A 56,886-nucleotide genomic window follows, 5' to 3' on the forward strand; every position below is an offset into this window, starting at 1 on the left:
GTCCCGGGCGCCAGGCCGCGGGCGGCGGGCGCGCTGGCCGGCCCGCGACGCGCGGCGTAGGAGAGGTCGGTGGTCGGGGCGCCCGTCGACCAGCCCGCCGCAGAGGCGGCCGGGCGGTGTCGGACTCGCTCCCGGGGCGGCCCGGCAGCGCCGCGCCGCCTGCCGCGCCGGTACCCGGGTCCATCCGGCCGTCCGGAGCCGTCGTGCCGCTCGGAGCCGTCGTGCCGCTCAGGGCCGTCGTGCCGCTCAGGGCCGTCGTGCCGCTCAGGGCCGTCGTGCCGCTCAGGATCGCCGTGCCGTCCGGGGCCGCCGTGGCGCCGGCGACCGGTGGGGGGGCGCCGCCGGCGGAGTCGGCGGCGCGGCGCGCGCCCGGCCGCAGCCGGCGGGCGAGGCGGATCACGACGGCCAGCAGCAGCACGCTGACCGCGCCGATGGTGATGGCCGTGGCGATGGCGCCGTAGACGGTGGAGCGGACGAGCACGCGCGTCGGGGGATCGGTCGACAGGGCCTGGCCGTCGAGGTTGAGGCGGCGGATCTCCAGCGGGAAGGTCCCCGCTCCCTCGGCGTCCACCTCGATCTCGATCTGGGCCTTCTGCCCCGAGGGGAGGGTGCGGGTCTCGCGGGCCGGCGAGCGGAGCCGGGAGTGGGTCGAGGAGAAGGCGAGCACGACGGTGACCTCGAACTTCGTGTTGTTCTCGAGCGTGATCGGCACCAGCCCGTGCTTGCTCGTCAGGTTGACACTGCGGGAGGCCACCACCTGGATGCCGTTGCGGATCGCGGACACGTCCCCGTCCACCTGCTGGCTCAGCGACACACCGTCGACCATGCGCCCCCCGCGCCAGGCGACGGAGGTCGCTGTGACAAGTGCGTCGCTCATCGGGTTGACCCTGTCGACCTGGCAGGTGGGAGGGGACTTGAGCGGTGGGCAGAGTACCGGCCCCAGCGCCCGCGCCTCGTCACGGACGCTCGTGACCGCGTCGAGGTAGGTGGCGGGCAGCTCCCGGGCCTGCGCGTCGGCCGGGTAGACCAGCGCGCCGCGACGGGGCGGCGGCTGGTTCTGACCGGCGCCGCCGTCGAGCGGGACCGGCGTGGAGTAGTCGCTGTCGATCGTCCCCAGCACCTGCCTGGCCCAGTCGTCCGTGGGGGGGGCCCAGTCCCGTGGCAGGGCGAGGACCTGGAACCGGGGTTCGGACCTCTCGGCGGTGATCGTGGCGAGCTCGGCCCGCAGGTGCGCCAGGACGCCCCCGGCGCTGGGCCCGTCGGCTCGGCCGTCGAAGGAGGTGGCGATCTCGGCGAGGCGGTGGTCGGTGGCGAGCGCCCGGATCGGGCCGGCCGACGTCGGCAGCTCGTAGGTTGCCGACGGTGTGTAGGTGGCGCTGGACCGGGGGCGCAGCGAGCGGTCGTCGAGGAGCACGGTCCCGACCTGCAACTGGCGCAACACGTCCACGGTGGCGGCGTCGGCGAGCCCGTCGACGGGGTAGGCGACGCGTTCCATCTGCCGAGGGTCTCGTTTCAGCAGGGCGGCCAGCACGACCTGGCCAGTGTTGACGGCGTAGCTCACCGTGTCCAGCTTCTGGGCGTGGACCAGGGCGGCCAGGTCGGCGTCGCCGTAGGGCAGGGCGAAGACCGCGCCGCCGGCTTCGGCGAAGCCCCTGATGTCGTTGAGGAACTGGGCGGCGCTGGAGCTCTGCGTCTCCTTCACCCCCTCCGCGCCGCCGCCGGGGCTGGCGTAGTGGTAGCCGTCCGGGTTCGTCATGGCCTGCAGCGCCTGCACCAGCGTCGGGTCGACGGCGAGCGTGACCGCGGGCCGGCCCTCGGCGGTGACGGTCGTGCGGGCCGCGTCGAGCAGTCGGTACAACCTGCCGCCCGGCTTCACCTCGTCGGCGAGCACGTTGTCGGTCAGCAGGCCGTCCGAGCGCAGGCGGGGCTGGTCGGCGAGCGGCAGGACCACCGCCACCGGGGTTCGCTGCTGCTGGCCGGACGAGCGGACCACGAAGGTGTACGCCGCGCCGAGCGGACTCGTGGCCCTCCCGCCGATGGAACCCGTGACCAGGACCCGCAGCGGGTAGGCGCCGGCCCGCGCCGGCGGGGCCGCACCACCGAGGTCTCCGGTGATCATGAAGGGAACCGGATCGGTGCCGCGGACGGGCGGATCCGTCAGCGGCTGTGAGCGGTCGCCGCTCGCGAGGGCGAGCTGCNGGGTGGTCAGGGCGCGGGCCGCGACGGTACTGCCGGCCAGGGTCTCGAGCTGCCCGCGGGAGGTCACCGGCGCGGAGCCGATCCACAGGCTCATCCGCAGGTCGGTCAGGGGCTGGTCCGCCGAGGTGGCCAGCGTCCCCTGCACGGACACGACGGACGAGCCGGCCGGCGGTGCCTGCACCTCGGTGAGGGTGACGGTCACCGGGTTGCCCGCACCGGTGGACGACGGCGTCGATCCCGATGAAGAAGGTCGTGAATTTCCCGGTTCGTCTGTGGATGAAGCTGTGGAAGACCGTGGTGATCCTGTGGATGAATCCGGTCGGGCGATCCGTTCCACGAGCCCGCCGCGGATCGCCGCGCCCGCCGCGGAGCCGCCGGCCACCGGGACGACGAGGGCGAGCAGCGCCAGGGCGGCGAGCCGGGTCGCCCAGCGCCGGCCGCCGGCGGCCGAGCGCCGCCGCGCCCGTAGCGCGGGCCGGTGCGGCGCCGTCATGCGGTCGCGGCCAGCACGACGGGCACCTCGTCGAGCAGGCGCCGCTCGTCGGCGTAGGCGAGGCGCCCGGCGACCTCGGCCAGCGGGACCCAGGCCACGGCATCCACCTCGATGTCGGCGTCCGACAGCGAGCCGACGCTGCGCAGCAGCAGGAAGTGGTGCACCGTCTTGTGGATGCGTGTCCCCCCGGCGACGAACCAGAAGTCGATGGTGCCCAGCCGGCCNAGGACGGACCCGGTCAGCCCGGTCTCCTCGCTGACCTCGCGCACGGCGGCCTGCTCGGTGGTCTCGCCGGCCTCGACGTGCCCCTTGGGCAGCAGCCACAACAGGCGCCCATGGNGATCCCGGCGGGCGATGAGCGCGGCGGAGGCGTCCGTGGAGCACTGGTCGAGAATGAGGCCGCCCGCCGAGGTCTCCTCCACCCGGGGCAGCGGAGCGCGACCGGTAGAGGAGGTCGACGGCGGCATGGATTGATCGTACGAGGCGCGGGTCCCCCGGCCGGCCCGTGTGCCCGCAACGTCCCGGTTGTGCCCGTTGCTCCGGGTGGTCGCAACCGCGCCACCGCGGCCGCGATGTGATCGTCCCCAGTCCGTCCAGGTGCCGGTTCACCGCGTCCAACCCCGTAACCTGAAGGTGTGTCAGTGATCAGTCTGGACAACCCGCGCGACTCGGCCGAACGGGTGGTGAGTGAGCTGCTCAGGGTGCCGCCGGCCGCGGACGAGCTCGGGCGCGTGTTCGCCGCGCACGGCCACCTGCTGCACCTCGTCGGCGGGTCGGTCCGCGACGCCCTGCTCGGCCGGCCCACCACGGGTGCCACGGGCGCCGGCGGCGCCCCGGCCGACCTCGACTTCGCCACGGACGCCCGGCCCGAGCGGGTTCTGGAGATCACCCGGGGCTGGGCGGAGGCCACCTGGGAGGCGGGGATCGCCTTCGGCACGGTCGGGCTCGCCCGTCGCGGCCTGCGCTTCGAGATCACCACCTACCGCAGCGAGGCGTACGACCGGCAGTCCCGCAACCCGCAGGTCACCTACGGCGACAGCCTGGAGGCGGACCTGTCCCGCCGGGACTTCACCGTCAACGCGATGGCGGTGTCGGTCCCGGGCCACGACTTCGTCGACCTGTTCGGCGGGATGGCCGACCTCGCCCGCGGCGTGCTGCGCACCCCGGCGAGCCCGGCGGCGTCGTTCGACGACGACCCGCTGCGCATCCTGCGCGCGGCCCGGTTCGAGGCGACCCTCGGGCTGACCCCGGTGCCCGAGCTGGTCGAGGCAATGCGCGCGCGGACCGAGCGGCTCGCGATCGTCTCCCCCGAGCGGATCCGGGACGAGCTGCGCAAGCTCCTCCTCGCCGCCGATCCGGTGGCGGGCCTGGAGCGGCTCGTCGAGATCGGCGTCGCCGACATCGTGCTGCCCGAGGTCGCGGCGATGCGGATGGAGATCGACGAGCACCACCAGCACAAGGACGTGTACGCGCACACGCTGACCGTGCTGCGCCAGGCGATCGCCCTGGAGGAGCCGGGCGCGCCCGACGAGGTGCTGCGCTGGGCGGCGCTGCTGCACGACATCGGCAAGCCGCGCACCCGGCGGCACATCCCGGGCGGCCGGGTGTCGTTTCACCACCACGAGGTCGTCGGCCGGGACATGACGCGGCGCCGGCTGGCCGCCCTGCACTTCCCCAAGGACGTCACGGACGCCATCTGCCGGCTCGTCTACCTGCACCTGCGGTTCCACGGCTACGGCGAGGGCGAGTGGACGGACGCGGCCGTGCGTCGCTACGTCCACGACGCCGGCCCCCAGCTCACCCGGCTGCACAAGCTGGTCCGCTCCGACTGCACCACCCGCAACCGGCGTAAGGCGGCGGCGCTGTCGCGTACCTACGACTCGCTGGAGGAACGGATCGCGGACCTCGCCGCGCGGGAGGAGATCGCGGCGATCCGGCCGGAGCTGTCCGGCGACGACATCATGGCGCTGCTGGGGCTTGCCCCGTCGCGCCTGGTGGGCCAGGCCCGCGCGCACATGCTGGAGTTCCGCTTCGAGTGCGGCCTCGTCGGACGCGAGGCGGCCGAGGCGGAGCTGTTCCGGTGGGCCCGCGAGCACGAGGTGCCGATCCCGGACGCCTGACCGCCCGACCGGGGGACGACGCGGCCGGGGGCAGCGGGCGCTGTCGGCGCTGTCGGGGCTGTGGGGCTGTGGGGCTGTCGGGGTGGGTCAGCTGCGGCTCTCGGCCGGCCCCGCCGAGATGATCGGGTTGATCCGTCCGGTGGAGTCGGTCGGATCGACCGGGTCGGCGGGACCGCCGGGCGGGGGAACGGCCGGATGCGGCCTCGGTGGTCCGTCGCCCACGCCGCGGATCACCCGGTCCTCGGGATGCCGGCGGGCGGCCCGGTAGTACACCAGCCCGGCCAGCGCGTAGCCCAGCCCGGCGACGACGACCACCGCNGCCGAGNGGCCGTCGTCGGGCAGGACGACGGCGGCGAGCGCCGCCGCGGCCACGAAGGCGACGTTGAACAACAGGTCGTAGAGCGAGAAGGCGCGGCCGCGGTAGGCGTCGTCGGTCTGCTCCTGGACGATCGTGTCCACGCAGATCTTGCTGGCCTGGGCGGAGAACCCGAGCAGCGCGCCGGCGACGATGAACAGGGGAGCCCTGAAGGGCAGGCCGAGCACCACCTCGACGACGCCCCCGAACACCAGGACCAGCGTGATCCAGCTCGATTTCGGCATCCGCCGGGTGGCCCGCGGGGTCACGAGGGCGGCGGTGACGGTGCCGACCCCGCTGGCGGTCACGACGGCGGCGAGGCCGGTCAGCCCGCCCTCGCTGCCGGTGAAGTAGTTGCGGTACAGCAGCACCGTCATCACGAGGACCAGCCCGTAGGCCGCCCGCGAGCTGGTCAGCGCGGCGAGCGCGCGGCGCGCCGGGCCGTGGCCGGCGAGGTAGCGGGCGCCGTCGACCATGTCGGCGACGACCTCGGTGGCCTGCCGCCAGGCTCCCTGCCAGGGCACAGCGACCACGGGCCCGAAATCGTCCCGGCCGGAGCGCGCCGCCGTCACCATCGCCAACAGGTAGGCGATCGCCGCCAGGCCCGCGACGAGGGCCACCGTCCGGTCGTCGCCGCCGACGAGGCCCCGCACCCCGCTGCCGAGGCCGGCGCCGAGCAGGGTCGCGACGGTGCCGGAGGTGACCGACAGGGCGTTGGCGGTGACGAGGCGGTCGACGTCGACGACGACGGGCAGCCCGGCGGACAACGCCGCCAGGACGAAACGGTTCACACTCACCGACGCGAGCGCCACCGCGTAGAAGTCGACGCCGGTACGCCCGGCGGCGATGAGGACCACCAGGATGGNCATGAGGACCATCCGCACGAGCGAGCTGACCACGAGCACCCGCTGGCGGGACGTCCGGTCGAGCACGATGCCCGCGAACGGGCCGATCACGCTGAAGGGCAGCACGACGATCGCCAGGGACGAGGCCAGCNCCCCCGCGGACGTCGCCCGCTCGGGGGAGAACAGCACGTAGCTCACGAGGGTCGCCTGGAAGACGCCGTCGGCGGCCTGGGAGGTGAGCCGGGCCGCGTACAGCATCCGGAACCCGCGGCCGCCGAGCAGCTCGCGGAGGTTCGCCGACCATGCCACGCCTGTCAGCGTAGGGCCACCCGGCCCGACTCAGGTCACCGGTGCTCCTGCGNAGGCCCGGTCGAGCCGGTCGCGGCGTGGCCGGGTGGTGCCGTCGGGTTCGGCCGCCCCCTCCGGACGACCGAACCCGACGCCCCGATCAGCCCTCGTTGCGGATGAACGCCTCGACCTTGTCGCGGGCCTCGTTGTCGCGGTACTGCTCCGGCGGGGACTTCATGAAGTACGACGAGGCGGACAGGATCGGCCCGCCGATGCCCCGGTCCAGGGCGATCTTGGCGCAGCGCACCGCGTCGATGACCACGCCGGCGCTGTTGGGGGAGTCCCAGACCTCGAGCTTGTACTCCAGGTTCAGCGGGACGTCGCCGAACGCGCGACCCTCGAGCCGGACGTAGGCCCACTTGCGGTCGTCGAGCCAGGCCACGTAGTCCGACGGCCCGATGTGCACGTTGTCCTTGCCGAGGTCGTGGGAGACCTGGGAGGTCACGGCCTGCGTCTTGGAGATCTTCTTCGACTCGAGCCGGTCGCGCTCGAGCATGTTCTTGAAGTCCATGTTGCCGCCGACGTTGAGCTGCATCGTGCGGTCGAGGACGACGCCGCGGTCCTCGAAGAGCTTCGCCATCACCCGGTGGGTGATGGTGGCGCCGACCTGCGACTTGATGTCGTCGCCGACGATCGGCACGCCCGCGNCCCGGAACTTCTCGGCCCACTCGGGGACGCCGGCGATGAACACCGGCAGGCAGTTGATGAAGCCGACCCCGGCGTCGATGGCGCACTGGGCGTAGAACTTCGCGGCGTCCTCGGAACCCACCGGCAGGTAGCAGACGAGCACGTCGGCGCGGGACTCCCGCAGGGTGGCGACGACGTCGACCGGCGTCTCGTCGGACTCCTCGATGGTCTCCCGGTAGTAACGGCCGAGGCCGTCGAGGGTGTGCCCCCGGGAGACGGTGATGCCCAGCGGCGGCACGTCAGCGATCTTGATGGTGTTGTTCTCGCTGGCGACGATGGCCTCGGAGAGATCGCGGCCGACCTTCTTGGNGTCCACGTCGAACGCGGCGACGAACGTCAGGTCGGAGACGTGGTAGTCGCCAAGCGTCACGTGCATCAGCCCGGGGACCTGCGCCGACGGGTCGGCGCCGCGGTAGTACTCGACCCCCTGGACCAGCGAGGCGGCGCAGTTGCCTACGCCGACGATGGCGACACGTACCGAACCCATGACGGTCTGCTCCTTAGCTGCGATTTCTATGGAAGTGGAAATATTCGGGGCATACGGCCCGCCGCGGCGCCGCCCACCAGCCGAAGGGCAGGGAGCGGGCGCCGCTGCGCGGTGCCACTCACCGACCGGCCGGAACCTCACCGTCGGGGTCCGGGCCGGCCTCGGCCGGGGCGTGCCTGTTCCGGTCGCGCGCGTCGCCGTCGTTGCCGCCGTGCGTGCCGTCGAGATAGGTGCCGCGTCCGTCCCGCCGGGCCGTCCGGCCCGCTCGGGCCGGCCTGACCGGCCGGCGCCCCGTCCCGCCGCCACGAGCGGGAGGGGGGAGCGTGCCCGGCTCCGATCCTGTGGATGGCTCCGATCCTGTGGATGGAGCTGTGGACAACCCTGTGGACGCTGTGGACAACTGTGGTTCCGTGAACCCCGCCGGGGCGCTGGCCCGCTCCGTCTCGATCAGCTCGTTGAGCCACCGGACCTCGCGTTCCACCGACTCGAGCCCATGGCGCTGCAGCTCGAGCGTGTAGGTGTCGAACCGCTCGACGGTCCTGGTCAGGGCCGAACGGACCTTCTCCCGGCGCTCCTCGAGCCGGCCCNGGCGCCCCTCCAGGATGCGCAGGCGGACGGCGGCGTCCGTCTTCGCGAAGAAGGCGAACCGCACGCCGAACATCTCGTCCTCCCAGGAGGACGGGCCACCCTCACCGAGCAGCTCGGCGAGCTTCTCCTTGCCCTCGCCGGTCAGCGTGTAGACGACCCGACTGCGCCCGCCGAGCCGGGTCGTCGCGCTGACGTCGTCCGCGGTGACGTACCCGGCGTCCGCGAGGCGGCGCAGGCAGGGGTAGAGCGAGCCGTAGCTGAACCGATGGAACGCGCCGAGGACCGCGGCCAGCCGCTTGCGCAGCTCGTAACCGTGCATCGGGCTCTCGGAGAGCAGGGCGAGAACCGCCAGTTCCAGCATGACCCACCCTCCTTCGACCGTGCCCGGCCGCAGGCCTGATCGCCTCGCGGTCTGCCGCCTCGCTGCGTGGCGCTCCCGGCTGTGCGGCGCTGCCCGCTGCGTCNCGCTCGTGCCGTCGCCCCGTACTGCCGAGTCGATACTGTCGCGCCGACATATCGAAGCGATACATCGAGGATAGACGTCTCGGGACGAGCGCCGCAACCAGGAATGACCATCCGGCGACCAGGAGATGACACAACGACACCTCCACCTCCGGGCGGCGTCGCGGCGCGGCCCCTTCCGCTCGCGGCCCGGGGCTGGCGTGACCCGGTCCCCCGTGATCTCGCCGCAGCCGGCGGCCGCCCCGGGAACTGCCTGGTCGCAGGGGTGATCGGGGTCCAGCCCAGGCGAGGCCCACGGGCCCGCGGGACCGGGCTGAGGCTGGCGGTGCCCACCGGGCGACCTCGCCGTGAGTAGGGGCGGCGTCACAGTGTCATCCGGCTCACAGTGGTCGCGGCCCCGCCCGGGGAGCGCGGGCCCGNCCGTCGCGCGGGTGGCGGCCGGCAGTCCGTTCGGTGACCATCTGTCCGGACCATCTGCCTGGAACACGTCCGCGGCGTACCGTTGGAACATGCGGTCGCGGTCGGTCATCGACTACGCGCTCGCCCGCCGGGCGACGCTCGCGGATCTGTTCGCGGGGCGGGTGTCCTCGCTCGACGTCTGTGACGCGCACCCGTACCTGCTGCGCGCCGCCAAGTACCACGGCGAGCCGACCAGCAAGCGGTGCCCGGTCTGCCGCGGTGNCGATCCGCTCATCCACGTCACCTACACCTACGGTGACGAACTTGGGGAGAGCTCCGGCCGCGTGCGGGCGACGAAGGACCTCCCGGCGCTCGCGGCGAGGTACAGCGAGCTGCGGGTCTACGTCGTCGAGGTGTGCCGTCCGTGCGGGTGGAACCATCTGATCACGTCCTACGTGATCGGCACCGGCGAGCCGAAGGCGAAGCGCCAGCACCGCCGAGCCGCCGACACCTGACGGCGGCGTTTCCCGCCCTCCCCNGCTCCCCTCCACCGCGTCTCTGCGCGCTCCCCTCGAACCCTCTGTTCTCCGGCCGCGCCGCGGCGCTGGGCGCTGCGACGCGACGGCGCTCCGGGCGCCCTGCGCGAGCGGGCGGAATCTGGCGTGAGATCCTGGTCTGCCATGTGGGTGTCGCGACGGGTCCAGGCGTGGTGCCGACCACGAGTGGTTCCGTTTCGTGACCTTGCCGGGGTGAGCCCGGCGGATGGCCCGGTCCTGTCTGNTCGGCCGACTCCTGCCCAGGGCCTGAGGNCGTCGACCTCCCCCACAGCCGGGTTCCGGCCGGATCGGACCGGTGGGGGCCGGACCTTCGGTAGCGGTCGGGGGTGCCGGCCCGTCCCCTGTGGCGGAGCGGCGACCGGGGAGTCCCAGAGCGACGGATGGAGCGGTCGGTGAGCTCTCCCTACGACCGAGGCGCCTACCGGGGCGGCCCGGATGCGGACCCGATGCGGTCCGAACCCGGCCAGCCTCAGGAGGCGTCCCCCGATCGGGCCAGGCCCGACCGGATTGCCCGAGCCGGCCAGCCGGATCGGCCGGATTCGCCTGCCCGGGCCGGCCACGACGGCCCGCCGTCGGTCGACCGCCCCCGCGGCGAGCGCACCGCCCTGGTACCGGCGGCCGGTCGACCCGCAGCGGGACGCGGCGAGCGCACCGCGCTGGTGCCGCCTGCCGGATCCGCCGGGCCTGCCGGGCCTGCCGGATCCGCCGGGCCAGCGGGAGTTGCCGGGCCAGCGGGAGTTGCCGGGCCAGCGGGAGTTGCCGGGCCACCCGGAGCCGGCGGGTCGCAGGGAGTCGTCGGGTCGCAGGGAGTCGTCGGTCGGGCGGGGGCGGCCGGTCCCGCCGGACGTGTCGGGGGACCGCCGCCTCGTGCGGTGGCTCCCGTCGAGGCGGCGCAGCCCGACCGGCGCCCGGGTGCCGGCGCCGCGGCGATCCCGACCGCCGGCTGGGTACCCGACCACGGCTCGGTGGCCCGGGCCGCCGGTCGTGGGGTGCCGCCCGGTCCCGGTCCCGATCCCGTCGCCGACGAGCGGGCCGGCCGCGCGTCCGGGCGTGGTGTCTCCTCCGAGCGTGGTATCTCCCCCGAGCGGGGCGCCGCCCCCGAGCGGGTTGCCAGCCCCGGGCGGGCACCGGAGCGGGGAACGCCCGACCGGGGAACGCCCGACCGGGCGGCGGTCGAGCGGTCGCTGCCCGGCGGCGCACCCGAATGGCCCGCGACCCGCGCGGCGGGCCGGCAGACACCATCCGACGCACCCGGCCGCGTCGCGGGAGCCCCCCGTGATCCGGCGACGTTCCGCGAGACCGGCCGGCCTCGCGACGCGGGAGCCACCCGCGCGGTCGCGGCCGGGCCGTTTGTCCCGGCGGTGGACCCGAGGGGTGGCGCCCGCCCCGATCAGCCGCCCGTGGGCGGGGACGGAACCGATCCACGTCGCCGGGCCGACCGGCCGGCCGGCGACGAGCCCGCCGTCCGCGGCGGGCGGGGACGGGAGCGCACGGGGGGTCGGGGTGTGCCGGACCGTCGCTCGGGTGGGATGCCCGGAGCCGGCGACCGTGGTGGGCCCGAGCTGGACCGCCCGTCCGGCCCACCGCCGCCACCGGCGGGACGCGATCGGGCCGCAGGCGCGCCGCGGACCTCGGCGAAGGTGAACACGCTCTACGACACCGTCGACCAGGCGGCACTGCGCCGGGTCGACGTCAGCGAACGCACCGCCGATGCGACCGTCTACCGCAAGGTGACGGCGGAGCAGGCTGGGCGAGGCGCGGCGGACGGTGCCGGGATGACGGAGGTGACGCCGGTGCGCCGGGTCGCCGGGCGGCGCCGTGACCGGCCCACCCGGGCGACCGAACGGATGGCGTTGCGGGTCGGCGAGCTGGAGGCGGCCGAGGGCCGCACCGGCCCGGGGGGATCCGGTGCCCGCCGGCCCGCGCCCGCGCCCGCGTCCGCGCGCACCGGGCCGGGGCGCGGGGCGCCCACGCGCTCGTCCCGGGCGGCGATGGGAGGTCCGGACGGACCGGGCGGACCCGACGGGCCCGGCGGCCCGGGCGGCGGTCGTTCCCGCCGACCGGGCGAGGGACGTCGTGGCCCGAAGTGGTGGCGGCGGCGGCCCCGCTGGCTGCGCCGGCTCGTGCTGGCCGGGGTCTTCTCGTCGATCCTGCTGTTCGCCGCCGGCGTCGCCGTCGTCTACGCGGCGACCCGGGTGCCGCTGCCCGGCGAGGTGAAGACCGACCAGACTTCGATCATCTTCTACGGCCCGCCGGCCGGGTCGAACCAGGGCACCGGCGACGAGCTCGCGCGCATCGGGACGGTGAACCGCACCGACGTGCCGCTGGCCCAGGTGTCCAAGGACATGCAGCACGCGGTGCTCGCGGCCGAGGACAAGAACTTCTACAGCGANCCCGGCATCTCGCCGAAGGNCATCGCCCGGGCGCTCTACGTCAACGTCACCGGTGGCGAGCTCCAGGGCGGCTCGACGATCACTCAGCAGTACGCGAAGAACGCCTACCTGAGCCAGGAACGCACGTTCAGCCGCAAGATGCGGGAGATCGTCCTCGCGGTGAAGCTGGACCGCAAGTACTCCAAGGACCAGATCCTCGAGTTCTACCTGAACACGATCTACTTCGGCCGCGGTGCCTACGGCATCGAGGCCGCGGCGAAGGCGTACTACAACACGACGGCCGCGAACCTCACGGNCCAGCAGGGTGCGGTGATCGCGGGCCTGATCCGATCGCCGAACTACCTCGATCCGGCGAAGAATCCGGGCCCGGCGGCCAACCGCTGGCATGACGTCGTCGCGACGATGGCCGCGAAGGGCTGGGCGCCCGCGTCCATCACCGGCGAGCAGCCCCCACCGGTCGCCGCCATGGCGAGCGACTCCACCACCACCTCCGCCCAGGTCGCCTACATCCGCGACGAGGTGAAGCGTGAGCTGAAGGCGGGGGGGATCACCGACGACCAGATCAACCGCGGTGGCCTGCGCATCACCACCACGATCGACAAGGGTCGCCAGATGGCCGCGTTCAACGCGGTCACCAGCGTGCTGAGCACCGCCTATGCGGCGGTGCCGGATCTGCGGACCGGCCTGTCCGCGGTCGAACCCGGGACCGGCCGCATCCTTGCCTGGTACGGAGGGTCGCTCTACGGCAAGGATGCGCAGGGCCGCGAGCAGTACGAGGNCAACGTGGCCANGGCGCAGGTGCAGTCCGCGTCGACCTTCAAGACGATCACCCTGGTGGCCNCGCTCCAGAAGAACATCAACCTGAAGTCGACGTTCGCGGCGCCCGCCAAGGCGGTTCTCCCCGGTTACGAGGTCGGCAACGACGAGAGCGAAGGCGGCGACCTCGGCTACAAGAACCTCATCNAGGCGACCGCCGCCTCGATCAACACCGTGTTCGTGCCGCTCGGCCAGAACATCGGCGTCAACAACGTCATCTCCACCGCGCGCAACCTGGGCATCCGTGACTCGACCACGTTGGAACCGGTTGCCGGTATCACCCTGGGCAAGGACAACGTCTACCCCATCGACATGACGTCGGTCTACGCGGTCCTCGCCAGCAACGGGGTGCGGGCCAAACCCCACATGGTGGACAAGGTCGTGGACGGCAGCGGCCAGGTGATCTACTCGGGTGCCGACCAGAACGCGAAGCAGGCCATCCCGAGCTCGGTCGCCCGGGACGCGACCTACGCGCTGCAGAGCGTGATCACCGATCCGAGCGGTACCGGGCACCGGGCCGCGCTCGCCGGTGGCCGCGAGGCCGCCGGGAAGACCGGTACCTCGACCGACTTCCGGTCTGCCTGGTTCTGCGGATACACGAAGGAGATCGCCTCCTGCGTCGACATGTTCCGCGGCAAGGGCCTGAACACCGACCAGCTCAAGGGCATCCNGGGTGCGGCGGACGGGGTGTACGGCGGAACTCTGCCGGCCAGGGTCTGGAAGGCCTTCATGGACGCGGCCCTGCAGGGGGTCCCGAAGTCGACGTTCGACCCGCCGGCGTTCGGTGGACTGGTCCAGGACAACGAGCCGGACCCCACGCCCACGCCGACGGACACTCCGAGCGCCGCGCCGACGTCGGGCCTCACCGATCTGCTGGGCGGCCTGTTCGGCGGGAACGGCGGCGGCCAGCAGCAGCAGCCGCAGCAACCGCAGCAGCAGCAGCCGCAGCAGCCCGGCGGTGCGAACCGCCCGAACGGTTCGCCCAGACCGACGGGGCTCTTCGGGGACCCTTTGGGGTGACCGGTGGGCCGACCGCGCCGGCGGGTTCGGGACATCGGGGTGTCGTCGAGATGCGCACCCGCAATCCCGAATCCGCCGCGGCGGGGGGTGGTCCGTCCACCGGTCCGTCCAGCGGTTCCGCACCCGGGACCGCTTCTCGCGCTCCGCGCGGGTGAGGTCGGACGCCCGCCTGGCCGTGTACCACAATGACCCGCATGGCCACGACACCGGCGTCTCCCGCCCGCGTCAGCCCGGCCCGGGAGGACCCGGTCGTGGCGGGCGCGAGCCAGCTCATCGGCGGGCCGCCCGGCGAACACGCGGTCCTGGCGGACCGGCGGACCTGGCTGACCCCGCTGCGCGTGCTGATGGCCCTGGTCATCGTGGCCAGCGTGCTCGGCTACACGCAGAAGATCGGCTGTCGGGACACCCGCACCTGGACGCACGAGCACCAGTACAGCGCGCTGTGCTACTCGGACGTCGTCGCCCTCTACAGCCAGGAGGGCCTGGTCGACGGGAAGATCCCCTNCCTGGACTNCCCGACGGAGTACCCGCCGCTGATCGGCGCGGCGATGGCCCTCATCTCCTGGCCCGCGGGCCACGCCTCCGGCCCGAAGGCGGTCTACCGGGACGACAACGGCCGCCGGGTGTTCGACCACTACACGATGGACCGGCGCTCGGCCGTCTTCTACGACCTCACGGCGCTGCTGTTCATGGTCGCCGCGTGCGTGGCGGTGCTCTGCACCGCGCTGACGGCCGGATCCCGGCGGGTCTGGGACGCGGCGCTGTTCGCGCTGGCGCCCGCGCTGGTCCTGCATCTGCTGACGAACTGGGACATCCTCGCGGTGGCGTTCGCGGCCGGCGGTCTGCTCGCCTGGTCCAGACGGGCACCGCGGCTGGCCGGCCTGCTGCTCGGCCTGGGCATCCTCACCAAGCTGTACCCGGTGCTGTTCCTGCTCGGGCTGGGCTTTCTCTGCCTGCGGGCCGGGAAGATGCGGGAGCTGGCGAAGACCGTCACCACGGCGATCGTGACGGTGATCGTCGTCATCGTGCCGTTGTGGCTGTCCGCCGGCTACTTCAACGAGCAGGGCAACAAGGTCGGCGACAGCATCTGGACGACCTTCTGGCGCGGCGGGGACTGGCTGCGCCTGGTCGGCGGGGGCCCGGACGGGGCCCGCAACGGTCTCGCCCGGTTCATCGACCTGAACTCCGACCGGGGCGCCGACTGGGACTCGGTGGCCTTCGGCGCGACCTGGCTCGCCGACCGTCACGACCCCGCCTGGTTCGGCCCGTTGCACCTGGTGGTCTGCGCGGTGACGGCGGTCGTCGTCCTGGCGGTGGCGGCGGCGCTCATCGTGCACCGCCCGGACACCCGCCGCCTCGTCGCCGCCTCGGCGGTGGCGGCGTGGGGGACCGTCGCGATCGGCGTCCCGCTGGTCCTGCAGGGCATCCGCGAGCACGGCCTGCCCATCGGGACACTGAACATCATCACCGCCGCGACCCTGGTGGTCGCGGTCGTCGCGATCGGGCTGCTCACCTGGTTCGCGCCGCGCCGGCCGCGGCTGCCCCAGGTGCTGTTCCTACTGGTCGTCGCGTTCCTGCTGAGCAACAAGGTCTTCTCGCCGCAGTACACGATCTGGCTGCTCCCCCTGGTCGCGCTGGCCCGGCCGCGGTGGCGGCTGTTCCTGCTCTGGCAGGCCTGCGAGGCGTGGGTCCTGTTCACCCGCTTCATGCATTTCATCTACAACGACACCCAGGGCCGGCGCGGGATCGACCGGGGCTGGTTCGTGGGCGCGGTGGCGCTGCGCGACCTGGTGCTGCTCGTCCTGGCGGCGTTCGTGGTGCGGGAGATCCTGCATCCGCGGGCGGATGTGGTGCGGGCCGACGGGTCGCTCGACCCGGCCGACCGACTCGCCGTGGATCAGCCGGCGGCGGGGCTGGACCCGGACGCGGTGGACGACCCGGCCGGAGGCTTCCTGGATCACGCGCCTGACGTGCGCGGTGGCTGGCGGGGCCGGCCGACGAGGCCGGCGCGTGGCGTCCCGGAGCCGGCAGCCGTCACGGCCTCGCCGGCAGCCGTCACGGCCTCGCCGACCGCGGTCGACGCGTCGCCCGCAGCGGGGCCGGCAGGCGAGTCCGCCCCGCGGCCGGAGCTCGCGCCGCTGGAACCGGGGGCGCTGTTCCGGCCGCGGCAGAACCGGTCGGACACCCTCGACAGCCCGGACCCCGACGGAAGCGGATCCGCTGGTGGCTGAGGCGGCCTCTCAGGATCCGTCCGCCGACGCCGCCGAGCCGTCCCACCCGGCGATCCCATCCGGTCGGGGCCATCTGGCCGAGCCGGAGGGCACCTCCGCCGCGCGGAATCCGTCCGCTCGGGGCATCCACACCGCCCGTGCGGCCTGGTCCCGCCTGCCGGAGTCCGTTCGGGCCACGCTGCCGCTCTGGCTCGGCAGCCGGATCGCCGTCGCGCTGCTCTCCCTCGCCGCCGCGAGGGCGCTGACCTCGCGCCCGGCCCGCGACGCCCCCGGGCTGCGCACCCTCTGGGACCACTGGGACGTCGGCCTGTTCACCAAGGTCGCCCGGTACGGCTATCTCTCCCCCGCCTACTCGGACCGCACCGAGGTCGACTTCCCGGGCCTGCCGCTGGCCATCCGCCTCGTCCATCTCGTCGTGCCGGACTGGATCGTCGCCGGTCTCGTCGTCTCCCTGCTCGCCGGCGCCGTCACCGCGGCCGCGCTCTGGCGGCTGGCCGCGGACGAGGTGGGGGCCCCGGCCGCGAGGTTCGCCGTCGTCAGCCTGATCTCCTTCCCGTACGCGGTGTTCCTGTTCGCCGCCTATTCGGAGGGGCTGTTCCTGGCGTTCGCGACGGCGTCCTGGCTGGCCGCCCGCCGGCAGCGCTGGTGGCTGGCCGGCCTGCTCGGCGCGGGGGCGGCGAGCACGCGGATCAGCGGCGTCGCCTTCGGCGTGGCGCTCGCCGTGCAGTACGTCGTCGGCCGCCGTGCCGCGGGACGGCCGGTGTTCGCCTGGCCGGCGCTCGCGCTGGCCCTTCCGCCGATCCCCGTCCTCGCCTACCTGGGCTACCTGCGCGCGCGCACCGGCGGCTGGGGGGCCTACACCGACGCCATGCGCGACGGCTGGCATCGCGGCACCGACTGGCCCTGGTCCGGGTGGGCGACCACCTGGTCGTCGGCGACCGACGGCAACGGGGCGTCGACCTTCGTGTGGTTCTGGCGGGGGGAGCTGCTCGCGGTGGTCGTCGGCGTGCTGCTGACGGTCGTCCTGCTGATCGGCCGGAGGNGGGGGGAGGCGACCTTCGTCGGCGTGATGACCACGATCATGGCCTGCACGAACTACTACGCCTCGGGGATTCGCGGAATCCTGGTCGCCTTTCCGCTCTACCTGCTGCTCGCGCGGGCTGCCGCGCGCAGTCCCCGGGTCGCGCCGGTGTACCTGCTTCTGTGCGCCCCCGTGATGGCGACGCTGGTCATCGCCTTCACCCAGGGCCAGTGGGTCGACTGACCCGGCGACGTGCCGCATGTCGGCGCGGTGGTACGACCCTGCGGGCGGGGGATGCGCNACGATGTCGCTGACGCGCGTGTCGCCGCGTCGGGGCCACGTGACGAAAGGGCGATGCGGTGGATACCGGGGATCCCCGGCCGGGTCGACCCGACGCCGGATCCGGGGCCGGCGCGGACGCCTCTGCGGACCGCGCAGACGGTGTGCGCTCGAACGGCGTTCGCGCAGACGGCGGTCGCTCGGACGGTCTGGGCTTGGGCGGTGGTCGCTTGGGCGGTGGTCGGTCGGACGGCGGCCGGTCGGACGGCGGCGCGGGCCTGGGTCCGCGCTCCCTCGCCCACCTGGCGGCCGGGCTCGCGGGCCTGGCCGCGCTCGCCGTGCTCGGGCTGGCGATCGCGGATCCCACCCCGTCACGGCACCTGCGTGGGTTGCTCGTCTCGGTTGATCTCGTCTGCCTGGCCGGGGTGGCGACCGCCTGGCTGCGTGTGGTCCTGGTCGTCGGGGCGCCCGGGGTGCCGAAAAGGATCGAGTAAGCTCGTNGAGACACGCCGTGCGTCGGGGCACGCGTTTGTTCGCTGGTCAGCCGGCGATCTCCTCGGGATCGTCAGCCTGCCGCGAGCGGCCGCAGTGCACTGCCGACCGTCCGGATGTGNCGGTGCGCGGTCCCTCCTGGATCAGCGCGGCCGCGCTCGTCCGCGTCGGCGCAGACCCGATCCACGGCTCCTCCTGCCACGGAGAATCCGTGGCCGCTGAGTCCACAGGAGGTGGGTTCACCCTTGGCACGTCATTACGAACTCATGGTGATCCTCGACGCGGATCTCGAGGAACGCACCGTTGCGCCGTCTCTCGACCAGTACCTCGGCGTCGTCCGGCAGGGCGGCGGCGTGGTCGAGAAGGTCGACATCTGGGGCCGGCGCCGGCTCGCCTACGAGATCGCCAAGAGCAACGAGGGCATCTACGCGGTGATCGACCTGCACGCGGAGCCGGACGTGGTCGCCGAGCTCGACCGTCAGCTCGTTCTGAACGAGTCGGTCATCCGCACGAAGGTCATCCGGCTTCCCGAGCCGAAGAAGCCTCGCCAGAGCCGCCGGGTGGCGGCATGACCTGGTCCGCGGTGACGGCGATCTGCGCGCCGTCGTGGACCGCCGACATCCGGGAGGGCGCCCGTGGCCGGTGAGACGGTCATCACCGTCGTTGGCAACCTGACCAGCGACCCCGAGCTGCGGTTCACGTCGAACGGCGCCGCGGTGGCGAGCTTCACCATCGCCTCCACGCCGCGCACGCTGGACCGCCAGACCAACGAGTGGAAAGACGGCGAGGCGCTGTTCCTGCGCTGTTCCATCTGGCGTCAGGCCGCCGAGCACGTCGCCGAGTCGCTGCAGAAGGGCGCCCGGGTCATCGTCACGGGCCGGCTCAAGCAGCGCTCGTTCGAGACTCGCGAGGGTGAGAAGCGCACTGTGATTGAACTCGAGGTCGACGAGGTCGGCCCCAGCCTGCGTTACGCGACCGCCAAGGTCGTCCGCGCCGCCCGCGGTGGCGGCAGTGGTGGTGGCGGTGGTGGCGGTTACGGCGGTGGTGGCGGTGGCTACAGCGGCGGTGGCGGCACTGGCGGCGGCTTCGGTGCGCCCGCCGGCGTCCCCTCCGGTGCGCCGGCCGGCGGAGTCCCGAATGATGACCCCTGGTCGCAGCAGCCGGCCGGTGGCTACTCAGACGAGCCTCCGTTTTGAGCGGGCGCTCGTCGTCCTCGCGGTCGACACAACGAGGTAGGAGCACATCCGTGGCCAAGGCGGCCGTGCGCAAGCCCAAGAAGAAGGTTTGCGTCTTCTGTAAGGACAAGGTCGAGTACATCGACTTCAAGGACACCTCGCTGCTGCGCAAGTACATCTCGGACCGGGGCAAGATCCGTGCCCGGCGGGTGAGCGGCAACTGCAGCCAGCACCAGCGCGACGTGGCGACGGCGGTGAAGAACAGCCGCGAGATGGCGCTGCTGCCCTACACCGCCTCGGCCCGCTAGGGGGTGGCGGGATGAAGCTCATCCTGACCCAGGAGGTCCCCGGCCTCGGCAGCCCGGGTGACATCGTCGAGGTCGCCAACGGCTACGGGCGCAACTACCTGGTGCCGCGCAAGTACGCGATCCTCGCGACGAAGGGCGCGGAGCGCCAGGTCGAGCAGATCAAGCGGGCCCGCTCGGCTCGGGCGGTCCGCGACCTCGGCCACGCCCAGGAGATCGCCGGCCAGCTCGGCGGCCTCAAGGTCGAGCTGATCAGCCGGGCCGGCAAGGAAGGCCGGCTGTTCGGCTCGGTGACGGCGGCCGACGTGGTCGAGGCCGTCACCGCGGCGGGCGGTCCCGAGCTGGACCGTCGGCGGGTCGAACTGACCACGCCGATCAAGTCGCTCGGGGCGTACACCGTTGCCGTCCACCTTCACCCCGAGGTGACGGCGTCGGTGAAGCTCCAGGTCAAGAAGGCCTAGGACCGGCGGCACCGCCCTCGGGCAAGGCGGCACTGCCGCCTCGCCGCCGAGGCGCGGATGCCCCGGACTGACGAACTCCCCCGGCCGACCCACCCCAGTGGTGGTCCTCGGTCCGGGGGAGTTCGTCGTTGCGGGACCGGTCCGCCGCGAACTTTCTTCCGCCTTGTTTTATCCACAGGAGGCGGGTCGGCTGTGCTTGCGGTGCCTGCGGACCCTCGGCCTTGTGATCCTTGTTTTCCACAGGGTGTGAGCCGCTGTCCCGAGCTCCTCCCCAGGTTCCGGCAGGTTACCCACAGCTTTTCCACATGGGCCTGTGGATAACTTTTTGGTGGGGGTGCTCGTCGATCCGTATGGTCGGACCCTCCACACTGGGTCAGCCGGACTCGCCCGGCCAGCTCAACGGCCGCTCGCCGGTACCCGGGTCGCNTGGCGGTCGCCGTGTCGGACGCGGCGTGACGGGGGTCGACGAGTGGCCGAGATCTGCTGGGCGCGGTGGCGTGGCCCGTTGACCGCAGCCCCGATGTGTACGAACATGTGTTCGAATCTGGATCTGCGGGAGAGCGGGGAGGGTGCGTCGTGAGCGTCACGGAGATCTCGCGCGGCGGCGCAGGCGGCGGCGCGGAGTTCGAGCGGACCCCGCCCCACGACCTCCCGGCCGAGCAGAGCGTGCTCGGCGGCATGCTGCTGTCGAAGGACGCCATCGCCGACGTCGTCGAGGTCCTGCGGATGGCGGACTTCTACCGCCCGGCCCACGGACTCGTCTACGAGGTCATCGGCGACCTGTACGGCCGGGGCGAGCCCGCCGACGTCATCAGTGTCGCGGCCGAGCTCAGCCGCCGCGACCTGCTGGAACGGGTCGGCGGGCCGGGGTACATGCACACCCTGATCTCGAGCGTGCCCACCGCGGCGAACGCCGGTTACTACGCGCGCATCGTCGCCGAGAAGGCGGTCCTGCGCCGCCTCGCCGAGGCCGGCACCCGCATCGTCCAGCTCGCCTTCGGCGCCGCCCCCGACGTCAGCGACGTCGTGGATCGCGCTCAGGCCGCCGTGTACGAGGTCACCGAGCGGCGGGCGAACGACGACTACCTGCCGCTGGGAGAGCTGCTCAACCCGGCCCTGGAGGAGATCGAGTCGATCCAGGGCCGCGGCGAGGGCGCGCTGACCGGCGTGCCGACCGGCTTCGTGGACCTCGACGAGCTGACCAACGGCCTGCACGGCGGCCAGCTCTGGATCGTCGCGGCCCGCCCGGNCGTCGGTAAGGCGCTGGCCCTCGGGACTGCGCTCCCCACCCCGACCGGCTGGACGACGATGGGCCGCGTCGCCGTCGGCGACATGCTCATCGGTGCCGACGGGCGGCCGACGCGCGTGGTCGCCGCCACCGACGTGATGCACGGCCGGCCGTGCTACGAGGTCGAGTTCTCCGACGGGTCCGTGATCGTGGCGGACGGACAGCATCAGTGGATCACGCAGACCCGGGCGGAGCCTCGCCGTGACGGTCCGGTTCGTTCGGGCTCCCGCACCGCGACGCTCACCAGACCGGTCACCACGGAGGAGATCGCTCGCACTCTGCGTTGTCGGACTGCCGATCGCCGGTGCACCCATGCGGTGCGTGTCGCCGGCCCGTTCCAGCTGCCGGCGGTCGACCTGCCGGTCGATCCGTATGTGCTGGGATCCTGGCTCGGTGACGGAACGGCGGCCTGTGCGAGCCTGACCTCGGCTGATCCGGAGATTTCCGAGGAGATCCGGCGCCGGGGACACGAGGTCGTGGGCAGCACCAGTGCGAGACATCGACCGGGGCTGCGGCGGTCCGCGGCGACCGAGAGGGCCTGCACGGTGTGCGGGCGGCCGTTCACCGCCGCGATGCCCGGCGTCCGCACCTGTGGCCAGTCCTGCGGGGGCAAGCTGCGTTTCCTCGCGGAGCCGCTCTCGGTGCGAAGCTGCGTGGACTGCGGGGGCCGGACCACCGGTTTCGGGCCGCGTTGCCGTTCCTGCCACGCCCGGGCCGGGACGTTGCAGGCCCGGCTGCGCACCCTCGGTGTGCTGGGCGACAGGCACATCCCGGCCGGCTATCTGCGGGCGAGCGAGCAGCAACGCCGTGACCTGCTGGCAGGCCTGCTGGACNCCGACGGCACCGTCGCGAGCAACGGGTCGACCGCCCAGTTCGNCACCACCAACCCGAGGCTGGCCCGAGAGGTCCGTGAGCTCGTTCTCTCGCTGGGCTGTCGGGCGACCGTCACGACGACGCGGACGCGGGGCCGGTCGGAGAAGACGTCCACCTGTTTCACGGTGAACTTCGCTCCCCAGGATCAGGTCTTCCGGCTTGCGCNCAAGGCCGCCCGACTGCGGCCGACCGGACACCCGGCGGCCGNGGTGCGGTACATCACGGACGTCCGACCGATCGCGTCTGTGCCGGTCCGGTGCGTCGAGGTCGACAGTCCCGATCACCTCTACCTCGCGGGCGAGACCTGTATCCCGACCCACAACTCGACGCTCGGCTTGGACTTCGCCCGGGCAGCGTCGATCAAGAACGGGCTGACCTCGGTCATCTTCTCGTTGGAGATGAGCCGCATGGAGATCACCATGCGGCTGCTGTCGGCCGAGGCGCGGGTGTCGCTGCAGAACATCCGCACCGGTCGGCTCACCGACGACGACTGGGCCAGGTTGGCCCGGCGGATGGGCGAGGTGGNCGAGGCACCGCTGTTCATCGACGACAGCCCGCACCTGACGATGATGGAGATCCGGGCCAAGGCCCGTCGGCTCAAGCAGCGCAACGAGCTGCGTCTGGTCATCCTCGACTACCTGCAGCTGATGTCGTCGCCGAAGAAGGTCGAGAGTCGCCAGCAGGAGGTCAGCGAGATCTCGCGGTCGCTGAAGCTGCTGGCCAAGGAGCTCGACGTGCCGGTGGTCGCGATCTCGCAGCTCAACCGCGCCTCCGAGCAACGCGCCGACAAGCGCCCCCAGGTCTCCGACCTGCGCGAGTCCGGCAGCCTCGAGCAGGACGCCGACGCGGTCATCCTGCTCTACCGGGAGGACACGGTCGAGAAGGAGTCGGCGCGCGCCGGCGAGGCGGACCTCATCATCGCCAAGCATCGCAACGGGCCGACCGGCACCGTCACCGTCGCCTTCCAGGGGCACTACTCGAGATTCGTCGACATGGCCAACTGACCCCTGCCGGCCGGTGCCCACCTGCCCCGGTCGGCGGACCACGATCCCCGGACGGTGACACACTGGGCGCTATGGCGACCGGGAACGCGGGACAGCCGGNACCCGGGGATGACCGGGACCATGCGGCGCATCGAGGGGACGGCCGGTGAGTGACGGCGGGGACAGCGGAGCCGAGGGGCCGGGCGTTCTGGAGATCGCCCGGATCGACGTGCAGCCCGGCACCGAGGAGAAGTTCGCCGCCGCCTACCGGGAGGCGCGCACGGAGGTGGTCGGCACGCCCGGCTGCCGGTCCGCGCGGCTGACGCGGGGCATCGAGTCGCCGTCCAGCTTCGTGCTGCTGGTCGAGTGGGACGACCTGGACAGCCACCTGAAGAACTTCCGCGAATCCGACCGTTTCGTCCGCTGGCGCGCGGCGCTTGGGCCGTACTTCGCCGGGCCGCCGTCCGTGGTGCACGGGGTGGACGTCCCGGCCGGCCCCGACCCGGTCTGACCAGCCCGCGACCGTCTGGACCCCTGACCATGGGAACGTTCTTCGGGTTTCTGTTCGTCGCGCCGTTGATGGCCGGCTTCTTCGGCTTCCTCATCTGGCTGTTCCTGGCGATCCTGCTCCGCGAGCAGATCACCAGGTTCAAGGTCCGCCCGTTCGTCTTCTTCGTCACCGGCTACGTCTTCACCGGCGTCCTGACCCTCTTCCTACTCATCGCGCGAGCCTCGGTGGGGCCGATCGCCGGCACCGCCGCCTCGCTGGGACTCGTCTGGCTGATCAGGGACCGGTGGCGCCGCCACCGGCCCCCGACCAGCCGGAAGGGGGCCCGCGGCGGCCCGCCGCAGCCCGGCCAGCCGGGACCCGGCGGTCATCAGCCGGCAGGTTACCCCGGTCAGCCGATCGGCCCTCCGGGTCAGCTCGGCTATCCGGGCTATCCGGGTCAGCCCGGTTTTCCGGGTCAGGCAGGCTATCCGGGTCAGCCCGGTTTTCCCGGTCAGGCGGGCCATCCAGGTCAAGCTGGCTATCCGGGTCAGCCCGGTTTTCCCGGTCAGGCGGGCTATCCCGGTCAGCCCGGCTATCCCGGTCAGCGCGGCTTTCCGGGGCAGGCTGGCCAACCTGGAGGCCCGGGTCAGCCCGGGCCTCCAGGTTGGCCGGGCGCGCCGACGGGCGGCCCGGCGACCGGTGGTCGCGACAGGACCCCTCCCGGGAAGCCCGACGCCCGCCCACCGGGGGTCGAGGACGGCCCGCCCGGACCGGACTTCCCGTCGATCCCGGACTACCCGCCGCTGGCCGGGCACCGGTCGGACCCCGACTTCCCCCCCATTCCCGACTTTCCACCGATCCCCGACTTGCCACCGATCCCGCCGATCCCCGATTACCCGCCGACCTTCGACGGGCTCACGGACACCGCGGCCGGCCCGGGCGGCGGGGACGATCTCGACGGCCCGGCCGATCCGACCACGCCGGTCGGTGGGTCCGACGGCGGGCCGGCGACCGGCGCCGGTTCGCCGCCCGGCCCGACGGGTCGACGGGGCGGCGGGCGGCGGATCGCCGGCTACCCCTGGGCGGCCCCGCCGCCCGGGCAGCGTCCGGGTGACGCGTCTTCACGCCAGCCACGGTCGGCTCCCGACGAACCCGACTCCGACGGCTGACCGGTCCCCGGTCACCCGACCTCGACCTCGACGCCAGAGCGCCTGCCCGCCTGGCGTCCTCAAGGGTGGCGCCCGGGATGTGGCGTACCGTCGTGACATCGCCAGTCCGCTGCCGGCGGCCCCGTCGGGGCGTAGCCGTCGTGACGTCCGAGGTCGAGATGCCCGCACTCCGCTCCCGTACCACCACGCATGGCCGGAACATGGCCGGGGCCCGCGCCCTGTGGCGCGCGACCGGCATGACCGATGACGACTTCGGTAAGCCGATCATCGCCATCGCGAACAGCTTCACCCAGTTCGTGCCGGGCCACGTGCACCTGCGTAACCTCGGCGCCCTGGTCGCGGAGGCGGTGGCGGAGTCCGGGGGAGTGGGCCGGGAGTTCAACACGATCGCGGTCGACGACGGCATCGCGATGGGACACGGCGGGATGCTGTACTCCCTGCCGTCGCGGGAGATCATCGCCGACAGCGTCGAGTACATGGTCAACGCGCACTGCGCCGACGCGCTGGTCTGCATCTCCAACTGCGACAAGATCACACCGGGCATGCTGCTCGCGGCACTGCGGCTCAACATCCCGACCGTGTTCGTCTCCGGNGGGGCGATGGAGTCCGGCAACGCGGTGATCTCCGGCGGCACCGCCCNGTCGAAGCTCGACCTCATCNCGGCGATGTCCGCGGCGGTGAACCCGGAGGTCTCCGACGGCGACCTGTCGACGATCGAGCGGTCGGCCTGCCCGACCTGCGGCTCCTGCTCGGGCATGTTCACCGCGAACTCGATGAACTGCCTGACCGAGGCGATGGGCCTGTCCCTGCCGGGCAACGGCTCGACACTGGCCACCGCCGCCGCCCGCCGCGAGCTGTTCGTCGAGGCCGGCCGCCTCGTCGTCGACCTGGCCCGGCGCTACTACGAGAAGGACGACGAGGCCGTCCTGCCCCGCTCGATCGCGACGGCGGCTGCGTTCCGTAACGCGTTCGCCGTGGACGTGGCCATGGGCGGCTCGACGAACACCGTGCTGCACCTGCTCGCCGCCGCCGTCGAGGCCGGCGTCGACGTCACGCTCGCCGACATCGACCAGATCTCGCGCACCGTGCCCTGCCTGTGCAAGGTCGCTCCCAGCTCCACCCACTACTACATGGAGGACGTGCACCGGGCCGGCGGGATCCCGGCGATCCTCGGCGAGCTGGACCGGGCCGGCCTGCTCGACCGGAACACCCACTCGGTGCACGCGGCCAGCCTGCGGGAGTTCCTCGACCGCTGGGACGTCCGCGGCGCGCAGCCGTCGCCGGACGCCGTCGAGCTGTTCCACGCGGCGCCGGGCGGGGTGCGCACGATCGAGCCGTTCAGCTCGACCAACCGCTGGGACTCCCTCGACACCGACGCGGAGAACGGCTGCATCCGCTCCGTCGAGCACGCCTACTCCGCCGAGGGTGGCCTCGCCGTCCTGTTCGGCAACCTCGCCACCGACGGCGCGGTCGTCAAGACCGCCGGGGTGGACGAAAGCCAGTGGTCCTTCCGCGGCCCGGCGCTCGTCGTCGAAAGCCAGGAGGACGCGGTCGACGCCATCCTCAACAAGCGGGTCCAGCCCGGCGACGTGATCATCGTCCGGTACGAGGGTCCCCGCGGCGGCCCCGGCATGCAGGAGATGCTCTACCCGACCGCCTTCCTCAAGGGGCGGGGGCTCGGGCCCAAGTGCGCGCTGATCACCGACGGCCGGTTCTCCGGCGGGAGCTCGGGCCTGTCGATCGGCCACGTCTCGCCGGAGGCGGCGCACGGCGGCACGATCGCCCTCGTCCGTGACGGTGACGTCATCGACATCGACATTCCGACGCGCCGGCTGGAACTGCTCGTCTCGGACGAGGAACTGGCGCGGCGCCGTGCCGAGCTGGAGGCAGCCGGCGGCTACCGGCCGGCGAACCGGGAGCGCGCCGTCTCGGCGGCCCTGCGCGCCTACGCCGCGATGGCGACCTCGGCGTCGACCGGCGCCGCCCGCGACGTCAGCCTCCTCGGCGGCTGACGCCGAGGCGGCCGCGACGGACGCAGCTGCGGCTGCGACGGGCGCGGTTGACGGCCTGCCGGCATCGCGTCGGGGCGGGGGCGGGCCGCCGGGGGGCTCAGACCGGGGCCGCCGAGGGCGAGGTCGACGGCGTCGCGAGGGTCACGGCGAAGTCGCCCTCGGGGTCGGTCCACTGGTGGGCCACCGCCCAGCCGGCGTCCGCCAGCTCCGCGGAGATGCCGTCCCGGGTGAACTTCGTGCTGATCTCGGTCAGCAGGTCCTCCCCGCGCTCGAACTCGATCTCCAGCGCGAGGGAGTCGATGGTCACCCGCTGGTCGCGGACCGCGCGCAGCCGCATCTCGATCCAGGAGTCCGCCGCGTTCCAGCAGGCGACATGGGCGAAGCCGCGGATGTCGAAGTCCGCGCCCAGCTCCCGGTTGATCACGGTGAGCACGTTGCGGTTGAACGCGGCGGTCACCCCGGCCCCGTCGTCGTAGGCGGCGACGAGGCGGTCCGGATCCTTGACCAGGTCCGTCCCGAGCAGCAGGGCGTCGGTGGCGCCGCACTGCTCGCGCAGCGCGCGCAGGAAGGCACCGCGCTGGGCGGGCCGCATGTTGCCGATCGTGCCGCCGAGGAAGGCGATCAGGCGCCGACCGCCGCCGGGTAGGTGCGCCAGGTGCCGCTCGAAGTCGCCGACGACGGCGTGCACGGCGAGGTCCGGGTAGGCCGTGATGAGGCCGCGACCGGCCTGCGCGAGCGTGGTCTCGTCGACGTCGAACGCGACGAATCGGCGCAGGCCGCCGCCGGCGCGCAGGGCTTCGAGCAGCAGCCGGGTCTTCTCGGACGTTCCCGAGCCCAGTTCGACGAGCGTGTCCGCGGCGCAGGCGGCCGCGATGGCGCCCGCGTGGCCGTCGAGGATCGCCCGCTCACGCCGGGTGGGGTAGTACTCCGGCAGCCTGGTGATCTCGTCGAACAGCATGCCGCCGGTGGCGTCGTAGAACCACTTGGGCGGCAGTTCCCGCGGGTTCGCGGTGAGTCCGGTGAGCACGTCGCGGGCCAGGTTGACGGCGCGATCCGCCGGGTCCACGTGCCGGTCCAGGGTCAGCCCCGCCGGCGCCGCCGCCGCGACCGTCCCGCCACCGCTCGCGGTGTGGTTCGTGTCGCTGGTGTGGTTCGTGTCGCTGGTGTGGTTCGTGCCGGTGGTGCGGTCCGCTCCGGTGGTGCCGGCGGCACCCGCGGGGGTGGTCGTCGGAGTCCTCGGTGTCATCGTGGCGCCCTCCATCGACGTGGTGCAACCCACAGTAACCGATCTAAGGGATCAAACTACGAAGAGTAACTTTGCGTGTGTCGGTCAAGAGGAGATGATGGTCCGGAACGTCGACCCAGCCGGGTTCGTCATCATGTGGCTCGCTTGCGACCAGGATGCCGTCCGGCTCCACCCGGTAGGACAGGCTGTCCAGCCAGGCGGTCGCGACGAGCTGGGTNCCGTCCGTCACCAGCAGGTTCAGCCGCGCCACGTCCTCGCCGGCCACCGCCGTCGGCGGCGGGGCGGGCTGCGGTCCCGTCCCGGACGCCCAGTCGCCGGCCCACGGCACGATGCCACCCGCACGCCGGTCCGCGAGCCCGGCGCCACTGAGGGACAACACGACGTCGGCCACGGCGTCGGCCAGGGGACGTGTCGCGGCCCGCTCCCAGACCAGCGCGGCCAGCAGCGCCGAGTCGCAGGCGGAGTCGGGCGCCGGAGCGTCGGGCCGCTCGCGCAGCAGCGCCCGCACCGCCGTGGGGTCGACGCGCCCGTTGTGGCTGAGCAGCCGGGTCCCGTCGGTGAACGGAGCCGTCGAGGACTCCTCCACGGGCATCCCCACGCTGGCGCTGCGCACCGCGGCCAGCACGCAGCCGGACGCGATCGCACCCGCCATCGACGCGTAGGAGGCGTCCGTCCACATCGGCACTGCGCGACGCACCCGGGCCGGCTGGGCACGCAGCGCCGGGGCGTACCAGCCGACCCCGAAGCCGTCGGCGTTGATCGTGCCGTGCCGCATCCGGCGCGGCGCCCAGGACTGGCGCAGCAGGCTGTGNGGGGGGTCCATGGTCAGCTGCGCCAGGGTACGCGGCGCGCCGAGCCAGGCCAGGTGGCGGCACATCGGCTCAGCCGGCGTCGCGGGCCAGGCGGAAGCCCGCGAAGATCTGCCGGCGGATCGGGTAGTCCCAGTTGCGGAAGGTGGTGCGCACGGCTGCGGGGTCCGTCGCCCAGCTTCCCCCGCGCAGGATCCGGAACGGCGAATCCGCTCCCGNCTTCGGGAAGAAGACCTCGCTGTACTCACGGTAGGGATGGGAGCGGAAACCCGGATACGGGGTGAAACCGCTCGCGGTCCATTCCCACACGTCCCCGATCATCTGCTCGGCTCCGCAGGGACTCGCGCCCGCGGGATAGGCCCCCAGCGGGGCCGGGCCACTCGTGCGATGCCCCAGATTGGCATGCTCCGGCGTCGGATCGGTGTCCCCCCACGGATAGCGCCGTGAACGTCCGGTGGCCGGGTCGTGGGCGGCGGCCTTCTCCCACTCCGCCTCCGTGGGCAGCCGGCGGCCGGCCCAGCGGGCGTGCGCCTCGGCCTCGTACCAGCAGACGTGCTGGACCGGCTCGTCCAGCGGCACCGGCTCGACCCGGCCGAAGCGCCGACGCAGCCACACCGCCCCGTCGCGCCACCAGAACGCCGGCGCCGTGAGGTTCTCCTGCATGCGCCACTGCCAGCCCGCCGGCGACCACAGCCGTTCGTCGTCGTAGCCGCCGGCGTCGATGAAGGCGATGTGCGCCCGGTTGGACACCGGCAGGGTGTCGATCCAGAACGCCGGCAGGTCCACCTGGTGCGCGGGCCGCTCGTTGTCGTAGGCCCAGGGCTCGGTGCTCGTGCCGAGCGTGCACGGCCCGGCCGGCACCAGCACCTCGGCGTGCGGGACGGTCCGTCCGGGCGGCGGCNTCCGGCCCGGGGCGAGCAGTGGCGGTCCGGCGCGCAGCTGATGGGTGGCGAGCATCGTCTCGTCGTGCTGGTGCTCGTGCTGGATGACCATGCCGTAGACGAAGCCGCCGGCGAGCAGCCGGCGCCGGTCCGCGGCCGGGCCGCCGGGGCTCACCCGGCCGCCGGGGCTCAACGGGCTGCCGGGGCTGACGGGGCCGGCTGGATCGCCGGGTCCACCGGCGCCGAAGGGCGGCGGCGCGTCGGGCGACCCGGCGTCGGCGGGCAGCGGCGCGAGCCGGTCGAGGACGTCGAGGGTCCGGCCGCGGACCTCGCGCAGGTAGGCACGAGCCTCGGCCGGGTCGAGCAGGGCCAGGCGGATCCGGCTGGCCCGGCTGTGCCGGAAGGCGTCGTAAACGTCGTCCAGACCCGGCCGGGTCGCGGCGGCGTCGCCGAGCACGCGCACCAGCCAGAGGTCCTCGTAGTTGCCGATGTGGGCGAGGTCCCAGATCAGCGGCGACATCAGCGGCGAATGCTGGCGGACGAGTTCCTCGGCGTCGATGTCGGTGTAGGCCAGCGAGCGCGCCCGCGCGAGGTCGAGCGCGCCGGCCACGGCCTCGGCGGTGACCGGCGTCGCCGAGGGCGTCGGATCCTGGGTCAGGCGACCGATACGCACAGGTGTGCCTCCTCGCGCAGCAGGCCGGCCGGGCCGATCAGGATGAACCGCTCGGACAGCTCGTCGGCCGGACATCGGCCCCGCTGGGGATAGCGTTCGGAGAACAGCTCGACCGCGTCCGCGAGGTCGGCGCAGCCGGCACGGCGCAGCGCGGCGGCGGCCAGCTCCAGGCAGCGCACCGCCGCCAGCCGCAGGGGCTCGTCGGCCATGCCGAGCATCGCGGCCGCCGGCCAGCGCCGCGCCACCGGCGCGCAGGCCTGCGCCGCCGCTGCGGCCGCGACCGGATCGTCGAGCAGGGCGGTCGCCACCGCCACCGCCACCCGCCAGCCCTCTGCCGGCTGGGCGTCGAGGTAGCGCAGTTCCCACCAGCCCCGTGGGCGGACGGGGGGAAACAGCGTCGTCGCGTGGTACGACAGATCGTCGAGGGTGGGCGCGCGCTCGACCGGGCCCCGCCCGGCGACCCAGTCCCCGAACGTGTGCCCGCCGGTGGCCGCGACGAAGCGGCGGTCCTCGCCGGGCCCGACGTCGCCCAGCGGGTCGCCGATCATCATCAGCTTCGCCGCCAGCAGGTACCGCGCCCAGCGGTCGGCGAGATCACCGGAGCGCGCCGCCGCCGCACCGGGACCCGCGTCGCCGCCCGCCGCCGGCTGCGCGGGCAGGTCCAGCACGGAGCCGGTGCGACCCGCGTCGATGCCCGACCAGACCGCCTGGCGGGTCGAGCGCCAGCCGGTACGCCGGCCGGCCAACGCCGGCGAGGCGGCGAACATCGCGGTCAGCACCGGCCCGACGGCGTGCGCCAGCCGAAACCGCTCGGCCGCCTGCGCGGGCGTGGTGCCGAGATCCAGATTCACCTGGACGGACGCGGTCGAACGCATCATCACCTCGCCGGAGGTCCCCCCGCCGGTCCGGAAGTGCTCCTCCATGGCGGCGTACCGGGACGCGGTGGTCTGGCGCACCCCGGCGCGCAGCGGGTCGACCCCCATCCCGACGATCGCGAGGCCGTCCTCGGCCAGCGCCGCCCGCACCAGGTGCAGGTCCGCGGCGGTGGACTGGACGGCGGCCGCGAGCCCGGCCGGCGGACCCGACAGCTCCAACTGGCCGCCGGGTTCGAAGGTGAGCCGGCTGCCCCCCGGCAGGACCGGTCCGGCGGCGCCGGTGATCAGGCCGGCGATCCGGTCGAGCGCCCGACGGGTCCGCTCGGGCGGGACCGGCTGGTGGACCACCCGGGTGTCCACCACGAACCACTCCGTCTCGATCCCCACCGACGTCCCGATCCCCACCGACGGCTCGGGGCCCGCCGACGTCCTGGGGCCTGCCGACGTCTCGGAGTCCGCCGACGTCCCGGGGCGCGGGACGTCGCGGGCGGGTACCGAGCCCGACCCACCCGCGGGCTTCTCGGCCGGGGTGACGCAGCCGGCGGCGAAGGCCCACACCGCGTCGAGGTCGACCGGCCGGTCCGGGCGAGCCGGGGCCGCGGGCTGTCCGGCAGGCGACTGTCGGCCTGGCGACGGTGCTCCGGGCGATCGGTGGGACGACGGCTGCTCCTCGTCCCCGGATCCCCGGAGTGACACGTGACGTGGCATCCTGCGGCTCCCTCTCGGTGCTGCNAGCGGTCGGCACGGCGCCCCATGGCGGCCTTCCCGGGGAGTCCTCCCCTGCCCGGCCCGCTCCGTACCGGCCGTCGCGTGTGGTGTCGCCTCGGCCGGTTCGCCGAGGGGTGGTATAGATGTGGGTTCAACGTGGTTCTCGCTCGCATATTCCACGCCCCTGACCCTGTCGCTGTTGTGTATTCGATGGAATGGTGACCGGGATGGACCAGAAAGCCGGTAGCGCNCCGTGACGAACTGGCGCCCGCCCCGGTCCCGGACCCGGAGACAACGCCGAGCGCGACGGCGTCATGACGGCGCCGGGAGGTGGTGACCGCGGCCGTGTCCGATCGACAGTCAGCGGGACGTTCGGCCATGGCCGAGTACCTGCGGCGTAAACAGTTGTATTCCGCCGAACGCGGAGATCACAAAGGTCGGGTACTGGCCGTCGGCGGGGCCCTCGCCGTGGGCGCGGCCCTGGTCCTCGCCGTGCTGTGTGCCCTTGCCGGGCTGCCCGGCCTCGCCACCGCCCAGCTCGCGGTGCTCGCCGCGCTCGCGGTCGGTGTCGTCGGGGCCGTGCGTTTCCTGCGCACCCCGCCGGAGATCGAGGCCTGGCGCGAGGACGCGGAGGNCGAACGCAGCACCGCCCGCGCGCTCGACCGGCTGGTCCGCGCCGGCTACACCGTCCTGCACGACCGCTGCCTCGCGGACTCGGCCGGCAACATCGACCACCTCGTCATCGGGCCGTCCGGGGCCTGGGTGGTCGAGACCGACGCCCACCAGGGGCCCGTCCGGCAGAACGCGGCCGGCGTCTGGGCCGGCAAGGTGCCGCTGCGGGCGATGCTCGGCCTGGTGGCGTGGATGGGCGAGGAGGCCACCGCCCAACTGCTCGGCGAGCTGCCGGACGGCTGGCAGCTCGAGGTCCAACCGGTCGTCGCGTTCGCCCGCGCGGAGGTTCCGGCCGGCCTCGCCCTCGTCGAGGGCGTGCTGCTGCTGCCCGCCACCGGGGTGGCCGAGTACATCCTGTCCGCCGGGGTGGTGCTGCGGCCCATCGACGTGGCGATGCTGGTCGACGTGGCCGAGCGGGCGTTCCCCGCCTACGAGGTGTCCGGGCCGCCGCCGTCCTGGCCCGCCCGCTCCCGACTGCGCGGCCTGCTGCGTCGCTGATCCGTCGCCCGTCCGTCGCCCGTCCGTCGCCCGTCCGGTCGCCGGTCCGGTCAACGGTTCGATCGACGGTTCGCTCGCCGGTCGGGATAACGTGGAACGACTGGGCCACCCCGGGCCGAGGACGCCGACGAAGGAGTCGACATGGCGCGCAAGATGACCGTGCTGGCGCTGCTGGCTGGTGCGGGGGCCGCCTTCTCCGCGGCCCGGCGGCGGTCCCGGGGCAAGGAGGAGATCGACCTCTGGCGGGAGGCGACGTCCACCACCGGGTCGCCGGCCGCAGGCCGCTGACCTTCGTCGCGGCGGCGGGGCGCCCGCGGCTGTTCGCCCGTTCGCCCGTTCGCCCGCTGGCCTGCTCGGTGGCGCGGAACTCGCCTGACGTCGAGTCCGTGATCGGGCACCATGGGAGCCATGCTGCCCCGTGAGATCCCGGTTCGCCCGGGTCTCGTGCTGCCCTCGGCCGAGCTGCGCTGGCGGTATTCGCGCTCGTCCGGGCCGGGTGGCCAGTCGGTGAACACCTCCGACTCGCGGGTGGAGCTCTCCTTCGACGTCGCCGGTTCGCCGGCGTTGTCGCCGACGCTGCGTCAGCGCGCACTCGCGCGCCTGGGCGACCGGCTCACCGACGGTGTGTTCACCGTCGTCGCCAGCGAGCAGCGCTCGCAGCTGCGCAATCGGGAGGCCGCGCTCGACCGGCTGGTCGACGCCCTGCGGGTGGCGACCGCCCCGCCACCCCGGCCGCGGCGGGCGACGCGGCCCTCGCGCGGCGCCGTCGAGCGGCGCCTGCAGGCGAAGAAGCAGCGGTCCGCGACGAAGCGGGACCGCCGCAGCCGGCCTCCCGAGGACTGAGCCGCTGCCGCCCGGTCAGAGTTCGACGATCCCGACGTCGGCGACGAGCATGCCGAGCAGACCCGCGGGGGCGGCGAGGTGCAGTTCGATACGGGTCGCGGGAGCCAGATCCTCGACCACGCGCAACGGAACGTGGACCGAGGCCCGGGCGCCGATCGGGAAGAAGCGCATCGGCGCACCGTCCCGCTGCAGGATCAGGCAGATCAGCTCGTCCGTCGAGTTGCCGCCGCGGAAGTACAGCGGCTGGGCGGTGACACCGGCCGGGACCACGTAGCTGAACGCCGGTCCGAGCGGGTACGGNGCGTCCAGGCCCCTGCCTTCGAACGGGACGNTGCCCTGCAGGAAGCGGGGCGTGGTGAACATCCCCTCCTCCTCTCGTCGATTTTCCGTATGGTACGGCCGGTCCGGGGTCAGACCCGGCGGCGGCGCAGCAGGAGGGCGTTGCCGAGCGCCAGCAGCACGCCGACCACGAAGATGATCGTGGCCATCACGTTGACCTGGGGTGGCACACCGACCCGGGTGGCGCCGAACACCCACAGCGGGAACGTCAGCGTGCTGCCCGCGTTGAACGTCGTGATGACGTACTCGTCGATCGACATCGCGAAGGCGAGCAACGCCCCCGAGACCACCCCCGGCAGGATGAGCGGCAGCGTGACCAGGCGGAACGTGGTGAGCGGGCCGGCCCCCAGATCGCGTGCGGCCTCCTCGACGGAGCTGTCGAAACCGGCGAGCCGGGCCCGCACGACCACCGCCACGTAGGAGATGGTGAACATGATGTGCGCGATGAGGATGGTCAGGTAGCCCCGCGGCACGCCCATCGTGATGAACAGCGACAGCAGCGACGCGCCGAGCACCACCTCGGGCGCGGCGATGTTGGCGAACATCAGCAGTTCCACGCCGCCGCGACCGCGGAAGCCGTGCCGGCCGAGCGCGAGGCCCATCAGGGTGCCGAGCACGGTGGCGACGGCGGTGGACAGCAACGCGATCGTCAGCGAGTTGACCAGCGCGGTGGTGAGGTCGGGAATGGCGAACAGCTCGCCCCACCAGCGCAGGGTGAAGCCGTTCCAGGTGTTGTTGCGCTTGCCCACCCGGTCGTTGAATCCGAACACGATCATCACGATGATCGGCAGCACCAGCCAGAGCAGGATCAGCCAGGTGTAGGCGTGCAGGAGCCGTTCGCCCAGCCGCCCGCCGCGCCGGCCGGATCGCCGGGCGGGCCGCGATCGGCCGTCGACCGCCGGGTCGAGGCGGGGCGGGGCGGCGTCCAGGAGGGTCATCGTGCGCTCATCTCGAGGACGTCCCTGGTGCCGAGCAGGCGGGCGTAGAGGAAGATCCCGACAAGCAGCACGGCCATCAGGATGAACGACACCGCCGAGGCGAGGGGATAGTCCGCGTTCGTCAGGTATGTCGTCTGGATGATGTTCCCGATCATGGTGGTGTTCGTGCCGCCGAGGACGTAGGCGTTGACGAAGTCCGACGTCGCCGGAACGAAGGTGAGCAGGAAGCCGGCGAACACCCCGGGCATCGACAGTGGCAGGACGACTCGGCCGAACACCCCTCGACGGTTCGCGTACAGGTCGTCGGCGGCCTCCAGCAGCCGCGGGTCGATCCGCTCCAGCGCCACGTAGATCGGCAACAGCATGAACGGGAAGAAGTTGTACGTCAACCCGGCGACGACCGCGAACGAGGTGGCCAGGACGTGGAAGTCGGCCGGCAGCAGCCCGGCGTCCTTNAGGTTGCCGAGCAGGATGCCGTCGTCGGCGAGCAGGAACTTCCAGGAGACCGTGCGGATGACGAACGAGACGAAGAACGGCAGCAGCACGAGAAACAGGTAGTTGGACTTGTTCCGGCCGGCGTGGAAGGCAATCCAGTAGGCCATCGGATAGGCCAGCAGAATCGTCGTCACCGTGGCGATCAGGCCAAAGACGAGTGAACGGATGAACTGGGTGTCGTAGGTGGTGATCGCGTCGGCGTAGATGCCGAGGTCGAAGGTCNGCCTGAAGCCGTCGACAACGTTTCCGGTCTGCAGCGAGACCGACAGCATGACGGCCATCGGCACGACGAAGAAGATGGCCAGCCACAGGCCGCCGGGCAGGACGAGAAAGTAGGGGGTGAGCGCCCCGGCCCNCCGCCGCCTCACCGCGCCTGCGCCGGCGGCGGCCGTCATGACTGGTAGACCGGCTGGAAGATGCGGTTCCACTCGGTCTCCTCGTCGGTGGTCAGCACCCGGAACCGGCTGACCCGGGAGAGCTCGTCCGCGGACGGGAACAGCAGGGTGGACCTCGCCAGGTCCGCCGGGACGTGCTCGGCGGCCGTCGGCACCGGCGTGATGTAGTTGATGTACTCCGCGAGCATGNCGGCGATCTCGGGCCGGTAGACGAAGTCCATGTAGGAGATGGCGTCCACCGGGTGCGGCGCGGTCCGCGGGATGCACATGTTGTCCGTCCACAGCAGACCGCCCTCGGACGGCACCACGAACTTCAGGTTCGTGCCGGTGGCGATCTGCTGGTAGACGTCGCCGGACCAGGCCATCGAGATCCACAGGTCCCCGCCGGCCAGGGCGTCGATGTAGGACTGGTCGTAGTATTTGCGGACGATTCCGTCCCGGCGCTGCGCGGTGAGCTTCGCGGCGGCCTTCTTCCAGTCGTCCGGGGTGGATTTCGCCGGATCGACGCCGATGCCGAGNAGGGCGAGGTTCGGCAGGTCCTGGTTGTCGCCGAACATGCCGACCTTGCCGGCGAACTTCGGGTCGAACAGGTCGTTGTAGCTGGTGATCTCGCGGCCGGTCCTCGCCGGGTCGTAGGCGATGCCGGTGAGCCCGGACTGCCAGGGGATCGTGAAGGCGTTGCCCGGGTCGTAGGTCGGGTTCTTCACGCTCGGCGAGGCGTTCGCGGNGAACGTCGGNAGCCTGGCGTGGTCGAGCGGCGCGAGGTAGCCGAGCTGCATCACCCGGCTCAGCGTGATGCCGTTGGTGAGGACCATCAGGTCGTAACCGATCGACCGGTTCGCGGCCAGCGTGGGCCGGATCTGGGCGAAGAACGACTCGTTGTCCTGGATCACCTCCCGGTAGGTGACCTTGATGCCGGTCTCCTTCGTGAACATGTCCAGCGACGGATGGTCGGCGTCGGTGGAGCCGACGTCCATGTACAGCGGCCAGTTCGCGAAGTCGAGGGTGCCGGCCTTCGTCCGGTCCTTCCAGAACGACGCGGCATCCGCGCCCGCGGAGTCCTTCTTCTCCCCGCTGACGCCGCAGGCGGCGAGGAACGCCGTCCCACCGGCCAGTCCCGCGAACCGCAGCAGACCGCGGCGGCCGAACCGGGCCCGCGTCAGGCCGCGCAGCATCGCGGGGTCCGCGAGCGCCGCCGCGCGCACATCGTCGCCGCCGCTTCGGTGGTCGCCGGAGCGGCCGGCGTCGCCGGGGGTGTCGGGCTGCGTCACGGTGCGCGTTCCTCTGCGTCGGGGCAGGCTCGGCGGCAGGTGCGCCCGCGAGCCCGCGTGCTGGCCTGAGCTGTCAGTGGGAGATCCGGTACGCCGCCGGGTCCGCGGAGGTACCGGCCGCCGGGACGACCGTCTCGCGCGGGTCGACCGAGTCCGGCGCGACGACCGAGTGAGGCGGGATGATCGAGTCCGGCGGGCCGACCGAGTCAGGCTGGTTGACGGTCTCGGGCGGGACGACCGATCCGGGCAGGGCTACCGGCTCGGGCAGGGCTACTGGCTCGGGCAGGACGTAGGAGTGTTCCGGCAGCCAGGACAGCCAGATCTCGTCCCCGCGCTCGGCGACGTTGCCGGCGCCGGTCGAGTTCTGCCAGAACACGGTGATCTCGGTGCCGCCGTGGGTGGCGACCGTGTACGTGGTGTAGGTGCCGAGGTAGACGACCTCGACGATGCGGCCGCGCAGTGCGCAGCCTGGCCCGTCCGGGCGGCTCACCGACATCTCGATCTTCTCCGGACGGACGGTGAGCTCGACCTGGTCCCCGGCGCGCAGCGGGCCCGTCGGCGGGTGCAGCGGGGCGCTGAGCCGCTCGTCGGTACCGGCGTCGAGGACGACCGTCGGTCGCCCACCCGGGCCGGCCGCGTCGAGCGCGCGCACGGTGCGGCGCAGCAGGTTCGACGTGCCGATGAACCCGGCGACGAAGCGGGTCCGGGGTCGCTCGTAGATGTCGCGCGGCGAGGCGAGCTGCTCGACCCGGCCGCCGTTCATCACCGCGATCCGGTCGGACATCGTCAACGCCTCGCCCTGGTCGTGCGTGACGTAGAGGAAGGTGATGCCCACCTCGCGCTGGATGGCCTTGAGCTGGATCTGCATGGTCTGGCGAAGCTTGAGGTCGAGGGCGCCCAGCGGCTCGTCGAGCAGCAGCGCCGCCGGCCGGTTGACCAGCGCGCGGGCTAGCGCCACCCGCTGCTGCTGGCCGCCGGAGAGCTCCCGCGGCCGCCGGTCGGCCAGCTCCGACAGCTCGACGAGGTCGAGCATCGCCCCGACCCGCTCCCGCAGCTCACGCCCCTTGACCCCGCGCCGGCGCAGGCCGAACGCCACGTTGCCGGCCACGTCCAGGTGCGGGAAGAGGGCGTAGCTCTGGAAGACGAGGTTGACGTCCCGGCGGTTCGGCGGCACCGCGGTGACGTCGCGCCCCTGNAACAGGATGCGCCCGCGGGTCGGCTCCTCGAAGCCGGCGATCATCCGCAGGGTCGTCGACTTGCCGCACCCCGACGGCCCGAGCAGCGAGAAGAACTCGCCCGGCCTGATCGCGAGATCGACGCGGCTGACCGCCGGCACCGCCCGGCCACGGGTCTGGTAGTCCTTGGCCACCCCGACAAGCTCGATCGCCGCCGGCGACCCGATCCCGGCGTCGCTGGTCCTGGCACCGCTGGTCCTGGCGTCGCTGGTCCTGGCACCGCTGGTCGCCGTCATGTCGTCACCACGGGTACCGCTCGGCTCGCATCCGCCCTCGGCCTCCGTCTGTCGCCCATCCCGACACCGCTGACCTGACGGCGCTGTCCAGTCGGGTTCGACCCTCCCAGCAGCCTTGCGGGACAGCAAGGGATTGGTCGGTAAAGAGTCTGTGTCGCGACTGATTCGATCGTGATCTTGGTCTAGAACCGGGCTTTCCCGTGATGTTCGGAGCATCGTCACGGGAATGGCGTTTCGCCTGGCGTACCGCCGCCCGCAGGGGGCACGGTGGGAGCATGGCTGCCCCGTCCTCTTCCCGACCAGCTGGCGTCGGCGTTCCCCCAGCCGATGACGCCGCGGCCGCCGACCCTGAGTTCGGTCCGGTTCTCGGCGGCGTGGGCCCCGACCCGGGCCCGGCGCAGGAGTCCGGCATCGAGCCGTCGGCGTCCTCCGGGGCGTGGTCCGCCGGCCCCGACTACCGGCCGTCCGTGGTGCCGCACGATCGCCTCGCCGGCTGCGCCGCGGCCCACCGCCGGCTGCTGGACCTGGTNGAACGGGTGGACGACGAGGTGCTGCGCCGCCCGTCCGGGCTGCCCGGATGGACGGTGGCCCACCTGCTCACCCACCTGGCCCGTAACGCCGAGGGGCACAGCGGGATGGTCGAGGCGGCGGCCGGGGGCGACGTCCGCGACCAGTACCCGGGCGGCCAGGAGCAGCGCGACGGCGACATCGCCGCCGGCCGCGACCTGCCGGCCACCACCGTGCGGGCCGAGGTCGCCGCCGCCGTCGCGCGGCTGGAGCGGGCCTGGGACGCCGTCCACGTCGACGTCTGGCGCACCGGCTTCGGCCGGGTCAGCACGTACGGCNTGACGACCCTCGCCGATCTGGTCTTCCTGCGGTGGCGGGAGACCGAGATCCACCTCGTCGATCTCGCCCTCACCGACCTCGGTGGTCCCAGCTGGGCGGACCTGAGCCCCGCCTACGTCGAGGTCGAATGGGCCTGGGCCGTGCGGGGCCTGCCGGCGCGGCTGCCGCCGGAGGTCACCGTCCTGCTCGCGCCGGGCGACCGGCCGTCGACCGCGGTCGGGCGGGGGGACACGCTGGTCGTCGTCGACGCCCCGACCACCGCCGCGCTGGCCTGGCTGACCGGGCGCGAGCCGGGCCGCCCCGAGTGGCCCGCGCTCGGTCCCTGGTGGTGACGGGCGGGGGCCCGTCGTCGAGAACGGGCGGGAGCCCACTGCCGAGAGGCGACCGCCCGCGGTAGGCGTCTCCCGCTCACGCCCGCGAATCGGGCAGGCGAGAGAATGTCTGGCGTGTCGGACAACAGGGACAACCGGGGTGAGGTCACACAGGGCGGGCGGCGGAACCACGGGCGGCGGCGCGATCGGATCCGCGCATGATCACGATGGCGCTGTTCAACAACAAGGGTGGCGTCGGTAAGACCACCCTGGCCTACCACCTGGCGCACATGCTCCAGCGGATGGGCCACCGCGTGCTCGCCGTCGACCTCGACCCGCAGGCGAACCTGACCGCGCAGTTCCTCGACGAGGACGAGCTGACCCGGCTCTGGGCGGAACCGGAGGACACGGCGTCGTCGGCCCCGAAGCCCNTCGAGTTCGACGCCCGCCCCGCGCGGGTCTTCCCCGGCACGGGCACGATGGCCACCGCCATCGCGCCGATCATGGAGGGCGTCGGGGACGTCGAGCTGCCCGACCCGGTGATGATCGAGGACGGCCTCTGGCTGCTGCCCGGAGACGTCGAGCTGAGCGTCTTCGAGGACCGGCTGTCCGCCGCCTGGCCGAACAGCTTTCTCGGCAAGGACATCGCCGCGCTGCGGACGACGACGGCGCTGCACCGGGTCATCGACAACGGTGCCCNCACCGTCGGCGCCGAGATCGTGCTCATCGACGTCGGCCCGAACCTCGGTGCCATCAACCGGGCGTCGCTGCTGTCCGCCGACACGGTGCTCATGCCGCTGGCCGCCGACCTGTTCTCGCTGCGCGGNCTGCGCAACCTCGGCCCGACGCTGCGGGAGTGGCGCTCCACCTGGCAGGGCACCGTGCTGCCGAAAGTGCCCGAGCGGATTCCCGCGCCCCGCGGCCTGATGATGCCGATCGGCTACATCGTCATGCAGCCGCCCGCCCGCGCCGACCGCCCCGCCAAGGCCCACGACCGCTGGCTCGACCGCATCCCCGAGGTCTTCGCGACCTCGGTGCTCACCAGCGGCAACCCCGGCCCGCACGACCGTTCCTTCGAGATCGCGACCCTGCGCCACTACGCCAACCTGATCCCGCTGGCCCACGACGCCCGCAAGCCCATGTTCGAGCTGCGCGCCGGCGACGGCGCCCTCGGCGGCACCCAGACCGCCGTCCGCCGCTGCTACTCCGACTTCCGCGACCTCGCCGTCAAGGTCCGCGAACGCCTCGCCTTCATCGACCCCACCCTGCGCCGCTCCTGACCCACCGGCCGGGCCGACGTCCTCAGGGTGCCTGCCGGATGGCGCCGGCGCCCTCCGATGGTCAGCGAGGAGTTATCCACAGGCTCCAACGCTGACCTCCAGTGGTGAGCGTGGAAGTTGTCCACAGGGCAGACGTCACAGCCCCTCGGAGGGCAGCGCGAAAGTTATCCACAGCCCCAAGCCATGACCGCCGATGGGCAGCGTCGAAGTTATCCACAGGGGCGGAAGTGAGCCACCCTGCTCCTGGGCAGGCACCGAATCGGCCGGCCGGCACCCCGGGCGGCAGGCGCCGACGCGCGGGACTCCCGCCTCGGTGAAGGTCCGAGATGGGCTCGATGCCGTAGGCTAGGGGGCGCTTCACCGAGCGGCGCCTGCCTCCGGGCAACGCGGCCCGGCGGAGGCATGTCCAGGGGGCGTAGCTCAATTGGCAGAGCACTGCCTTTGCAAGGCAGGGGTTCGGGGTTCAAGTCCCCGCGTCTCCACGCGCTGATTCCTCGTGGTTGCTGCCCTTCGGGCAGCTTCCCGGTGGCCTTGATGTATGCCCGGGGGGACGACCCCCCGGACCCCGGTGTGGCGGGGCAGCCTGTGCACGTCAGAGTTCGGGGCGGGCGTGTGGGTGGCCAAATCTGGGGTGTCACCCCGGCCGACATCGACGGGCTAGACATCCACCCGTCGATGCGCCTGCGGATCGGGTCACTACCTGGAGCACCGGCCGACGCCCTACCTCGGCTGACCAGCGCCAGCCGGGAGGNGGTTCGATCGACCGAAGCCTGTGAGCGTCGCCGCCTTACCAGGCCTTTCGATCAGTTTCACAGGTAGCAGCGTAGGAGCCACCGTCACCCTGCCGTCGACGTGATGGAGAAGGCGAGTAAGCGCACGGCGCGCGGATCGCGTGGACAGCCCGACCGCGTGCCCTACCGCCAGCGCGCGTTGATCCAGTCGATGGCATCCTGCACGGTGTTGATCCCCGCGGCGTCCTCGTCGGAGATACCGATGGAGAACTCCTCTTCCAGGGCCACGCCCAGCTCGACAAGGTCCAGGGAGTCCGCTCCCAGGTCCTCGANGAACGACGCGTTGNTCGTGACCTCCGCCGGCTTGACGTTCAGCTGCTCCACGACCACGTTCTTTACGCGCTCCTCGACGGTGGACACTCCGCGGCCTCCTGCTCCGACGTGCATGGGAACGGACACGATCCNCATATTCTCCGATCGATCCACGCAGCGAGCGCCGTCGCCCACCCCCGGCGAGTGATGNTCGTCACGTGGACTCTGTCCCGTCCGGCGCCATGCCGGCCCGGCCGGGGTAGCAGGGCCTGTAGCAACGGGCGTGTCGTCGGCGGACGACCATGTAGGCCGACGTACATCGCGACCTGTGGACAAGCCGGCGCAGCAAGGAGCGGATCTCGCCTTCCGAGCACCACGCCGACATGGAGCGGCGGGATACCGACCTCGCGGTTCGCGTCGCGGCGGGGTCGGTCGGCGACGACATCGGATTGCACCCCGTGGAGTAGTACTCGCCGAGAGCGGCCCTTCGCGACCAGGGACTGTTCGCTGCGGTCGGCTGCCGACCTGCTCGGCCGGAGTGCGGTAAATGAGCACGGTGTCGACGGCCCCGCAGGACTCGGTGAACGTCAGTCCGGTCGGCATTCGAGCCACCGCCCGGGGAAGATCCGCGGAGTCCGAGCCCGGCTGCACGATCACCGCCTCTTCCGTGTTTCACGCATCATGTGGATGGAGGTGAGGTCCGTGACCCGAACCCTTCGCTTCGGCGGGCCGGGCAGGGCGCAGCCAGCGGGTGCCGCGACCTGCGTGATTGCCTGTCTCGCCGCGTCCGCGAGCGTGTTATGGCCGGTCGGAACGCTCGTGCTGGCGTCTTCCGGTGCTGGCCTGGCGTTTGTGTGGTTCGGTGGACCACTCCTGATCTTCACTGGTCCGGCGGCCCTGTGTTCGGTGGCAGCGGTGGTCCTTCTTCGCCGTGACGGCGTCGCGAGCGCAACGCTGCTCGCCGTCGGTACCCCGTTCTTCATACTCGTGACGATGGTGGTCGTAGCGGTGGCGGGTCAGTGGTCGGTGCCGAACAGCGCCGGGTGTACCGCGGTGGNGTTTCCCCTGATCGGACCATTTTTCTGGGAGCGTCACCGAGAGCGAAACGCCGGAACGGGGTGACGTCCGCTCTCGAAACCGAATTTCCGGTTCGGCTGGAACGTTCACCGAACGTCCACCTGGTACCCCGATACACCGGTGACCTACGCCCGTCAGGCCACGACCAGGAACCGGATCAGGGCNACCCCCTGCCCGTCCGCCATACCGCGCTCATCGGGTCTGCTGGTTACCGGAACGGGGCCGTTCAGCCGTTCTCGATCAGTGCCTGGGCGAAGTAGCCGCCCGGAGAGGGCAGGGGCGGGATCGCGAACAGGGCGCTGGAGGTGGTGCGGATGAAGGCGTTCAGGGCGTCGGATGCGGACATCCTCTGCTGGATCGGGACGTAGGACGTCCGCGGATCGGCCTGGTAGGACGCGAAGAACAGGCCCGCGTCCCGGGCGCCGGACGAGTCCGGCCCGTCGTCGTAGGAGTAGCCGCGCCGGAAGATGACGGCACCGCCGTTCGCGGGCGGGCTCGTCACCCGGACGTGGGCGTTGGCCGCGATGGCGAACTGGCCGTCGGGACGGCGGACGTTGATGTCCGGCAGGGTGAACGCCGTGGCGCCGGGGCCGGCCGACAGCGGCACGCCGTCGGACTGCCGCCGGCCNATCACCGCGGTCTGGTCGCTCTCGTCGAGTCGTCCCCAGGCGTCGAACAGCATCCGGATGCGCCGGAGAACCAGGTAGCTGCCGCCGCGCATCCATGCGGGCTCCCCCGACGCCCAGACGGCACGGTCGAACTGGGGGGTGCCCGGTTGGAGGTTGGCCAGCCCGTCGAGCTGGCCCATCAGGTTGCGGTGTGCACCCGGGGGGTCCGTCGAGCCGGGGTTGGTGGGCTGGAACCCCCGCTGTACCCAGCGGGTGGCCGCGAACGGCGCGGCGAGGGTGCCCATCCGGGCGGCGGCCGACAGGGCCGCCGTCGGATCGGTGGAGCACACCTGCACGCCGAGGTCCCCGCCGCTGCGGGCCGGGTCGAGCTGGTCACCGGGCATCGCGGGGATGTCGGCGAGTTCCCCGGGGATCCGGTCGCCGAGGCCGGCGCGGCGCAGCGCCGACGCGCCGAGCCCGACGGTGACGGTCAGCCCCACCCCGCCGCCCGCCGCCGGCGCGGTCGTCAACCCCGCCACGCCGGATGTCCAGGCGCGCAGCACCGCCTCGAGCGACGAGCGCGCCGCGCTCGGATCGGCGGCGGTCAGGTCGTAGGCGGTGAACACCAGCCAGTCCGGGGGAGTCTCGGTGATCCCGGGCTGGTGACCGGCGTCGTCGGCGGCCAGGGCGGTGCCGACCCCGAGGCCGGGCAGTCCGCTCGGGGCGAGAGCACCGCCGACGAGGCCGGTGCCGCCGAGCAGTCCCGCGCCGCCGAACAGCCGGGCAATGCTGGCCAGCCGGGCGGCGCCGAGCAGCCCGGCGCTGCCGAGCACGCCGCGCCGGTGCGGACCCCGTGACTCGGAGGTCTGTCCAGTCATCCGCTCGGGGCGCCGATCCGGCGGCCGCTGGCTGCTGGCCGGAGCCCGGCCGTCCACCTGTACGTCAGCGGGGGGGCGGACTGCGTCGTCGTGGCCTTGCGCCACCTCCATCGGATGCATGAGCATCATGTGACCAGTAACAGAGAGCGATGACACGTATCCGGAGGGTCCACCACGCTCGTGTCGCCGGACATCCGACCCAAGGACGGACCTCCTGGACNCACCACGCCCAGGTCGAGAACGGGCATCCGTGCTGATGGGCNCCCGTCNCCTCGCNCATCGTGAAACGCGCGATCCTTCGCCCAACCGCCGGCACACCGGGGGTGGGTACGGAAGGTGAGGAGATCCGGCCCCGCTCTCGACGTGGCCGAGGAGTATCCGGAGGGTTCCACCTCCCTGGTTCCGGCCCGGCCGGAACCACGTCGACGCGATGGTCTGCACGACCGTACTGGCCGCCCCGCCCACCCCGCCCCGCCCGGCTGCCGCGCTCACGTCGGATCCCGACGATCTCGTGGCCCTGTGCGACGGACGCGTGGCCGTCGGCGGGATCTGCCGGCCGACGATGGTCTGTCGCTGCGGAGCCGGAAAATCTGCATCCGCGGCAGTAGACATCGGGCGCTGTCCTGGGTAGAGTCTTTCTCGTAGCCAAGAGAGTCCATGGTCGCGCCAGACAGGAACTGGCGCGAGCGGGACGGCAGCCAAGGACGGCTGTCGAGCACGATCAAGCAAGATCGGTAGCACTCGGTCAGGTGACGAACGAGGAGAGAGGAGCAGACGCCATCAGGATCGCCGGAGCGGCNCTCCAGCCCGCTCGGCTACCGCAGGCCCCAGATTGGAAGGTGGTCCCCGGTCACGCATATGCGATCCCCGCGTCCCCGCCCGTCCTGGGCGGCCACGCGGATACAGAAAGCCGGCGCTAGTCGTCGGTAGATGGTGTTGAACCCTCGGGACCCTGGTGCCATGCGGCACCGGGGTCCCTCGATGTGTGCTCGAGAGGCGCGATGACCCCTGGAACCACCCGCAGACCGGCCGACAGCCTTGACGACGACGACTATCCCGCCTTCACCATGGGCCGCGCGGCCGAGATGCTCGACACCACCCCCGCGTTCCTGCGGGCCCTCGGCGAAGCCGGCCTGATCACTCCCCTGCGTTCGGACGGCGGCCACCGCCGCTACTCCCGCCACCAACTCCGCCTCGCCGGGCGCGCCCGCGAACTCGTCGACGGGGGCACCGCGATCGACGCCGCCTGCCGCATCGTCCTGCTCGAAGACCAGCTCGCCGAGGCCCACCGGCTCAACGAGCAGCTACGCCAGCAGGCCACCGGGCCGCCGCCCATCGAACCGTCGGCATCATCGGCGGCGGCTGGCGGTGAGTAGACCAACCGGCGGACAGCGGCCGGTTGGCGGTGATCAAGAATGATGCTGGACGTCGCGCGGTCGAGGGTGCGGTTCCGGCCGGGTTCTCGGCGGACCTGGCCTGTGGCAGCNGGTCTCAGCGGGCGGCGCGATCGGCGGTGACGACCACCAGGTCGCGGTGCTGCCAGGTGATCGCGGTGTCGAAACCGGCCTCGCGAAGCCAGTCGAGCTGGTCGGGCAACGGGCTCGGTGTGTCGTGGACGCCGTCGACGGGAGTGACGGCGTCCTCGGGGTCGTCTGGCTCGACCACGTCCGCGAGCACGAAGCGGCCACGCGGCGGCAGGATCGCGGCGACCCGGCGGAACAGGTCGGCCTTGCCGGGCCCGTCGAGATGGTGAACGGCCAGTGCCGAGATCACCAGGTCGAACGGGCCGGCGGGAAGCGGCTCCTCGAGCCGGCCGACGCGCAGGTCCGCGGGTGGCAGGCGGGTGCGGGCGGCGTCGAGCATCGCCGGGCTCTCGTCCAGCGCGACGAGGGCGGCATCCGGATGGACGCGCAGCACGCGCCCGCTGGTCTCGCCCGTGCCCACCCCCAGATCGAGCAGACGCGTCACCCGCCGGCCCGCCGTCGCCGCCGCCACCTCGTCCTGGAGCCGCTCGTAGTGCGGCACCTCGGCGACCACCATGGCCCGATAGGTCCCGGGGTCGAAGTGATACTGCGACATCCTTCCCTTCTACGCCGTCGGGCGAGACGAGACAGCCGGATTCCCCATCCCGTGGCGGGAGGCTCAGCCCGCGGCGGGAGGCTGAAGGACGCGCAGGGCGGTGCGGAGGATCTCGGCACGGTCCGCGGGGTCGAGGATGCCGGCGTTGAGGGCGAGCGCGGCCATGGTGGCGTGCTTGGTCGCGGCGAAGGCGGCGTGGGCGCGCAGGACGGCGCCCCGGTCGGCGTCGGGGCCGGCCAGCGCGGCGATCACCTGCTCGGTCATCCGCTCGATGGTGCGGGGCAGCCGCTTGTCGACGACGGCCAGCACGCTCGNGTCCCGGTCGATGAGCGCGGCCAGCTCGCGGGAGTCCGCGGCCAGGTCGATGAACGCGCCGAGCAGCTCCGCCGGCGCGGGCGGCCCGGTGTCGAGGTAACCGATGATCCGGTGGTAGGCCGCCAGCGGTTCGGCGAGCAGGCCGTCGAGGATCGCCGCCTTGGACGGGAAGTGGTAGTACAGCGCGGCCGTCGTGGTGCCGAGCTCGCGGGCGATGTCGGCGTTGGTCGTGCCGGTGTAGCCATGGCGAACGAACAGCTCGCGGGCGATCGCGNGGATCCGTTCCCTGGTCTGGCTCACGGCCCCCACGCTACTTGCTTATTGATCAGTAAGCGGGTGGAACGAGGGGAAACCGCTGATCAGCGGGGCCCGATCGGGCCGAGGGNCGCCTCGGCGTAGGAGAGCAGTCGGGCGGTGACGGCGGACGGGTTGGCGAGCGCGACGAGGTGACCACCCGGGATCTCGTCGGCGGAGAGGCCCAGGCGTTCGCGGGCTACCCGGCGCTGGAACTGCGCCGGGAAGAAGCGGTCGTCCCGACCGACGAGGACCCGGGTCGGCACCGGCGGCCAGGCGTCGATCAACAGCCGCGACCCGAAGACCGCCTCCGACTGGGTGGGCTCGCCCGCCGACGCCTGCGCGGCCAGCGGGGCCGGCAGGTCGTGGAAGAAGTACGTCGTGGCGTCGAAGTCCGCGTCCGGCGGCCGGCCGGCGCGGAGGTCCGACGCGCGCCGGGCCGCCGGCTGGCCGGTCGCCTCCCACCATGCGCCCGGCGTCTCGCCCGGCAGCGGGATCATGCCGTTGACCAGGACGACCAACGACACCGGCAGCCGCTCGCACACCAGCGGCGCGACGAAGGCGCCCAGGGAGGCCGCGACCACCACCACCTCGCCGCCGCCGGACGCGGCGTGGCCGGCCCCGTCGGCGCCCGGCCGGACCGCGGCCCCGGTCGCCCCGGTTACCCCGGTTGCCAGCGTTGCCCCGGTTGTCGGGGTTGCCGTGGTCACCGCGGCGACCGTCGCGTCGGCGTACTCGGGTAGGCCGGCGCGTTCGTCCGCGGCGGGGAGGTCGACGGCGACGACGGTCCCGCCGGCCTCCGCCAACCTGCGCGCCACGAGGTGCCAGTACCAGGAGGCGCCCCCCGCACCGGGGATGAGCACCCAGGTCACGCGCGCCGCGGCCATGGCGTCTGCTCGGCCGGTGCCCGTCGTCATGGTCTCGTCCCTCCAGGGGTCCGACAAGGAGTCCAAGGAGGGATCTACACCTGTGACCGAGCGGATCGCAAACCACTGCCCGGGCCGGTCGGCCGGGGCAGTGGTCAACGATCGGACGGTGACCCAGGCTTTCTCTCGCAGCGGCGTCCCAGGTCGCCACTGCGAGAGAAAGCCCGTGGTAGCCGCCGTCCCCGGACCCGCGCCGGCGGCGGCGATCTGCGGGCCGAGTCGACGGGCAGGCGGTGCCTCGGCGATCGGCGAGAATCGCTGAGGGGAGCCGCCTACCGATCGTTCACGGCAGTGGACGCATGCAGTCCCGGCATCGGTCGTTCAGGATCGACAGGAGCTCGACCGCCTTTAGCGAGGCGTCTCGCACCTTGGCGATGTCCTGCGACGAGTTCAGCCGGATCAGGGCGGTCTCGGCTCCGTCCGAGGCGCCCTCACGGACGGCTTCGACGATCTCGGCCGCGGGGGTGCCGTACTGGAAGAGCAGGATCTCCTTGTCCNGGTATGCCGGCAGCTCCATGGGTAGGTGACCGAGACCGATACCCGCGAGGTTGCGGCTGAGGATCTGCCGCACGTTCGTCCCGAGCCGGCCGTAGCCACCGATCTCCCGCAGCATGCCCATGGTGGTCCTGAAGACTCCGTTGTTCCCCACCACGGCCGACCGCAGGTCCTCCCAGCTCCCGGGGGTGTCGGTCGGCACACCGATCATCTGCGCCTCCGACATCTCTACCATCCCGGCTGGCAACCGAAGTACCCCGCGTATACGTGTACCGACACGCCCAGCTCCTTCCGCTTCCCCGAGGGAAAGCACTGCGTGCTNCCGGGCCGGCCTCGCCCGGCTTCGCCCGGCGTCTTTTTGTTATCCGTAAGATATCCGACCCGTCCGACGAGGTCCAACCCGGGAAGAAGTTCAAGGGTTTCGATAACGTTAACCCTCGCTGCACAGGCCGATGGTGACGCCGTCGGGACGTGCCGATTAGTGCGTACTCCGCACCACCGCCGCGGCCTCTCGACGGCCCCTCGGCAACCCCTCGACGATCCCCGCGGACCTCTTCCGTGACATTTGCGCTACGGAAAGGAATCGCCTGGCCGGCCCCGTCGGATAACCTGGCGTATGCACGGTCGGACGCCTCCGCCGGTGCTCCTATTCGTTCGGCGCGGGCGCCGCCCTCGGTGAGGTGCGTGACCACGAGGGCCCCCGGCCGCCCTGGGCGGCCCACCCCCGCCGGGTGAGCTGGGCCACCTACGGCCCGCACGAAGTCCCCCAAAGAAAAATCCAAGGATAAGTTTTTCCTGGCAGATATCCTTCGAGATATCCCGACGGAAAAGCTTGCACTCATCCGCTCGGAATACCTGTTAACCCGGAAGTTACCGGCGCTTGCAGCCTCGAAATAATCGCCTCCTAGTCTGATTCATGTCGCCGCCGAACAAACGCAGAACCACAGTTCGCGGCGCAGCCCATGGTCTTCAGTCCCGGAGCAACGGCTGGTGATGACAGTGCGAGACCCCCGTTTTCCCAGCTCATCTACCACGGCGATACAGCCGGACGCGGCGATCAAATTCTGCGACACCACGCTCCGCGACGGCGAGCAGGCGCCTGGCGTCGCATTCACCGCGGCCGAGAAACTCGCCATCGCCGCTGCCCTGGACGCCATCGGAGTACACCAGATCGAGGCCGGAATCCCGGCGATGGGTGTCACCGAGCGGGACGTGCTGCGGGAGATCCTCGCAACCGATCCGCACGCGGAGATCGTGGGCTGGTGCCGGGCCGACCACCGCGACGTCGAGGCCGCGGCCAGCTGCGGCCTCGTGACCGCGCACCTGACCATCCCGGTCTCCGACTTGCACCTGAAGAGCAAGTTGGGGCGGGACCGGGCCTGGGCGCGGCTGCGGGTCCGCGACTGTGTTGCGGACGCGACGGACCGCGGGATGCGGGTGAGCGTCGGTTTCGAGGACGCCTCCCGCGCCGACGACGCGTTCGTCACGGACCTGGCGGGCGAACTGCGGGAACTGGGCGTCACCAGGCTGCGCTGGGCCGACACCGTCGGCCTGCTCGACCCGGTGAGCGCGCACGATCGGCTGGGGCGACTGGTCAGGGCGGTCCCGGGGCCGTGGGAGATCCACGCCCACGACGACTTCGGCCTGGCGACGGCCAACACCATCGCCGCCGTCCAGGCGGGGTTCACCTGGGTCAGCACCACCGTGCTGGGCCTGGGTGAACGCGCCGGGAACGCCCCGATCGAAGAGGTCGCGATGGCGCTTCGGCACCTGCTGAAGCTGCCCGTCGACCTGGACACGACGTCGTTTCGCAGCCTTGCCCGACTGGTGTCGNGGGCCGCACGCCGGCCCCTGCCGGCGGGCAAGGCGGTGGTCGGCGAGTCGGTGTTCGCGCACGAGTCGGGCATCCACGTGCACGGCATCCTGCGCCACCCGGCGACGTACGAGCCGTTCGACCCCGCCGAGGTCGGCGGGCGGCGGCGGCTGGCGATCGGCAAGCACAGCGGGCGGGCCTCGGTCCGCTACGCCCTCGAGCAGTACGGACTGACCGCCGAGGACGACGAGATCGAACCCCTGCTGGAGCGGGTCCGCGCCGCCGCCACCCAGCACAAGCGCGGCCTTCACGGCCGTGACTTCCAGGAGCTTCTCGGGCGGGTAGAGATGCCGACCCCCCGAGTGGAGGCCCCCCGGCGCGAAGAGCAGGTCTGACCGACCTGCCCCGCGCCAGGGGTCGTACGACCAGCACCACGGTAGTGCCGACGTCCCGGTCAACCGACCGGCGGCACGTCCGGCAGCCCGCGGGCCGAGCGGCCCGGCCAGCCCGACCGGCATGGCCGAGCCCCGGTGACCGCGCGCCGGGCAACCGTCCCAAGGAGGAGCACCGCATGCGCCAGATCGCCTTCTACGGCAAGGGTGGTATCGGCAAGTCCACCACCCAGCAGAACACCATGGCGGCCATGGCCGAGATGGGCCAGCGCGTCATGATCGTTGGCTGCGACCCGAAGGCTGACTCGACCCGCCTGATCCTGCACGCGAAGGCGCAGACCTCCGTCATCCAGCTCGCCGCCGAGAAGGGTTCGGTCGAGGACCTGGAGCTCGACGAGGTGCTCGTCGAGGGCCAGTGGGGCATCAAGTGCGTCGAGTCCGGTGGCCCGGAGCCGGGTGTGGGCTGCGCCGGCCGTGGCGTCATCACCTCCATCACCTACCTGGAGGAGGCCGGCGCGTACGAGGACCTCGACTTCGTCACCTACGACGTCCTCGGTGACGTTGTGTGTGGTGGGTTCGCGATGCCGATCCGCCAGGGCAAGGCGCAGGAGATCTACATCGTCACCTCCGGCGAGATGATGGNGATGTACGCGGCGAACAACATCGCCCGAGGCATCCTGAAGTACGCGCACTCCGGCGGCGTCCGGCTCGGCGGGCTCATCTGTAACAGCCGTAACACCGACCGCGAGGACGAGCTGATCATGGAGCTCGCCCGCCGCCTCAACACCCAGATGATCCACTTCATCCCGCGTAACAACGTCGTGNAGCACGCCGAGCTGCGCCGGATGACGGTCATCGAGTACGACCCCAAGAACNGCCAGGCCGACCAGTACCGCGAGCTGGCCAACAAGATCGTCAACAACGACATGAAGACGATCCCGACCCCGATCACGATGGACGAGCTCGAGGAGCTCCTCATCGACTTCGGGATCATGGCGCAGGAGGACGAGAGCGTGATCGGCAAGGCCGCCGCGGTCGCCTGACGATCCCACGCCCACCTGCACCGACACCGTCGAGGATGAGGTCCCGACCATGACGACGACACCGGCACCCGAGCGGGCCGAGACCGAGGCGATGATCGCCGAGGTTCTGTCTCAGTACCCCAAGAAGGCAGCCAAGTTCCGGGCCAAGCACCTCAAGGCCAACGACCCCGAGGGGTCGAAGGAGTGCGAGGTCAAGTCCAACATCAAGTCCCGGCCCGGGGTCATGACGATCCGCGGCTGCGCCTACGCCGGTTCCAAGGGCGTGGTGTGGGGCCCGGTGAAGGACATGGTCACCATCAGCCACGGCCCGGTCGGCTGCGGTCAGTACTCCTGGGCGACCCGGCGCAACTACGCCCACGGTCACCTCGGCGTCGACAACTTCACGGCCATGCAGATCACGACGGACTTCCAGGAGAAGGACATCGTCTTCGGCGGTGACCCCAAGCTGGAGCAGGTCTGCGACGAGATCGTCGAGCTGTTCCCGCTGGCCAAGGGCATCTCCGTGCAGTCCGAGTGCCCGATCGGTCTGATCGGTGACGACATCGAGGCCGTGGCCAAGAAGTCCTCCAAGAAGCTCGACATCCCGGTCATCCCCGTTCGCTGCGAGGGCTTCCGTGGCGTCAGCCAGTCGCTGGGCCACCACATCGCGAACGACGCTGTCCGCGACCACGTGCTCGGCACCGGCGGCGACTCCTTCGAGCGGACCGACTACGACGTCGCGCTGATCGGTGACTACAACATCGGCGGTGACGCCTGGGCCTCCCGGCGCATCCTCGAGGAGATGGGCCTGCGGGTCATCGCCCAGTGGTCCGGCGACGGCACGATCAACGAGATGGCCTCGACGCACCTGTCGAAGCTCAACCTGATCCACTGCTACCGCTCGATGAACTACATCTGCACGACCATGGAGGAGCGCTTCGGCACTCCGTGGACCGAGTTCAACTTCTTCGGCCCCACGAAGATCATCTCTTCCATGCGCAAGATCGCCGAGTTCTTCGACGACGAGATCAAGGCGAAGACCGAGGCGGCGATCGCCCGGTACCAGGTGCGCTTCGACGAGATCACCAAGGCGTTCCGGCCGCGGCTCGAGGGCAAGCGCGTCATGCTCGCCGTCGGTGGNCTGCGTCCCCGGCACACCATCGGCGCGTACGAGGACCTTGGCATGGAGGTCGTCGGCACCGGCTACGAGTTCGCCCACAAGGACGACTACACCCGGACCTACGGCATGCTCAAGGAAGGCACCGTCCTCTACGACGACCCGACCGCGTTCGAGCTCGAGGAGTTCGCCAAGTTCCTCAAGCCGGACCTGATGGGCGCGGGCGTCAAGGAGAAGTACGTCTTCCACAAGATGGNCATCCCCTTCCGGCAGATGCACTCCTGGGACTACTCCGGGCCCTACCACGGCGTCGACGGCTTCGCGGTCTTCGCCCGGGACATGGACATCGCCATCAACAGCCCGGCCTGGGACCTCCTCGAGGCNCCCTGGTCGAAGGCCGGCGAGGTCGCCTGATCCGCCGCCCTTCGGGCATCCGGGCGCCAGGCGCCCAGCAGTAGACGGCCACTTGTAGTAGCTGACCAGTAGTTCATCCCGGCCTGGCCGAACGCAGCCGCCAGCGATCCCGTGACCCCGAACGGTCGCTGGCGGCTGCCGCGGCAGGCCTCAAGCCCCACCTGGGGACAAGCCCCACAGGGGAGAGGAGGGACGTCCGGTGACGACGACCCCCGAGCACACCAGCGCGGTCCCGCTGCGGGTCCTTGACCACAACGACATCTTCCGCGACGAGGTCTACCAGAAGCAGTTCGAGGGCAAGNGCGAGTTCGAGAACGCCGCCCCGAAGGAAGAGGTCCAGCGGGTCCTCGACTGGACCCGCGGGTGGGAGTACCGGGAGAAGAACTTCGCCCGGGAGGCCCTGACCGTCAACCCGGCCAAGGCCTGCCAGCCGCTCGGCGCGGTGCTCGCCGCGCTCGGCTTCGAGGGCACCATGCCGCTGGTGCACGGGTCGCAGGGCTGCGTGGCGTACTTCCGCAGCCACTTCGCCCGGCACTTCAAGGAGCCGGTGCCCGCCGCCTCCACCTCGATGACCGAGGACGCCGCCGTGTTCGGCGGGATCAACAACCTCGTCGAGGCGATGGAGAACATCACCGCCCTCTACAAGCCGAAGCACATCGCGGTCAGCACCACCTGCATGGCCGAGGTCATCGGTGAGGACCTGTTCGCCTACATCGGCGCGGCGCGCGAGCAGGAGGCGATCACCCAGGACTTCCCGGTGTCGTACGCCCACACCCCGTCCTTCGTGGGCTCGCACATCACCGGCTACGACGTGATGCTCAAGGGCATCATCGAGATGCTGGCGAAGTCCCCCGACGCGGACGCGTCGAAGGTCGCGAAGTCCGACAAGGTCCGGCTCAACGTCATCCCCGGGTTCGACACCTACGTCGGCAACCACCGCGAGTACAAGCGCATCCTCGAGCTGATGGGCGTCGACCCGCTGATCCTCGGCGACCACTCCAGCGCGCTGGACTCGCCGGCGAACGGCGAGTACGAGCTCTACCCGGGCGGCACCCCGCTGAAGGAGGGGGCGCTGGCGAAGTTCAGCCGCGCGAGCCTGCTGCTGCAGGAGTCGACGCTGCGCCGCACGGCCGAGTACATCGAGAAGGACTGGAAGCAGGAGACGATCACGCTCGAGACCCCGCTCGGGGTCAAGGGCACGGACGCCTTCCTGACCGCGGTCGCCAAGGTCGCCGACGTCGAGGTCCCGGCGGAGCTGACCGCCGAGCGCGGCCGCCTGGTCGACGCGATCACCNACTCGCACGCCTACGTGCACGGCAAGCGGGTGGCCATCGCCGGCGACCCGGACCTCGTCGTCGCGCTGACCCGCTTCGTGCTCGAACTCGGCATGATCCCGGTGCACATCGTGAGCACGAACGCCGACACCTCCTTCAAGGCCCGCATGGAGAAGGTGCTCTCCGCCAGCAAGTTCGGCGACGAGGCGACGGTGTGGCCGGAAAAGGACCTCTGGCACCTGCGGTCGCTGGTCTTCACGGAGCCGGTCGACGTGCTCATCGGCAGCATGCAGCTGAAGTACATCTCCCGCGAGGCNAACGTGCCGCTGGTCCGGGTCGGGTTCCCGATCTTCGACCGGCACCACCTGCACCGGTTCCCGATCATCGGGTACACGGGCGGTCTGCACCTGCTCACCCAGCTCGTCAACACGATCCTCGACGAGATGGACCGCAACGCCCCCGACCACAGCTTCGACGCCGTTCGCTGATCGGCGCCGCGCTGTAGCCGGGCCGGCTCCCAGCCGGATCCGAACGTGGTCGGCCGGCCGCGCCCACCGCGCTCCCTGCGGCCGGTCGACCACCTCCCGCGGGTCGACCGATGGCGACATCTCCCCGCGCCGGGTCGATCGGCTCCCTCCCGGGCCGATCGACCCCCTTGTCCAGCCTCTCCCGAGGACCGCCCCCTCCCGAGGATGGCCCATGGCTGCTACTGAACGTGCTGCCCTATTCACCGAGACGGCCTGCGACACCAACAACGCCAAGAGCGCCAAGGCTCGCAAGGCGGGCTGCCCCAAGCCCCAGCCGGGTGGTACCTCCGGCGGCTGCACCTTCGACGGGGCGATGATCACCCTCGTCCCGATCGCCGACAGCGCCCACATCGTGCACGGCCCGATCGCCTGCGCCGGCAACTCCTGGGACGGCCGGGGCAGCCTGTCGTCCGGGCCGACGCTGTTCCGCCACGGCTTCACCACCGACATGACCGAGAGCGACGTGGTGCTCGGGGGCGAGCAGCGCCTGTTCGACACGATCTGTGAGGTCGTCGAGCGGTACGCGCCGCCCGCGGTCTTCGTCTACTCCACCTGCGTCACCGCGATGATCGGCGACGATCTCGGCGCGGTCTGCGCGGCCGCCGCGGAGCAGACCGGGNTGCCGGTGATCCCGGTCGACGCCCCGGGCTTCGTCGGGAACAAGAACCTCGGCAACAAGATCGCCGGCCAGACGCTGCTGGACCACGTGATCGGCACGGTCGAGCCGGGCGACGTCACCGACCTCGACGTCAACCTCATCGGCGAGTACAACATCGCCGGCGAGCTGTGGGACGTCGTGCCGCTGCTGACCCGGCTGGGGATCCGGGTCCGGTCCTGCATCAGCGGGGACGCCCGTTACCGCGACATCGCCGCGGCCCACCGGGCGAAGGCGACCATGGTCGTCTGCTCCCGGGCGCTGCTGGGCCTCGCCCGCGGCCTGGAGGAGCGCTACGGCATCCCCTGGTTCGAGGGCAGCTTTTACGGCGTCAGCGCGATGGGCGACACCCTGCGCGGCTTCGCCCGTCTGCTCGATGACGACGAGCTCTCCCGCCGCACGGAGGAACTCATCGCCGTCGAGGAGGCGGCCGTCGAGGCCGCGATCGCGCCCTACCGCGCCCGGCTGACCGGCCGTAAGGCCGTGCTCTACACCGGTGGCGTCAAGAGCTGGTCGATCGTCTCCGCGCTGCAGGACCTCGGCATCGAGGTCGTCGGCAGCGNCATCACCAAGAGCTCCGACGGCGACATCGACAAGATCCGTGAGCTGCTCGGCGACGCCAAGATGATCTCCGAGGGGAGCCCGCGGGAACTGCTGCGGGTGGCGGAGGAGACCGGCGCCGACATCCTCGTCGCCGGCGGCCGCAACCAGTACACCGCGCTCAAGGGCCGGCTGCCGTTCCTCGACATCAACCAGGAGCGGCACATCCCCTACGCGGGCTACACCGGCATGGTCGAGTTCGCCCGCCGCCTCGACATGGCGATCGCGAGCCCGGTCTGGGAACAGGTCCGCCGGCCC

Annotated in this window: 36 protein-coding genes, 1 tRNA gene and 58 pseudogenes (1 of these 95 only partly in view); 57 read left to right on the forward strand and 38 right to left on the reverse strand. The window is 72.1% G+C overall.

Features of this window, described 5'->3' with window-relative positions; genetic code table 11:
* The 5 genes and pseudogenes from UK94_RS17110 to UK94_RS55530 all read right to left on the reverse strand — a co-directional run.
* The coding region (locus UK94_RS17110; RefSeq protein WP_235488359.1) for a DUF6049 family protein at positions 1-2,198 on the reverse strand (2,198 nt) is incomplete at both ends.
* A 1-nt stretch (position 2,199) separates the two neighbouring features.
* Positions 2,200-2,692, reverse strand: a pseudogene (locus tag UK94_RS55515) (hypothetical protein); the annotation flags it as partial.
* Positions 2,689-2,916: pseudogene (locus UK94_RS55520) on the reverse strand (NUDIX hydrolase); the annotation flags it as partial. The pseudogenes UK94_RS55520 and UK94_RS55515, both read right to left, overlap by 4 nt.
* Position 2,917: 1 nt before the next feature.
* A pseudogene (locus UK94_RS55525) lies at positions 2,918-3,031 on the reverse strand (NUDIX domain-containing protein); the annotation flags it as partial.
* A gap of 1 nt (position 3,032) precedes the next feature.
* Positions 3,033-3,159, reverse strand: a pseudogene (locus UK94_RS55530) (NUDIX hydrolase); the annotation flags it as partial.
* Positions 3,160-3,333: 174 nt separating this feature from the next.
* On the opposite strand from UK94_RS55530, the gene UK94_RS17120 reads away from it, so the two are divergent.
* Positions 3,334-4,812 carry a CCA tRNA nucleotidyltransferase gene (locus UK94_RS17120; RefSeq protein ID WP_041939999.1) on the forward strand — a complete coding sequence of 493 codons (1,479 nt, stop codon included), beginning with the start codon at positions 3,334-3,336 and terminating at the stop codon, positions 4,810-4,812.
* A gap of 87 nt (positions 4,813-4,899) precedes the next feature.
* Here UK94_RS17120 and UK94_RS55535 read toward each other — a convergent pair.
* The 8 pseudogenes from UK94_RS55535 to UK94_RS55570 form a co-directional block, all read right to left on the reverse strand.
* A pseudogene (locus UK94_RS55535) lies at positions 4,900-5,130 on the reverse strand (MFS transporter); the annotation flags it as partial.
* Positions 5,131-5,138: 8 nt separating this feature from the next.
* Positions 5,139-6,032: pseudogene (locus UK94_RS55540) on the reverse strand (MFS transporter); the annotation flags it as partial.
* A 132-nt stretch (positions 6,033-6,164) separates the two neighbouring features.
* A pseudogene (locus UK94_RS55545) lies at positions 6,165-6,321 on the reverse strand (MFS transporter); the annotation flags it as partial.
* Between the two features lie 139 nt (positions 6,322-6,460).
* Positions 6,461-7,007, reverse strand: a pseudogene (locus UK94_RS55550) (inositol-3-phosphate synthase); the annotation flags it as partial.
* A gap of 1 nt (position 7,008) precedes the next feature.
* Positions 7,009-7,356, reverse strand: a pseudogene (locus UK94_RS55555) (inositol-3-phosphate synthase); the annotation flags it as partial.
* Between the two features lies 1 nt (position 7,357).
* A pseudogene (locus UK94_RS55560) lies at positions 7,358-7,534 on the reverse strand (inositol-3-phosphate synthase); the annotation flags it as partial.
* A 118-nt stretch (positions 7,535-7,652) separates the two neighbouring features.
* Positions 7,653-8,121, reverse strand: a pseudogene (locus tag UK94_RS55565) (PadR family transcriptional regulator); the annotation flags it as partial.
* Between the two features lies 1 nt (position 8,122).
* Positions 8,123-8,483, reverse strand: a pseudogene (locus UK94_RS55570) (PadR family transcriptional regulator); the annotation flags it as partial.
* A gap of 610 nt (positions 8,484-9,093) precedes the next feature.
* On the opposite strand from UK94_RS55570, the gene UK94_RS55575 reads away from it, so the two are divergent.
* From UK94_RS55575 to ilvD, 27 genes and pseudogenes are all read left to right on the forward strand, one after another.
* The coding region (locus UK94_RS55575; RefSeq protein ID WP_235488429.1) for a DUF5318 family protein at positions 9,094-9,265 on the forward strand (172 nt) is incomplete at its 3' end.
* A 1-nt stretch (position 9,266) separates the two neighbouring features.
* Positions 9,267-9,498, forward strand: a pseudogene (locus tag UK94_RS55580) (DUF5318 family protein); the annotation flags it as partial.
* Between the two features lie 2,033 nt (positions 9,499-11,531).
* A pseudogene (locus tag UK94_RS55585) lies at positions 11,532-11,932 on the forward strand (transglycosylase domain-containing protein); the annotation flags it as partial.
* A 21-nt stretch (positions 11,933-11,953) separates the two neighbouring features.
* Positions 11,954-12,228, forward strand: a pseudogene (locus UK94_RS55595) (biosynthetic peptidoglycan transglycosylase); the annotation flags it as partial.
* A 1-nt stretch (position 12,229) separates the two neighbouring features.
* A pseudogene (locus UK94_RS55600) lies at positions 12,230-12,711 on the forward strand (glycosyl transferase); the annotation flags it as partial.
* Positions 12,712-12,724: 13 nt separating this feature from the next.
* Positions 12,725-12,773, forward strand: a pseudogene (locus tag UK94_RS55610) (hypothetical protein); the annotation flags it as partial.
* 1 nt (position 12,774) lies between these two features.
* Positions 12,775-12,896 (forward strand): annotated as a pseudogene (locus tag UK94_RS55615) (hypothetical protein); the annotation flags it as partial.
* A 1-nt stretch (position 12,897) separates the two neighbouring features.
* A pseudogene (locus tag UK94_RS55620) lies at positions 12,898-13,419 on the forward strand (penicillin-binding transpeptidase domain-containing protein); the annotation flags it as partial.
* A gap of 535 nt (positions 13,420-13,954) precedes the next feature.
* Positions 13,955-14,273, forward strand: a pseudogene (locus UK94_RS55625) (hypothetical protein); the annotation flags it as partial.
* A 10-nt stretch (positions 14,274-14,283) separates the two neighbouring features.
* The coding region (locus UK94_RS17150; RefSeq protein ID WP_235488361.1) for a glycosyltransferase 87 family protein at positions 14,284-16,000 on the forward strand (1,717 nt) is incomplete at its 5' end.
* Positions 15,993-17,042 (forward strand): glycosyltransferase family 39 protein (locus UK94_RS17155; protein WP_235488363.1); only part of this gene is annotated, 1,050 nt, incomplete at its 3' end. The genes UK94_RS17150 and UK94_RS17155, both read left to right, overlap by 8 nt.
* 1 nt (position 17,043) lies before the next feature.
* Positions 17,044-17,264, forward strand: a pseudogene (locus UK94_RS55630) (hypothetical protein); the annotation flags it as partial.
* A gap of 266 nt (positions 17,265-17,530) precedes the next feature.
* The gene (locus UK94_RS17160; protein ID WP_055750661.1) at positions 17,531-17,794 is read left to right on the forward strand and encodes a hypothetical protein; all 264 of its coding nucleotides are present in this window, start codon (positions 17,531-17,533) and stop codon (positions 17,792-17,794) included.
* A gap of 243 nt (positions 17,795-18,037) precedes the next feature.
* Complete coding sequence (rpsF, locus tag UK94_RS17165) at positions 18,038-18,364, forward strand: 30S ribosomal protein S6 (protein WP_256788871.1); 327 nt, start codon at positions 18,038-18,040, stop codon at positions 18,362-18,364.
* 63 nt (positions 18,365-18,427) lie between these two features.
* Entirely contained in the window at positions 18,428-18,988 is a 561-nt protein-coding gene (locus tag UK94_RS17170) for a single-stranded DNA-binding protein (RefSeq protein WP_055750662.1), read from the forward strand.
* 50 nt (positions 18,989-19,038) lie between these two features.
* Entirely contained in the window at positions 19,039-19,275 is a 237-nt protein-coding gene (gene rpsR, locus UK94_RS17175; protein WP_009741495.1) for a 30S ribosomal protein S18, read from the forward strand.
* A gap of 11 nt (positions 19,276-19,286) precedes the next feature.
* Positions 19,287-19,733, forward strand: coding sequence for a 50S ribosomal protein L9 (rplI, locus tag UK94_RS17180; RefSeq protein ID WP_011607885.1), 447 nt, complete (start codon positions 19,287-19,289; stop codon positions 19,731-19,733).
* A gap of 576 nt (positions 19,734-20,309) precedes the next feature.
* The coding region (locus UK94_RS55635) for a DnaB-like helicase N-terminal domain-containing protein (protein WP_313949531.1) at positions 20,310-20,982 on the forward strand (673 nt) is incomplete at its 3' end.
* A gap of 611 nt (positions 20,983-21,593) precedes the next feature.
* Positions 21,594-21,854 (forward strand): hypothetical protein (locus tag UK94_RS76170; RefSeq protein ID WP_313949537.1); only part of this gene is annotated, 261 nt, incomplete at its 3' end.
* Positions 21,855-21,898: 44 nt separating this feature from the next.
* A pseudogene (locus UK94_RS55650) lies at positions 21,899-22,059 on the forward strand (hypothetical protein); the annotation flags it as partial.
* A gap of 158 nt (positions 22,060-22,217) precedes the next feature.
* Positions 22,218-22,419: pseudogene (locus UK94_RS55655) on the forward strand (DnaB-like helicase C-terminal domain-containing protein); the annotation flags it as partial.
* Position 22,420: 1 nt separating this feature from the next.
* Positions 22,421-22,898, forward strand: a pseudogene (locus UK94_RS55660) (DnaB-like helicase C-terminal domain-containing protein); the annotation flags it as partial.
* Between the two features lie 145 nt (positions 22,899-23,043).
* Positions 23,044-23,388: an antibiotic biosynthesis monooxygenase family protein gene (locus UK94_RS17190; RefSeq protein ID WP_055750663.1), complete on the forward strand. Its 345-nt coding sequence runs from the start codon at positions 23,044-23,046 to the stop codon at positions 23,386-23,388.
* A gap of 29 nt (positions 23,389-23,417) precedes the next feature.
* Positions 23,418-24,536: a hypothetical protein gene (locus UK94_RS34705; protein WP_055750664.1), complete on the forward strand. Its 1,119-nt coding sequence runs from the start codon at positions 23,418-23,420 to the stop codon at positions 24,534-24,536.
* Between the two features lie 158 nt (positions 24,537-24,694).
* The coding region (locus tag UK94_RS55665) for a dihydroxy-acid dehydratase (RefSeq protein WP_235488432.1) at positions 24,695-25,128 on the forward strand (434 nt) is incomplete at its 3' end.
* A gap of 1 nt (position 25,129) precedes the next feature.
* Positions 25,130-25,175, forward strand: a pseudogene (locus tag UK94_RS55670) (hypothetical protein); the annotation flags it as partial.
* Positions 25,176-25,196: 21 nt separating this feature from the next.
* Positions 25,197-26,548 (forward strand): annotated as a pseudogene (gene ilvD / locus UK94_RS17200) (dihydroxy-acid dehydratase); the annotation flags it as partial.
* Positions 26,549-26,645: 97 nt separating this feature from the next.
* Here the strand turns inward: ilvD and egtD are convergent.
* The 7 genes and pseudogenes from egtD to egtA all read right to left on the reverse strand — a co-directional run bounded on the left by egtD (position 26,646) and on the right by egtA (position 31,740).
* Positions 26,646-27,794 (reverse strand): L-histidine N(alpha)-methyltransferase, encoded by a 1,149-nt coding sequence (gene egtD / locus UK94_RS17205; RefSeq protein ID WP_041939996.1) that lies wholly within the window; start codon positions 27,792-27,794, stop codon positions 26,646-26,648.
* A gap of 218 nt (positions 27,795-28,012) precedes the next feature.
* Positions 28,013-28,605: pseudogene (locus tag UK94_RS17210) on the reverse strand (ergothioneine biosynthesis protein EgtC); the annotation flags it as partial.
* A gap of 1 nt (position 28,606) precedes the next feature.
* Positions 28,607-28,671, reverse strand: a pseudogene (locus UK94_RS74180) (hypothetical protein); the annotation flags it as partial.
* Between the two features lie 4 nt (positions 28,672-28,675).
* A partial coding sequence (locus UK94_RS55685; protein WP_235488434.1) for an SUMF1/EgtB/PvdO family nonheme iron enzyme occupies positions 28,676-28,821 on the reverse strand: 146 nt, incomplete at its 5' end.
* Position 28,822: 1 nt separating this feature from the next.
* Positions 28,823-29,504, reverse strand: a pseudogene (locus UK94_RS55690) (SUMF1/EgtB/PvdO family nonheme iron enzyme); the annotation flags it as partial.
* A 1-nt stretch (position 29,505) separates the two neighbouring features.
* Positions 29,506-30,157, reverse strand: a pseudogene (locus UK94_RS55695) (DinB family protein); the annotation flags it as partial.
* A complete protein-coding gene (gene egtA, locus UK94_RS17220) occupies positions 30,139-31,740 on the reverse strand; it encodes an ergothioneine biosynthesis glutamate--cysteine ligase EgtA (RefSeq protein WP_055750666.1) in 1,602 nt (533 codons plus the stop codon). The gene egtA and the pseudogene UK94_RS55695, both read right to left, overlap by 19 nt.
* 378 nt (positions 31,741-32,118) lie before the next feature.
* On the opposite strand from egtA, the pseudogene UK94_RS55700 reads away from it, so the two are divergent.
* The 4 genes and pseudogenes from UK94_RS55700 to arfB form a co-directional block, all read left to right on the forward strand.
* Positions 32,119-32,374, forward strand: a pseudogene (locus tag UK94_RS55700) (NERD domain-containing protein); the annotation flags it as partial.
* A 1-nt stretch (position 32,375) separates the two neighbouring features.
* A pseudogene (locus tag UK94_RS17225) lies at positions 32,376-32,910 on the forward strand (nuclease-related domain-containing protein); the annotation flags it as partial.
* Positions 32,911-33,051: 141 nt separating this feature from the next.
* A complete protein-coding gene (locus UK94_RS17230; RefSeq protein WP_011607873.1) occupies positions 33,052-33,198 on the forward strand; it encodes a DLW-39 family protein in 147 nt (48 codons plus the stop codon).
* 120 nt (positions 33,199-33,318) lie between these two features.
* Entirely contained in the window at positions 33,319-33,753 is a 435-nt protein-coding gene (gene arfB, locus UK94_RS17235; RefSeq protein WP_041939994.1) for an alternative ribosome rescue aminoacyl-tRNA hydrolase ArfB, read from the forward strand.
* Positions 33,754-33,768: 15 nt separating this feature from the next.
* Here the strand turns inward: arfB and UK94_RS17240 are convergent.
* The 10 genes and pseudogenes from UK94_RS17240 to UK94_RS76175 all read right to left on the reverse strand — a co-directional run.
* A partial coding sequence (locus UK94_RS17240; protein WP_235488365.1) for a molybdopterin oxidoreductase occupies positions 33,769-34,053 on the reverse strand: 285 nt, incomplete at its 5' end.
* A 110-nt stretch (positions 34,054-34,163) separates the two neighbouring features.
* Positions 34,164-35,030, reverse strand: coding sequence for an ABC transporter permease (locus tag UK94_RS17245; protein ID WP_011607870.1), 867 nt, complete (start codon positions 35,028-35,030; stop codon positions 34,164-34,166).
* Positions 35,027-35,485 (reverse strand): ABC transporter permease (locus tag UK94_RS55705; RefSeq protein ID WP_235488367.1); only part of this gene is annotated, 459 nt, incomplete at its 5' end. The genes UK94_RS17245 and UK94_RS55705, both read right to left, overlap by 4 nt.
* 1 nt (position 35,486) lies before the next feature.
* Positions 35,487-35,632: pseudogene (locus UK94_RS55710) on the reverse strand (ABC transporter permease); the annotation flags it as partial.
* A gap of 284 nt (positions 35,633-35,916) precedes the next feature.
* A pseudogene (locus UK94_RS55715) lies at positions 35,917-36,109 on the reverse strand (spermidine/putrescine ABC transporter substrate-binding protein); the annotation flags it as partial.
* Position 36,110: 1 nt separating this feature from the next.
* Positions 36,111-36,438 (reverse strand): annotated as a pseudogene (locus UK94_RS55720) (extracellular solute-binding protein); the annotation flags it as partial.
* A gap of 1 nt (position 36,439) precedes the next feature.
* Positions 36,440-36,647, reverse strand: a pseudogene (locus tag UK94_RS55725) (ABC transporter substrate-binding protein); the annotation flags it as partial.
* 11 nt (positions 36,648-36,658) lie between these two features.
* Positions 36,659-37,095, reverse strand: a pseudogene (locus UK94_RS55730) (spermidine/putrescine ABC transporter substrate-binding protein); the annotation flags it as partial.
* Between the two features lie 169 nt (positions 37,096-37,264).
* On the reverse strand, positions 37,265-38,386 hold a 1,122-nt coding region (locus UK94_RS17260; protein ID WP_235488369.1), incomplete at its 5' end, for an ABC transporter ATP-binding protein.
* Position 38,387: 1 nt separating this feature from the next.
* A pseudogene (locus tag UK94_RS76175) lies at positions 38,388-38,878 on the reverse strand (ATP-binding cassette domain-containing protein); the annotation flags it as partial.
* 59 nt (positions 38,879-38,937) lie between these two features.
* Between UK94_RS76175 and UK94_RS74185 the strand changes: the two are divergent.
* The 8 genes and pseudogenes from UK94_RS74185 to UK94_RS17275 all read left to right on the forward strand — a co-directional run.
* Positions 38,938-39,191 (forward strand): annotated as a pseudogene (locus UK94_RS74185) (maleylpyruvate isomerase); the annotation flags it as partial.
* A 1-nt stretch (position 39,192) separates the two neighbouring features.
* Positions 39,193-39,507: pseudogene (locus tag UK94_RS55740) on the forward strand (maleylpyruvate isomerase N-terminal domain-containing protein); the annotation flags it as partial.
* Between the two features lies 1 nt (position 39,508).
* Positions 39,509-39,840: pseudogene (locus UK94_RS55745) on the forward strand (maleylpyruvate isomerase); the annotation flags it as partial.
* Positions 39,841-40,037: 197 nt separating this feature from the next.
* Positions 40,038-40,250 (forward strand): ParA family protein (locus UK94_RS55750; protein ID WP_235488371.1); only part of this gene is annotated, 213 nt, incomplete at its 3' end.
* 1 nt (position 40,251) lies between these two features.
* Positions 40,252-40,518: pseudogene (locus UK94_RS55755) on the forward strand (ParA family protein); the annotation flags it as partial.
* A gap of 1 nt (position 40,519) precedes the next feature.
* A pseudogene (locus tag UK94_RS55760) lies at positions 40,520-40,645 on the forward strand (AAA family ATPase); the annotation flags it as partial.
* Position 40,646: 1 nt separating this feature from the next.
* Entirely contained in the window at positions 40,647-41,099 is a 453-nt protein-coding gene (locus UK94_RS74190; RefSeq protein WP_268761413.1) for a hypothetical protein, read from the forward strand.
* Between the two features lie 409 nt (positions 41,100-41,508).
* A tRNA-Ala gene (locus UK94_RS17275) sits at positions 41,509-41,581 on the forward strand.
* A 432-nt stretch (positions 41,582-42,013) separates the two neighbouring features.
* On the opposite strand, the gene UK94_RS55765 is transcribed toward UK94_RS17275, so the two are convergent.
* The 5 genes and pseudogenes from UK94_RS55765 to UK94_RS17290 form a co-directional block, all read right to left on the reverse strand.
* On the reverse strand, positions 42,014-42,162 hold a 149-nt coding region (locus tag UK94_RS55765), incomplete at its 5' end, for a phosphopantetheine-binding protein (protein ID WP_235488436.1).
* A 15-nt stretch (positions 42,163-42,177) separates the two neighbouring features.
* Positions 42,178-42,250 (reverse strand): annotated as a pseudogene (locus tag UK94_RS55775) (acyl carrier protein); the annotation flags it as partial.
* 103 nt (positions 42,251-42,353) lie between these two features.
* Positions 42,354-42,799 (reverse strand): annotated as a pseudogene (locus tag UK94_RS74195) (hypothetical protein); the annotation flags it as partial.
* A 646-nt stretch (positions 42,800-43,445) separates the two neighbouring features.
* Positions 43,446-43,847: Dyp-type peroxidase (locus UK94_RS55780; RefSeq protein WP_235488373.1), on the reverse strand; the 402-nt coding region annotated here is incomplete at its 5' end.
* Position 43,848: 1 nt separating this feature from the next.
* Positions 43,849-44,834, reverse strand: a pseudogene (locus UK94_RS17290) (Dyp-type peroxidase); the annotation flags it as partial.
* Positions 44,835-45,706: 872 nt separating this feature from the next.
* Here UK94_RS17290 and UK94_RS17295 point away from each other — a divergent pair.
* Positions 45,707-46,081 (forward strand): MerR family DNA-binding transcriptional regulator, encoded by a 375-nt coding sequence (locus UK94_RS17295; RefSeq protein ID WP_055750675.1) that lies wholly within the window; start codon positions 45,707-45,709, stop codon positions 46,079-46,081.
* A gap of 115 nt (positions 46,082-46,196) precedes the next feature.
* Here the strand turns inward: UK94_RS17295 and UK94_RS17300 are convergent, their stop codons facing one another.
* The 3 genes and pseudogenes from UK94_RS17300 to UK94_RS17310 all read right to left on the reverse strand — a co-directional run.
* Positions 46,197-46,784: a class I SAM-dependent methyltransferase gene (locus UK94_RS17300; RefSeq protein ID WP_011607855.1), complete on the reverse strand. Its 588-nt coding sequence runs from the start codon at positions 46,782-46,784 to the stop codon at positions 46,197-46,199.
* 315 nt (positions 46,785-47,099) lie between these two features.
* A pseudogene (locus tag UK94_RS55785) lies at positions 47,100-47,369 on the reverse strand (helix-turn-helix domain-containing protein); the annotation flags it as partial.
* A 116-nt stretch (positions 47,370-47,485) separates the two neighbouring features.
* Positions 47,486-48,310, reverse strand: a pseudogene (locus UK94_RS17310) (alpha/beta hydrolase); the annotation flags it as partial.
* A gap of 1,494 nt (positions 48,311-49,804) precedes the next feature.
* Between UK94_RS17310 and UK94_RS17320 the strand changes: the two are divergent.
* The 16 genes and pseudogenes from UK94_RS17320 to UK94_RS55855 form a co-directional block, all read left to right on the forward strand.
* Positions 49,805-50,647: homocitrate synthase (locus tag UK94_RS17320; protein ID WP_235488375.1), on the forward strand; the 843-nt coding region annotated here is incomplete at its 3' end.
* 1 nt (position 50,648) lies between these two features.
* Positions 50,649-51,022, forward strand: a pseudogene (locus UK94_RS55790) (homocitrate synthase); the annotation flags it as partial.
* 176 nt (positions 51,023-51,198) lie between these two features.
* Positions 51,199-51,661: AAA family ATPase (locus UK94_RS55795; protein ID WP_235488377.1), on the forward strand; the 463-nt coding region annotated here is incomplete at its 3' end.
* Between the two features lies 1 nt (position 51,662).
* A pseudogene (gene nifH, locus UK94_RS55800) lies at positions 51,663-51,843 on the forward strand (nitrogenase reductase); the annotation flags it as partial.
* A gap of 1 nt (position 51,844) precedes the next feature.
* Positions 51,845-51,894: pseudogene (locus UK94_RS55805) on the forward strand (hypothetical protein); the annotation flags it as partial.
* 1 nt (position 51,895) lies between these two features.
* A pseudogene (nifH, locus tag UK94_RS55810) lies at positions 51,896-52,062 on the forward strand (nitrogenase reductase); the annotation flags it as partial.
* Positions 52,063-52,153: 91 nt separating this feature from the next.
* Positions 52,154-53,181 (forward strand): nitrogenase component 1 (locus UK94_RS17330; protein WP_235488438.1); only part of this gene is annotated, 1,028 nt, incomplete at its 3' end.
* A 1-nt stretch (position 53,182) separates the two neighbouring features.
* A partial coding sequence (locus UK94_RS55815; protein WP_313949532.1) for a nitrogenase component 1 occupies positions 53,183-53,414 on the forward strand: 232 nt, incomplete at its 3' end.
* A 1-nt stretch (position 53,415) separates the two neighbouring features.
* Positions 53,416-53,541 (forward strand): annotated as a pseudogene (locus UK94_RS55820) (hypothetical protein); the annotation flags it as partial.
* 230 nt (positions 53,542-53,771) lie between these two features.
* Positions 53,772-53,873, forward strand: a 102-nt coding sequence (locus UK94_RS55825) for a DUF3364 domain-containing protein (protein ID WP_235488440.1), incomplete at its 3' end; no start/stop codon positions are given.
* Position 53,874: 1 nt separating this feature from the next.
* Positions 53,875-54,866, forward strand: a pseudogene (gene nifK / locus UK94_RS55830) (nitrogenase molybdenum-iron protein subunit beta); the annotation flags it as partial.
* Between the two features lies 1 nt (position 54,867).
* Positions 54,868-55,162 (forward strand): annotated as a pseudogene (locus tag UK94_RS55835) (nitrogenase component 1); the annotation flags it as partial.
* Position 55,163: 1 nt separating this feature from the next.
* Positions 55,164-55,334 (forward strand): annotated as a pseudogene (locus UK94_RS55840) (nitrogenase component 1); the annotation flags it as partial.
* A gap of 211 nt (positions 55,335-55,545) precedes the next feature.
* A partial coding sequence (locus UK94_RS55845) for a nitrogenase component 1 (RefSeq protein ID WP_313949533.1) occupies positions 55,546-55,992 on the forward strand: 447 nt, incomplete at its 3' end.
* 1 nt (position 55,993) lies between these two features.
* A pseudogene (locus tag UK94_RS55850) lies at positions 55,994-56,590 on the forward strand (nitrogenase component 1); the annotation flags it as partial.
* 1 nt (position 56,591) lies between these two features.
* Positions 56,592-56,886: pseudogene (locus UK94_RS55855) on the forward strand (nitrogenase component 1); its annotated part runs 30 nt beyond the window's last position; the annotation flags it as partial.

It is taken from the genome of Frankia sp. AvcI1, from assembly GCF_001420875.1.
Classification (GTDB): domain Bacteria; phylum Actinomycetota; class Actinomycetes; order Frankiales; family Frankiaceae; genus Frankia; species Frankia alni.

Excerpts from the sequence above, each read along its gene's own strand:
- rplI (WP_011607885.1), top strand. The coding sequence starts at position 19,287 with ATGAAGCTCATCCTGACCCAGGAGGTCCCCGGCCTCGGCAGCCCGGGT.
- UK94_RS34705 (WP_055750664.1), top strand. The coding sequence starts at position 23,418 with ATGGGAACGTTCTTCGGGTTTCTGTTCGTCGCGCCGTTGATGGCCGGC.
- egtD (WP_041939996.1), bottom strand. The coding sequence starts at position 27,794 with ATGACACCGAGGACTCCGACGACCACCCCCGCGGGTGCCGCCGGCACC.
- egtA (WP_055750666.1), bottom strand. The coding sequence starts at position 31,740 with ATGCCACGTCACGTGTCACTCCGGGGATCCGGGGACGAGGAGCAGCCG.
- UK94_RS17230 (WP_011607873.1), top strand. The coding sequence starts at position 33,052 with ATGGCGCGCAAGATGACCGTGCTGGCGCTGCTGGCTGGTGCGGGGGCC.
- arfB (WP_041939994.1), top strand. The coding sequence starts at position 33,319 with ATGCTGCCCCGTGAGATCCCGGTTCGCCCGGGTCTCGTGCTGCCCTCG.
- UK94_RS17245 (WP_011607870.1), bottom strand. The coding sequence starts at position 35,030 with ATGACCCTCCTGGACGCCGCCCCGCCCCGCCTCGACCCGGCGGTCGAC.
- UK94_RS17295 (WP_055750675.1), top strand. The coding sequence starts at position 45,707 with ATGACCCCTGGAACCACCCGCAGACCGGCCGACAGCCTTGACGACGAC.
- UK94_RS17300 (WP_011607855.1), bottom strand. The coding sequence starts at position 46,784 with ATGTCGCAGTATCACTTCGACCCCGGGACCTATCGGGCCATGGTGGTC.